The following is a 57,671-nucleotide window of genomic DNA, read 5'->3' on the forward strand; positions in this document are numbered from 1 at the left end:
GCCACTTTCACTAGGAATTGAGACAATGGGTGGAGTTTTCACGAAGTTAATTGAAAGAAATACAACAATTCCAACGTCTAAATCACAAGTATTCTCAACTGCTGCTGATAATCAACCATCTGTTGATATTCACGTATTACAAGGTGAGCGTGAGATGGCTGCTTACAATAAGACACTAGGTCGTTTCCAATTAACAGAGCTTCCTCCTGCACCACGTGGTGTTCCACAAATTGAGGTATCTTTTGACATTGATGCGAACGGTATCGTAAATGTTAAGGCAAAAGATCTTGGAACGAACAAAGAGCAATCTATCACGATTACATCTTCTTCAGGTCTTTCAGATGAAGAGATCGAAAAAATGGTTAAAGATGCTGAAGCCAATGCCGAAGAAGATAAAAAGCGTCGTGAAGAAGTAGAACTTCGTAACGAAGCAGATCAACTTGTTTTCCAAACGGAGAAAACACTTAAAGATCTTGGTGAAAATGTTGATCAAGCGGAAAAAGATAAAGCTGATGCTGCAAAAGATAAGCTAAAAGCAGCAATCGAAGCGGATAACATTGATGAAATCCGTACGGCTAAAGATGAACTACAAGAAATTGTTATGGCTCTAACAACAAAAATGTATGAGCAAGCAGCTCAAGCGGCGCAGGCAGCACAAGGTGCTGAAGGCGGAGACGCGACTACTGGCAATGCCGATGATAATGTAGTTGATGCTGAATATGAAGAAGTAAAAGAAGAAGAAAAGAAATAATTAATAGAAACTGTAGAATAAAGTCAAAGTCAGAGAATGTGACTTTGACTTTTTCTACGATATGCCAAAAGAAGGATACTAGATCTGTTAGTCTATATGTTGCAGACCTAGATGAATTGATGATAAGATGAACGTTATGGAACTTAGTCGGGAGTGGATGACATGAGTAAAAGAGATTACTATGAAGTCCTTGGTGTCGATAAGAATGCTTCAGTTGATGAAGTGAAAAAAGCGTACCGTAAATTGGCACGCAAATATCACCCAGATGTCAATAAAGAAGCTGATGCTACGGATAAATTTAAAGAAGTAAAAGATGCATATGATACGTTAAGTGATCCACAGAAAAAGGCTCACTATGATCAGTTTGGACATACCGATCCGAATCAAGGGTTTGGAGGCGGAGCTGGAGACTTTGGTGGAGGCTTCGGTGATATTTTTGATATGTTCTTTGGTGGTGGCGGTAGAAGAAATCCGAATGCACCTCGTCAAGGAGCTGACCTTCAATATACGATGACACTTGAGTTTAAAGAAGCTGTCTTCGGTAAAGATACAGAAATTGAGATTCCACGTGAAGAAACATGTCAAACATGTACGGGCTCAGGTGCAAAGCCTGGAACAAAGCCAGAAACATGTTCTCACTGCGGTGGTTCAGGTCAACTAAATGTGGAACAAAACACTCCTTTTGGACGTGTAGTAAATCGTCGTGTTTGTCACCATTGTGATGGAACAGGAAAGTACATTAAGAATAAATGTACAACTTGTGCCGGAAAAGGAAAAGTTAGAAAACGTAAAAAAATCAGCGTGAAGGTTCCAGCAGGTATTGATCATGGTCAACAACTTCGTGTATCTGGTCAAGGGGAAGCCGGTGTAAATGGAGGTCCAGCTGGCGATTTATACGTTGTATTTAATGTGAAACCTCATGAGTTCTTTGACCGTGATGGTGATGATATTTACTGTGAAATGCCACTAACTTTTGCTCAAGTAGCTCTTGGTGATGAAATTGAAGTCCCAACTTTAAATGGAAAAGTTAAACTAAAGATCCCAGCAGGAACACAAACAGGGACAAATTTCCGTTTGCGCGGCAAAGGAGTTCCCAATGTACATGGACGTGGTCAAGGAGATCAGCATGTGAAAGTTCGTGTAGTAATTCCTAAAAACTTAACTGATAAAGAAAAAGATTTGATTCGTGAGTTTTCTCATATGACTGGTGGACAGCCAGATGAACAAAATGATGGGTTCTTCGCAAAAGTGAGACGCGCTTTTAAAGGAGAATAGTAATTTAAGGATGGAGTTGGAGATTATGATGAAGTGGTCAGAGTTCAGCATTCATACGACCGAAGAAGCGGTTGAGCCAGTTTGTAATATACTGCATGAGGCTGGTGCGAGTGGTGTTGTTATAGAAGATCCCAGTGACCTTGTGAGGGAATGGGGCGATAAATTTGGCGAGATCTACCAACTCTCTCCTGACGATTACCCTGAGGAAGGCGTTATTATTAAAGCATATTTCCCTGTTAATAGCTTTTTAGCAGAAACAATTGATGAGATTAAAGAAACCATTAATGGCTTGCTTCAATATGATATTGATTTAGGTCATAATAAAGTTCAGTTAGCTGAGGTCCATGAAGAAGAATGGGCAAATGCATGGAAAAAATATTATAAGCCAGTTAAGGTGTCAAGTTCGATTACGATTACTCCGACTTGGGAGGAGTATCAACCAAATGAAAATGAAATGGTGATCGAACTTGATCCTGGTATGGCTTTTGGAACAGGTACGCATCCTACAACGGTTTTATGTATTCAAGCTTTAGACAAGTACGTTAAAGGCGGCGAAGAGGTTGTCGATGTTGGTACAGGTTCTGGGGTGTTAAGTATCGCTGCGGCAAAGTTAGGTGTGAAAAATGTTTTAGCCTTGGATCTTGATTATGTAGCAGTTGAAAGTGCGGCATTGAATGTTGAGCTAAATCGTGTTCAGGATATCGTTAAAGTTAAACAAAATAACTTACTAGAAGACGTGAACGGACAATATGACATGGTAGTTGCAAACATTCTTGCAGAAGTCATTATGAGGTTTGTTCAAGATGCGGCAGCGGTTCTTAAACCAAATGGTTTATATATAACTTCTGGTATTATTAAGAGGAAGAAACAAGATGTTAAAGAAGCATTAATAGCTGGTGGCTTCGTCATTGAAGAAGTCGTAGAAATGGATGACTGGGTGGCAATTATTGCTCGTAAAGCGTAGGGAAATCCTTGTTTCGAGCTAACTTTAAAAAGTGAGGACGATTATCATGCAGCGTTATTTTGTTGCTAAAGAACAAATGGGTGATCAAGAAGTTAAGATAACAGGTGAGGATGTTAAGCATATCTCACGAGTTATGAGAATGAATATAGGTGATCAAATTATTTGTAGCGATAATGATTCACGTACAGTATCTTGTAGAATCTCAAGTATGATGGATCAAGAAATAATAGCAGATATAATTGAATCTCTAGCTCCTAATACTGAATTACCTGTAGAAGTAACGATTGCTCAAGGACTTCCTAAAGGGGATAAGTTAGACTTGATTATCCAAAAAGGAACAGAGCTTGGAGCCCATACTTTTATTCCATATTCAGCTTCAAGGTCAGTAGTTAAGTGGGACCATAAAAAGGCAGGGAAAAAAGTAGAACGATTAGAAAAGATTGCCAAAGAAGCGGCCGAGCAATCTTACAGAGAAAGAATTCCTGTTGTCTTAACCGTGCAAACATTAGCGGAATTAAAGAAACAGATGTCTCAATATGACTCGGTTATTCTTGCTTACGAGGAATCGGCCAAAGAAGGCGAAAAATCTCAATTTGCTTCGGCATTAAGCGAGCTAAAAGTTGGTCAAAAAATTATGATTATCGTAGGGCCAGAAGGTGGTCTTACAGATGAAGAGGTACGGCAACTATGCAGTGAAGGTGCGGTTGCTAGTGGGTTCGGACCTAGAATATTACGTACAGAAACGGCTGCCCTTTATGCCCTTTCAGCTATTTCGTACCATTTTGAATTAATGAGGTGAAGGTAATGCCTACTGTGGCGTTTCATACATTAGGTTGTAAGGTGAATCATTATGAGACAGAAGCGATCTGGCAACTGTTTCAAAAAGAAAACTATGAAAAAGTTGATTTTGAATCTACTTCAGATGTTTATGTTATTAATACTTGTACGGTTACCAATACAGGTGATAAAAAAAGCAGACAAGTTATTCGTCGAGCAATTCGGAAAAATCCAGATGCGGTTATATGCGTGACAGGCTGTTACGCTCAAACATCACCAGCAGAAGTCATGGCGATTCCTGGAGTTGATATTGTTGTAGGAACACAGGACCGAACCAAAATGCTCGGTTATATTGAGGAATTCAAGCAAAAACGTGAACCGATTAATGGCGTTGGCAATATTATGAAGTCACGTGTTTATGAAGAGTTGGACGTACCAGCTTTTACTGACCGTACTCGTGCCTCGTTAAAGATTCAAGAAGGCTGTAATAATTTCTGTACGTTTTGTATTATTCCTTGGGCACGAGGTCTTATGCGCTCACGTGATCCTAAAGAAGTTATCAAACAAGCGGAACAATTAGTAGCTGCTGGTTATAAGGAAATTGTATTAACAGGGATTCATACGGGTGGATATGGAGAAGACCTAAAAGAATATAGTTTAGCTCGCTTGTTAAAAGATTTAGAGCAGGTTGAAGGACTTAAGCGTATTCGTATTTCTTCAATTGAAGCAAGTCAGCTTACAGATGAAGTGATTGAAGTAATTGACCGCTCTGAAAAAGTTGTTCGTCACTTACACATTCCACTTCAATCTGGTTCGAATACGGTCTTAAAACGGATGAGACGCAAATATACGATGGAGTTCTTTGGTGAGCGATTAGATCGTTTAAAAGAAGTGTTACCTGGCCTTGCCGTTACATCTGATGTGATTGTTGGGTTTCCTGGTGAAACGGAAGAAGAATTTCAGGAGACATATGATTTCATTGCTAAACATAAATTTAGTGAGTTACATGTTTTCCCTTATTCAAAGCGGACTGGTACACCTGCTGCTCGGATGGAAGATCAGGTTGCTGAGGAAGTAAAAAATGCACGTGTTCACAGCTTAATAGAGCTATCAAATCAATTAGCAAAAGAGTATGCTTCTAGGTTTGAAGGAGAAGTTCTAGAAATGATTCCTGAAGAGCAAGATAAAGAGAATCAAGGTGTGTATATTGGATACACGGATAATTATCTAAAAGTAAAAGTACAAGCAACAGAAGATATGATAGGAAAATTAGTTAAGGTGAAGATAACAAAAGCTGGTTATCCGTTTAATACTGGAGAGTTCGTACGCATACTTGATGAACCAGTGAAACAAGTTGTAAATAGCTAGAACAAGAACATCAAAGGCGCTTTTAAAGAGTGCTTTTGGTGTTTTTTTAACGTGGGTGGATGCTGAACAAGCGATTAGAGCAATAATAAGGATAAGCTGTATCTTCTTTTATTTTTATGCTAGGATAAATGAGGTACGTACAACGCTACATATGAGAGGATGTAATAAAATGACTAAATCTGTTGCAAATCTTATTGATCATACAGCTTTAAAAGCTGATACAACGAAAGAACAAATTTTAACCTTATGTGAAGAAGCGAAACAATATCAATTTGCTTCTGTTTGTGTGAATCCAACTTGGGTAAAGCTTGCAGCTGAACAACTAAAAGATGTGGATGGAGTAGAGGTTTGTACGGTAATTGGCTTCCCACTTGGAGCGAGCACACCAGAAGTTAAAGCATTTGAGACAAGTAATGCAATTGAAAATGGCGCAACTGAAGTTGATATGGTGATTAATATCGCGGCACTTAAAGATAAAAATGATGTACTCGTTGAAAGAGATATTCAAGCAGTAGTTGAGGCAGCAAAAGGGGAAGCATTAACAAAAGTAATCATTGAAACAAGTTTATTAACGGATGAAGAAAAAGTAAGAGCTTGTGAAATAGCAGTTAAAGTGGGTGCAGACTTTGTCAAAACTTCAACTGGTTTTTCAACAGGAGGAGCAACTGTGGAAGATATCACGTTAATGCGAAAAACAGTAGGACCAAATGTTGGGGTAAAAGCATCAGGAGGAGTTCGTGATTTAGAAGGTGCTCGTGCAATGGTAGAGGCAGGTGCAACACGCATTGGAGCAAGTGCAGGTGTGTCAATCGTAAATGGAGAAACTGTTCAGTCAGACTATTAAAAGGTTGTCCCAGATCAAATTTTGATCTGGGACATCTTTTTTTTACGCTTAAAAAGTAGGGTAGGCTGTAGGAATACGGGTACTGATAGCCTTTCCTTCACTAAATGCTAGGGAAGCAGATGGCTAGATTCTTCGTGTTGAACTAATGGAATAGTAAGAGTGAAGGTTGTTCCTTCACCTAAGCTACTTTTTACGGATAGATGGCCACGCATTGCCTTAATAATACTGAAAGCAACCATTGTTCCAAGTCCTGTTCCAGTTGTTTTAGTTGAATAGTAGGGAGTTCCTAACCTTCGAACTTGTTCCTCATTCATCCCTATACCAGTGTCAGAGATTATGATATGTGCCATGTTTTCATGAGAAGTCAATTTAATGGTTAATTTTCCGTTGGGTGACATTGCTTCGATCCCATTTTTAGCTAAGTTAATGAGAGCTTGGTGCAGCTTTTGCCGTTCACCAGCAATGAAAACATCATCTGTTTTTTCAAACATAATATCAATATCTCTCATTGTTGCATAAGGAGTAATGACTTTCAAAATATATTGGATTTCACGATTTAATTCTAATAAATCAATGTTTTCAATGGATGGTTTAGCAAAGGTCAGGTAATCTGAAATAATTTCTTCAGCACGCTCTAACTCTTCGAGAGAAAGCTTAATATAGAATTCCTTTTTTTCTAATGATATCGTATGATCTTGTAACAACTGTAGAAAACCTTTTGTTACGGTAAGAGGATTTCTAACTTCATGAGAAATACTCGCAGCGATATCACTAACGACTTTGAGTTTCTCAAGTTCCTTTATTTCACTAAGGACGATGCTTTCTTTTTTTGCTCGTTCAATAAAATTTATAAATAGGAACATCGCAATTAATTGTAGAAAATAAAACAAAATAAGTGAAAGCCAGCCATTTACACTTATGTTAACATTGAAAAAATAGAGAACTGTTAATAAGCTGATAATGCCGATGAGATTAACTATCAGCGCGAGTGCCAATTTATGATGTAAATTAGTCATTCTTTTGAAGTAAGGAGTCATCAATGATAGGAAGAGTAACATAAGTGTATATACAATTATGGAAGCATAAAAGCCTTCATCAAGACTGATCATGAACCGGTAAGCAAGAAGTACAGTTAGTAAGACAAGTCCAACTCTTCGCCCACCATAAAGTGTGCCAATAATAAATGGGATGAGACGATAATCAAAAAGGAATCCAGGAAAAGGTGACAAGGGGAACGACATGCATAGTAAGATGGAAACGGCAGAAATAATCCCAATAAAAATAGCATTAGATACTTTACTTATTTTACCTTCTATATACTTATGATAGATGAAGAATAATAGAAATATAAAAGAGAGGTTTAATAAGAATACTTGTAGGTCAAAGATTAGTTCAGTCATAATTTCCCTTCTTTTGTCGAATATTTAAAAGAAGAATTCTCTATTGAGAAAGGAATATCCTTTTTTTGAAAAGACTATTTTGTATACTTTGTTGTTTTTATAGTTTAGTGTAAGATCGGGTTCGTTGCATTGTGCTGCAGCTACTCTATATCCCGCAAAAGTTGAGCGATTTCCGCTCCATTCCACTTTGGGCAGTAAACCAAATACATAAGAGATAATCATACAGAGTCTTTTTTGAAAAGTGTTTGTTATTAATAAAAAGAGATGCCTCTGATATTGAGAGACATCTCCTTCGTTTAGTGTAAAGCTATTGTGTAAATGGCTTTTTCTGTTTCGAGTTTGACTCTATCTCTTTCAGTATATAGGTTGATCTGTCCGAATAAAGGGATCTCGAAAGCATTCTGTGGCAAGTCTTGTGTGCCTTCTGAGCTACGTATAATGCCTTGGCCATGCAAAATTAACTCCTGCTCAGGTATATATCATCTATACTGCCATTATTAGATACAATTGAAATATGATTTAGTTCTAGGGTAACTTGATCAGTATCAAAGATTTGTTGTAAACCAGTTGATACTTCTCCTTTTTGAATGACCAGAGTTTCCCCCTTATGTGATTCCAACCAATTCGATAAGTCTTGAATTTCTTGAGCCATATTCTACCTCCTCTAGTTATATACGTACTTTCCCCAGATTAATGTGTATTCATTCCTTTAAACAACAGAAAGAAGGTCAAATAATAGTTGACGTTAACGTAAACGTAACTGTATGATGAATATAATCTTTTTTGTAAGGAGTTATTCATTTGACCTATACCATTTCTGATCTTGCAGATGAATTTGATATTAGCACAAGAACCATTCGGTTTTATGAAGAAAAAGGATTGTTAACACCAACAAGAACATCCACAGGCCAAAGAGTTTATACCAAGAAAGATCGAACTCGTCTACAGCTTATCTTACGCGGAAAACGATTTGGTTTTTCGCTAAATGAAATTGCAGAGATGGTTAGCTTGTTTGATTTAGATCGAACTGGAAAAAAGCAATTAGAGAAAACACTTCAGTATGGAGAGAGAAAGATTAAAGAATTAACAGAACAAATCGAAGAAATGACAGCGTTACGCGATGAGCTCGAGCAATACCAGGCTAATTTTAAAGAGCGGTTACAAGGAATAGAGAAGTAATTTTAATGAAATTACAAGGAGGAATATGGAATGAATACTTTTACTAATGACCTTAATCTCCAATACCTTTTAAAACGTTACTTAAAAAATAATTTACATCACTATGCTGTACGTAAATTACCTGAGTTTGCTGATATGTGCTCGCAAATAGACGAACGTGCGAAGGTGACCGATCGAGACGGGCAACCGAAATTAATCAAGTATGATAAATACGGAGAAGATATTTCCGAAGTATGGGTGAATGAAGGCTATAAACAAACTGTTAAAGATACATACAACACAGGCATTGTTGGTTTTATTCATAAGGAGATTCCGGAATTAAAACAAAAAGGAAATTATCCATTTTCCTTTGCTCAAGGTTATTTGCTTTCTCAAGTTGAACCTGGATTTTACTGTCCAGTTACTCTTACAATGGCCACCGCTTACTTAGTAGATACATATGCAAATGATGAGTTAAAAGCTCAATTTTTGCCTCATATATTATCAACTGGTGAGACCGAATTATATGAAGGAGCTACTTTTCTAACAGAAAGACAAGGTGGATCAGATGTTGGCGCTAATGAGGTAAAAGCAGTAAAAATTGACGGGCAGTATCATCTTTATGGTGAAAAATATTTTGCCTCAAACGCTGGTATGTGCGGTGTCGTTGCTGTTCTTGCTCGACTAGAGGATGCTCCAAGTGGCACAAAAGGACTAAGTTTATTTCTTATGCCTTGGAAAAAGAGTGATGGGACAAATAACCATTTGCAAATTAGAAGACTGAAAGATAAATTAGGCGTACGTGCGGTACCATCTGCTGAAGTCGTGCTTGAAGGGTCAGAGGCCTATTTGATAGGAGAGGCAGATCAAGGTTTTTATTATATGATGGAAGCTTTAAATTTATCTAGAGTGTGTAATGCAATTGCGTCTGTTGGAATTATGAGAAGGGCTTATAACGAGGCTTGTAATTATACCCAGCATAGAGAAGCATTTGGGAAAAAGCTCTCTGACTATCCGATGATCAGGGAGACTTTGATGACGCTTAAGGCACGACAGGAAGTCGAGACGAGTGCTTGCTTCCATACTATTGATTTATTTGACCGTGTTATCACAAATCCTAGTAATATATCTGTAACAGAGAAAGCCTTAAACCGTTTATATATTGCGTTAGTGAAGATGAGGACTGCCGAAGAGGCCATCACCTTTTCTCATGAAGCCATCGAATTACACGGTGGCAATGGTTATATTGAAGATTTCGTTACCCCTAGACTTTTAAGAGATGCCCAAGTATTAACGGTTTGGGAAGGAACAGAAAACATTTTAGGTTTGGAAGTACTACGTTTAATGGAGAAATTTCAAGTCGACCAACTATTTATAAATGAAATGTTGATTAAATTAAATCAAATATCTACTGAATTTAAAGAACTTGTTAAGCCTGTCAAACTGGCTGTCACTCAATTAACTGAATTATGTCAAAAGGTAAGGTCAGGATCAAATCAACTTCAAACCTATCATGCAAAGAAGGTTGCTAATTTGATGACGGATATTTATTTATCTGTAATTGCGCTCGAAGATGCTTTACTAGAACGAGGAAGGAAAATTGCGATAGCGGAGATCTTTTTGGAAGAATTATGGAGTGATAAAACGTTTAATGATAACCCTGCGACTTTAAAGTATTATGATTATTTACTTGGATTTGAAATAGGTACAGAGACCGTCTCACAATAACTACAGGAATGCAAAAAGAAAAAACCACTTTGATAGAAATGAAGTGGTTTTTCCTTTATTAACGTCTATATACATAGATTTGAATTTGACGGTTTACACAAACCATCCAACAGGTTGTGGCTTCTTGTTACGGAAAATGTGTTTTACTTCTGTATATTCTTCAAGTCCAATATGACCAAGCTCACGCCCGAATCCTGATTGTTTGAATCCACCCCAAGGAGCTTGAGCAAAGTAAGGGTGGAAGTCATTAATCCACACTGTGCCCATTCGTAAACGAGAGGCAACCATCTCTGCTTTTTCGATATCTTTAGACCAAACGGCACCAGCCAATCCATAAATCGTATCATTAGCCTTCGTAATAACTTCTTCTGTTGTAGAGAATTTTTCTATAGTTAAAATAGGACCGAATACTTCTTCCTGAACAATTCTCATGTCAGATGTACAATCCGTAAAAATAGTAGGTTCATAGAAAAATCCGTCTTGTAACTCTGGGGCTTCCGGACGCTTACCGCCTAACACAAGTTTTGCGCCTTCTTGTTTCGCAATTTCTACATAGCCTTCAATTTTCTCACGATGCTCTGCTGAAATGAGGGGACCACTTTGAGTATCTTCGTCAAAACCATTTCCTAATTTGATTTTTTTAGCTTGTTTTACAACAGCATCGACGAACCGATCATGGATGCTTTCTTCGACTAATAAGCGAGAACCAGCAGAGCAAACTTGACCTGCATGGAAAAAGACCGCGTTTAAAGCTTGATCAACAGCTGTATCAAAGTCAGCATCTGCAAAGATAATATTCGGATTCTTTCCACCTAATTCAAGTGCAATTTTCTTTACATTACTGCTGGCTGCTTGCATAATCTTCTTTCCAGTCTCAATGCCACCTGTAAATGAGATCAAATCAACATCTAAACTATTAGATAACTCAGCACCTACTGTATGGCCAGGTCCAAGAACAAGATTAACTACTCCCTTAGGAACACCTGCTTCTTCCATTAATTCAAATACTTTAATAGTTGTTAGCGGTGTAATTTCACTTGGCTTAGCAATCAAAGTATTACCAGCAACAAGTGCTGGAGCAAGTTTCCATGAAGCTTGTAAGAGAGGGTAATTCCATGGACTAATTTGTCCACAAACTCCTACAGGTTCTCTTACAACACGACTTTCTGAATCAGGAATAGGGGATTGAATCACTTCGCCACCATTTTTATCAGCTAACCCTGCAAAGTATTGAAACACATTAGCGATGTCATCCATATCTGCATAGCTTTCTATAATCGTCTTCCCTGTGTCTAATGATTCAAGTTTGGCTAGTTCTTCTTTATCACGACGAATCAAGTTAGCGATTGCTTGAACGATCTTGCCACGCTCAGACGCAGGAGTGGTTGCCCAATCTCCCTTATCGAATGCAGTCCGGGCTGCTTGTATAGCAAGCTTAGAATCTTTTTCATCACCTTCTGTAACCGTAGCAATAACTTCTTGATTAAATGGATTAATAATTTCACGCATTTTTCCTGTATGAGATTCAACCCATTGACCATCAATATACATACGCCCAATTGCCATCTATATTTCCTCCTCTTACCTCGTTAAGTTTGTTAAGAAAAAACTAAACGTTGTTAATGAATTAAATTTACCATCATACTAGTAATCTGTCAAAAATTTTAGTTGAATTCAAAAAAAATAAATTTATTCTATCCATTGGTAGATCAAGGTTTAAAGCGAAATTATGATAATTATTTGGTATTTTTTTTTGACATATTTCATTATTTAAGTAACATTAAGTTTATAAAGAAAAAATTTAATAAACAAAATATTTCGTTGGAAGGAGGAAAAACAGGATGAACCAACATGAAGATATGGCCAAAGCTCTATAAATAAAGCAAAAGATTTAGTTATTGATTCGATTGCTGAAACGATGGATCTATATGGAGTCACTCGAAGTGTAGGTGTTTTATACGGAACGATGTATTTTGAAGAAGATATGACATTAGATGGAATGCGTGAGGAACTTGGCATGAGCAAGCCAAGTATGAGCACAGGAGTGAAAAAGCTACAAGACTATGACATCGTAAAAAAGACTTTTCAAAGAGGAAGTAGAAAACATACATTTGTTGCTGAAAAAGACTTCTTCCAATTCTTTAATAAGTTCTTCACAAAGAAATGGGAACGAGAAGTGAGTATAAATTTAGAGGCTATCAAGCAATCACAAAAAACTCTTAAGGAAATTATAGATTCTAATCATGTCTCGACAAAAAAGAAAAAAGAAGCGTTAGAAGTATACGATCTATTAGAATCCTCTAAACCTTACTATTACTGGTTATCTTCTCTAGTTAATGGAATAAGAAGTGGGGAAATATTCAACTCTTTCCCCATTCCGGAAAAAGACGAGCAGTAGTGATATAAACGTCAAGCTGAAGAATATTATTTCAGGGAGACGTCTGTCTTATATAGAGGTCTGAAAATTCTTATTATTTAAGGAGAGTGATATAGATGACAGAAAAACAAATAAATTCTTTTAAAGTGTTAGGGTTCGGTTTTATTATTGCATTTATGTTTATTTATGTAGCTGTAACGAATACCGACATGCATTGGGGCGGCTTTCTTTCTATGATTGTTTTTTATACATTAATTTATTATATTGGGGCATTTGTAGCTTCAAGGAAATCCAACACGCTTGATGATATGATGGTGGCTAAGAGGAGTATTCCTTTAGGTGTAGCGATGTTTACAATGGCTGCTACTTGGGTTGGAGGCGGATACATTAATGGCACAGCTGAATATACGTACAGTTCTGGTATCGCTTGGGCACAAGCACCATGGGGTTATGCACTTAGTTTAATAATTGGCGGTATTTTTTATGCCAGGAAAATGCGTCGATATGAATTTAAGACGATCCTTGATCCACTTGAACAACGCTTTGGTAAAAAGATGGCTGGCGTATTGTATATCCCTGCCTTACTAGGAGAGCTATTTTGGAGTGCAGCAATCTTAACTGCACTTGGTACTACTTTTGGAACGATTTTGGGAATAGACTTTACTACATCTATTATTATTTCAGGAATTATTGCTATCGCTTACACGGTTTTCGGAGGAATGTGGGCTGTTGCTTACACTGATTTATTTCAAATGGCCATCCTGCTCGTAGGACTATTTCTTGTTATTCCTTTTGCATTAGGTAATGTCGGATCAATGCCGACTATTTGGAACGATTATCAAGCAGAATTTGCCTCCTATGCTAGCATGTTTCCACCATTAGACGGTTGGAATCATCCAGATTGGGGTAATTGGTATTGGCATTGGTGGGACTATGCTCTTTTACTAATTTTTGGTGGAGTTGCTTGGCAAGTTTACTTTCAACGCGTGTTATCAGCTAAAAATGAAAATACGGCTATGTGGTTATCTATTTTTGCAGGTATTATTTGTATCATTGCAGCTATTCCAGCAGTTTTAATTGGGATTATTGGACATAGTGCCGATTGGGCAGCAGTCGGAGCTCAGGCACCAGAAAATCCCGCGATGATCCTCCCGCAGGTACTGCGCTATTTAACCCCTGAGTGGGTGGCAGCAATTGGACTAGGCGCATTGGCTGCGGCAGTGATGTCATCTGTAGATTCTTCGATTTTGTCGGCATCGTCAATGGCAAGTTGGAACGTGTATCGTCCCTTAGTTAAGCCAAAAGCTACCGACGAACAATTGAAGAAGGTCATTAAGCGAACGATCATTATCGTCGGTACTACTGCAATGATTGTGGCTCTAAATGTACAAAGCGTCTACACACTCTGGTTTTTAGCATCAGATTTAGTTTACTGTATTTTATTTCCGCAATTAACGATGGCTTTATTTTATAAGAATGCGAATTTTTACGGATCTTTATCGGGTTTAATTATCGCTGTTTTTCTAAGATTGGGCGGTGGAGAACCAGCCTTTGGTCTGCCACATTTCTTACCTTATCCTATGATTGAGGATGGATTCGTATTATTTCCATTCAGAACACTAGCTATGGTGGCGGCTTTTGTTGGAATCTTTGTAGTATCAGAATTAACAAAGAAAAATTGTAAACCACTTCGCTTAGTTATGCCTGATGAACAAAGAAAGTTTGGTGAAAAAGTAAGCTAATGAGGAAAAGGGCACGTTCACCTTACAGGTGGGGGTGTTCTTTTTTGAGGTTAACTAATATTGGTATGGTCAAGTTAAAATATTAACTCACCTTAAAGAACATAATAATCTTTGTCCCGACATGACGCGTTTGGGACGGTTCTTATTTTGGAGGTGCATGACCATCGATGGGATGTTATTCTTCGTAGTTGTTATGCTTGTGGCGATAGTAGGTGCTTTGGCGTTTTTTACAAAAAGTAAGCCAAAGCCTGCATTGGCTTATGTTGGTCGTACTGATCTGAAATTGAATCAAGAGCAATTTAAGGAGGAATTTGGGATGGAGAGAAACACTACTACAAAACAGGTGATTGAACGCGCAGCTGAACGAAAGGTTGAGGAAGAAATTGGGGAAGAGTTAAATCCTCTTAGAGGACATTTAGAAACAATGCAATCAACCTTAAACCAATTACAATCAACTCAGCAACAAGCTAATTCAACAATAGGTTCAACAAGTCAAGGTCAGCAACAAACGGACCAACTACTACAACAAATGCAACAAATTAGTACACAAGCACAACAACAACAACAAAAAACATTCCAACAGTTGCAACAGTCGATTCAACAAGCAACTCAAATGTTAGGAAATGTTGGTCAGTCGATTCAATCCATTAATGTGTTGAACCAAATGACTCAACAAATCAATCAATCTCAACAACAATTACAACAACAGACACAACAGCAACAACAGCAACAACAAGAGTTACAAAAATTACAACAAATGCAAAATCAACAAGGGCAACAAAATCAACAAAACCAGCAGAGTCAATTTGGTCAAGATATGAGCTACAGTCAATCTTACCAAAACTAAGAAATAACAAGGGGACTTAAAGAATAATCTCTTTAAGTCCCCTTTTTGCTTAATTTTGTAATTTGTCTCTGTGAAACCATTCAACAAATGTGGCGAAATATGTAACAAGTGGGAGCATGAGAATCGAGCAGATTACATTGAAAATCAAACTTGAATGGGCAAGTTGCATCATAGGAGCTGACGTTAAACTCATTGCGAAATCACTAAGTAACCCGATTAAAGGAATAAAGATTAAAACCCCAATAACATTTAACCAGATATTAGCATAAGCAACTAATTTGGCACTTCGGCCAGAGCCGATACTTGCCAGATAAGCAGTCACACAAGTTCCGATATTAGCTCCTAACATAATAGCGATCCCGGCCTGCAAGGTTAATACTTGGTCTGACATAAACCCCATCGCAATGGCCGTCGTTGCTGTACTTGATTGTATAATAGCTGTTAAAACTGTTCCAATCCCAATACCAAGTAAATGATGATCATTGGTTAAATCAAAAAATGAGTGTACTGCTGGAATAGAAGCTAGGGGATAGGCTAATGTTTCTAAGCCATCCATCGCAATGAAAATACAAGCTAAGCCAAAAGACAAGCATCCTATTGAGTAAGCTTTTGAATTAGGTAGGAGTAGAGCCAGTAAACCGATGATTAACAGTGGTACTATAAATAACGATAAATCTAGTGCAAGTAGTTCTGTTGTCATGGTTGTACCAATATTGGCTCCTAAAATAATACCTATAGAATGGCGAAAGGAAAGCAGTCTAGTGGCTACGAGTCCAACTGTCATGATAATAATTGCGGAACTACTCTGTAAAATGGCTGTAGCAACAGCCCCAACAATCATTCCTTTCCAAGCCGAATTTGTAAGCTTAAAAAGAATTTCTTGAAAGCGCGCTTGTCCGAGTTGAAAGAGTCCAGCTCTCATAACAACCATTCCAAATAAGAATAAAGCAATAAATACAGCTAACAAGGAAAATAATTCTTTGATCACTATGATCACCTCACTAATCAATCTATGGACAAAACTGAACAAGCATGACAAAAAATCGAATAAAATAGTAATTGAATAATCAGAATGTTTATTGTATAGTGAAAGAGAAACAATATGAATTGCTATTCATTTTTATGGGTATTACATACCAACTGGTTAGTATGTATAAATGGAAGGGGAGGACAATTTGAACTTTTCTTATAGTGATAAAGTTAAACGCTTACAAAATGATTTGCAGTCGTTTATGGATGAAGTTGTCTATCCGAATGAAAAACGTTATGAAGAGCAATTAGATTCAACAAATCGTTTTTCTTACATTCCGCCAGTAATGGAGGAGATGAAAGAGAAAGCGAAACAAGCTGGGTTATGGAATCTCTTTTTACCAGATGCAAAGGAAGGTGCCGGTCTAACAAACGTTGAATATGCACCGCTCTGTGAAATTATGGGGAGATCAGCAATAGCTCCTGAAGTGTTTAATTGTAATGCTCCTGATACAGGAAATATGGAAGTGTTAGTCCGTTATGGTACAAAAGAGCAAAAGGACAAATGGCTAACTCCATTACTAAACGGGGAAATCCGTTCTGCTTTTTCAATGACTGAGCCAGATGTCGCTTCTTCGGATGCAACCAATGTTGAAATTTCGATTATAAAAGAAGGCGATGAATATGTTATTAACGGTACAAAATGGTGGTCCTCAGGTGCAGGAGATCCTAGGTGTGAAATATTAATCGTAATGGGAAAAACTGATCCTACAGCAGAACGTCACAAACAGCAATCCATGATTTTAGTTCCTACCAAAACACCAGGTGTAAAGATTAAACGTATGCTTCCGGTTTTCGGGTATGATGATGCCCCTCATGGACATGCGGAAATTGAGTTTGACGATGTAAGAGTGCCAGCATCGAATCTCTTATTAGGAGAGGGAAGAGGATTTGAGATTGCACAAGGGCGATTAGGACCCGGACGCATTCATCATTGTATGAGAACAATTGGTGCAGCAGAGCGGGCGCTTGAGTTAATGTGCACACGTGTTGTAAGTCGAGTGGCATTTGGAAAAACGCTCGCCGAGCAGGGTGTGGTAAGAGAATGGATTGCGCAGTCAAGAATCGAGATTGAACAAGCGAGATTGTTGACTTTAAAGGCAGCTTCAATGATGGATACGGTAGGAAATAAAGTGGCCAAAAAGGAAATAGCAATGATTAAAGTAATAGCACCTAATATGGCTCTAAAAGTCATTGATCGTGCGATTCAAGCATTTGGAGCAGCTGGCGTAAGTGAAGATGTTCCGTTAGCAGCCATGTTTGCTGGGATCAGAACGTTAAGAATTGCCGATGGTCCAGATGAAGTGCATCTAGAAGCGATAGCAAAGCAAGAATTAAAGCCCTATTTCACTAGATAATTCATATTTTGAGGAGGAATGTAAGATGGAAAAACGTTGGCTATCCTTATACGATGAACGAGTGAAGGAGCACGCTAATATAGAAGCAAAATCACTAAATGATCTATTAGATGAAACGGTTTCAAAACATGGAGACAATACGGCTATTACATTTTATGGGCGTACATGGAATTACAAAGAATTAAAGCAGATGAGTGAAGTGTTTGCCGGTGCCTTACACGCTGACGATTTTCAAAAAGGAGATCGACTCGCCATTATGTTGCCCAACTGCCCCCAATATTTGTTCTCCATTTTTGGGACGTTACGTACGGGTGGAATTGTTGTTCAAGTAAATCCGATGTATGTAGCTCGTGAACTAGAGTATCTACTTTTGGATTCAGAAGCCTCTCATATTGTGATCTTGTCTGATTTATATCCAATATTCAAAGCCGTTCGAAAAAATGTACCGACTAAAAAAGCAATCGTCGTCGCATTGAAGCCAGATACAGAGATTGAACTAGACGCGGGAGATATTCGCTTTGAAACCTTCTTACAAACTATGAAACAACCAGCACCACAAGTAGTTCTTGAGCCAAAGGAAGATATTGCTGTTTTACAATACACAGGTGGAACAACTGGAGTATCTAAAGGTGTTATGCTCACTCACCACAATTTTATTTCAAATATCGAGCAAACGTATGATTTCATGTTCAGAACGCTTGAAAATAAACCTGAAAATGCAAGTATTGTTAATGTTTTGCCTCTCTTTCATATTTTCAGCTTAACTTGCTGTAACTTCTTAGCGGTTAGCCATGGAGGAAATCAAATCCTTATTCCAAGATTTGAGATGAAAGAAGTATTAGAAATCATTTCAAAAGAAAAGCCGTTCCAATTTGCGGGAGTCCCAACGATGTATGTTGGCTTCAATCAAGTAGGTCAATATGAAACATTTGGTCTTGATCAAATTAGCAACTTCATTAGTGGTGGTTCTTCACTACCAGTTGAAGCGCTTGAAGCATTTGAAAGAGGGACTGGAAAGCAAATTTGTGAAGGTTTTGGGTTATCTGAAGCGTGTCCAGTGACGCATTTCAACCCTTCATTTAGAGAAAGGAAAGCAGGTAGTATCGGGATACCATTGCCTAGTACGAATGCAAAAGTAGTAAGAGAGACCGACACAGGAATTGAAGAAGTGGCAGTCGGTGAGGTTGGTGAATTAATTATCCAAGGTCCTCAAGTGATGAAGGGATATTGGAGAAAGCCAGAAGAAACTCAAAAAACATTACGTGATGGTTGGTTGTTTACAGGAGATCTAGCAAAAATGGATGAGGATGGCTATTTTTATATCGTTGACCGAAAAAAAGACATGATTATTGCGAGCGGATTTAACATCTACCCTCGTGAAATTGAGGAAGTTATCTATCAGTATTCAGGAGTGCAAGAAGTTATTGTACTTGGAGTTCCTGATGAATACCGTGGTGAAACGGTTAAAGCTTATATTACACCAAAGCAAGATGCGCTGTTGAACAGAGAGGATATAATTGCGTTTTGTCAGAAGCATTTAGCTGCCTATAAAGTTCCAAAAGAAATTGAATTTCGTGATGAATTACCTAAATCAGCAGTAGGGAAATTGCTGAAACGTAAATTGAGAGACGAAGAAATGGATCGACTTAAAAAAAGCAATGCTTCATCTTAAGGAGTGGATATAAATGAATGCATTATCTTTGTTTGATTTAACAGGAAAAACCGCCATTGTTACAGGAGGCGGTCGGGGGTTAGGTAGGCAAATAGCTCATGCCTTTGCGGATGCAAAGGCTAACCTCGTCCTTTGTTCTAGAAAACTCGAGGCCTGTGTCGAGGTGTGTGAAGAGTTGCAGGAAAAAGGGGTTAAGGCGATTGCCATTCAGTGTGATGTTTCAAACGAAGATCAAGTAAAAGCAGTAGTGGAACAAACAATAGAAACGTTTGGAAAGATAGATATTTTAGTTAACAATAGTGGAGCAACTTGGGGAGCACCAGCCGTTGACATGCCACTTGAGGCATGGAATAAAGTTTTAAATGTAAATGTCACAGGGACCTTCCTCATGTCTAAAGCAGTAGGAACCGAAATGATTAAAAATGGGCGAGGTAAAATTATAAATATTGCTTCTGTCGCAGGACTTGGTGGAGTAGATCCAAGATTTATGGATACAATTGGTTACAACACGAGCAAGGGAGCAGTCATTACCTTTACGAAAGATTTGGCATCAAAGTGGGGGAAGCATGGTATACATGTTAATGCGATAGCACCAGGCTTTTTTCCAACGAAGATGTCAAAAGGGTTAATTGCACACGGTGAGAAATTTATTAAAGAGCGAACACCCCTGGGTCGGCTTGGTGGAGAAAAGGATTTACAAGGGGCTGCGTTATTTTTAGCTTCAAGAGCGTCTGATTATGTAACAGGAGATACATTAATTGTAGATGGTGGAATGCACGCAATGTAAAGGAGTAGATGAGATGGCAAACCGTGATGCTGTTATCGTTAGTGCGGTCAGAACCGCAATTGCTAGACAAGGAGGAGCATTAGCAACACTAGAGGCTGAACAATTTACAGCTGTTGTCCTTAAAGAAGCTCTTAACAGAATCAACCTTTCAGCGAGTGAATTAAATGATGTTATTTTAGGAAATGTATCCAGTGGTGGAGGAAATATAGCAAGGCTCAGTGCTTTAGAAGCAGGGTTTCCATTTGCTACACCTGGACTTACAATTGATCGACAATGCGGATCAGGTATTAATTCAGTTCTCCTAGCTGCACAAGCGATTCAAGCTGGAGTCGGTGATGTTTATCTAGCAGGTGGAACTGAGAGCTTGAGTAGAGCTCCTTATCTAATGGATAGACCAACAATTGCTTATGCTTCTACACCACCAAACATTAGGCCAGCAAAACTATCACCTTCTCACATTGGAAACCCGCCTATGGGAATAACAGCTGAAGCTTTGGCAGAAAAATATCAGATTACTAGAGAAGAGCAAGACGAATTTGCATTCATTAGTCAGCAACGAATGGCAAAAGCAATGAAAAATGGCTATTTTGCAAAACAGATTGTACCAGTGGAAATACCTGTTCGTAAAGGTGATCCGGTTGTTTTTAAGGAAGATGAACATCCAAGACCTCAAACAACAAAAGAAGGTTTAGCAAAACTATCACCAGCCTTTCTTAAAAATGGCACTGTAACAGCTGGGAATAGTTCTGGTTTAAACGACGGGGCAGCCGCACTTGTGGTCATGTCTCGTGAAAAAGCTGAGCAACTTGGCTTAAAACCTTTAGCTGTAGTAAGGCAATTTAGTGTTAGAGGGGTAGATCCTAACATTATGGGGATAGGTCCAGTTCCAGCTGTAAGAGAGTTATTAGAGAAATCAAAAATAAATCTAAATGAGATTGACTTAATAGAGTGCAATGAAGCTTTTGCTGCGCAAACATTAGCGGTAAATCGTGAGCTTGATTTTGATCCTGAGAAGTTAAACGTAAACGGCGGGGCTATTGCACATGGACACCCCTTAGGAGCTACTGGTGCAATATTAATGACAAAGGCAATTTATGAACTAGCAAGAAGAGAAGGAAAATTTGCTTTAATTACAGCTTGTATTGGTGGAGGTCAAGGAATTGCAGCTCTGCTAGAAAGGGAGTCATAGGAGGTCATGGAATGCCTAAAGTAGCGCTTGTAACAGGTGGAAGTAGTGGAATTGGTCTGGCTACTGTTCGTAGGTTAGCTGCTGATGGAATGGAGATTGTAATTGCAGATGTGAATGAAAAAGGTCACAACCTAGTTGAGCAGTTGCATAAAGACGGAATTAAAGCTTCTTTTCAACATTGTGATGTTAGTGTAGAAGAAGCCGTGAAACAGACTGTTGAAGAAGTGAAAAAACAATACGGTCAATTACATGTGTTAATTAATAACGCTGGAGTTGGCAATAGAGAGATAAAACTAACAGATTTACCTGTGCTTGAATGGCAAAAAGTGATTGATATTAATTTAACAGGAGTATTTCTAGGAATGAAATACGCTATTCCACTTATAGAAGAAAGTGGCGGGGGAGCAATTGTGAATGTTTCTAGTCTACTAGGCTTTAAAGGTAAAAAGTTAATGTCTGCTTATAATGCTTCAAAGGCAGGGGTCATTACATTAACAAAAAATGCAGCGCTCGAATATGGAAAGCACAATATCCGAGTAAATGCAGTAGCGCCTGGAGTAATTGATACTCCGATCGTTGATGGCTGGAAAGAGCAAGAACAGAAATGGGAAGTGCTTAGCCGAGCTAATGCGTTACGGAGAGTAGGAACTCCAACAGAAGTAGCCAACGCAATTCGTTTCTTAGTATCTGAAGAAGCTTCTTATATTACGGGTACAACGTTAATGGTTGATGGGGGCGGTTTAACTTACTAAGATTTAGATGTACTCACACATCCGTCTACTTAAAATTAACCTATCAATTTATGGTATACTAGAACGGATGATTTAAAGAGGGATTGTGAGGCGGACAGCATGAAAGAAAAAATTATTGAAGTTAGCATCGGGATGTTTGGTCAGAATGGATTCACTGAAACATCCATTCAGGACATCGTTGAGTCGCTTGGAGTGACGAAGGGGACGTTTTATTATTACTTCAAAAGCAAGGAAGAACTCCTGATGGAGATTCACCTTCGTTATATTGATGACTTATTACAAAGCCAAAAAGAAATATTAGAAACTAAAAATAGCTCAGAGCAAAAGCTCTATGATATTGTTTATATGATTATGAAGCATATCGAAGGGCATGGGCAAAGTGCAAGAGTGTTTTTTAGAGAAATGCAGCATCTTAATGAAGAACATTTAGATGATATTTTTCACAAACGAGATCAGTTTAGGAAAAATATGAATCAAGCGATACAGGAAGGCATTGATTCAGGTGAATTTCGTCAAGACTTAAATGTAGAAATTGTATCTCTAGCTATTTTAGGAGCCGTAAACTGGAGTTATCATTGGTTTGATCCTAAAGGGAAATTAGATGAAAAAGCTGTATCCACCATTTATATTGATTTTATGTTAAATGGGCTCAAATCAACATAAGAATCCTGGCAGGGGATTCGCTTTCTCTAAAACATACTAACTGGTTAGTATTTAAATTAGGAGGGGTACGAATGACGAAAACGATTTCAAACATTGCTGTAATAGGAGCGGGCTCAATGGGGCACCAAATTGCCATGCTCGCTGCACTTGGAGGCTATGAAACTACTATACAAGATATAGAGGAGAGCTCTCTTCAAAAAGCGAAACAAAGCCTTGAGTTTCAACTTGGAAAGTGGGTAAAAAAAGGGAAAATCACAGAAGAAAAGCTGCAACAAGCATTTACTAGACTTCATTTTACGACACATTTAGTAGAGGCCGTTTCAAATGCTGATTTTATCATTGAAGCCATCGTTGAAAAATTAGATGCAAAACGAGAGTTATTTGAAAAGCTTGATGAACTGGCTCCACAACATGCTATTTTAGCCACTAATTCATCGACAATCGTCAATTCTAAAATTGCCGAAGTGACAAAGCGCCCTGACAAAGTGTGTAACATGCATTTCTTCTTTCCACCACTAGTTATGGACTGTGTCGAGGTTGTTAAAAGTGAACATACATCTGAAGAAACGGCGGAAATTACGATGGAAGTATGTCGACAAATGAACCGGACAGCCGTCCTTTTACAGAAAGAAATCTCTGGTTTTATTGCTAATCGAATTCTCGGAGCGTTAACTAAGGAAGCAGTTTCCTTATATGAAGAAGGATACGCTAGTTTTGAAGACATAGATTTAATTTGTAAAAAAGCCCTTAACCATCCTATTGGTCCATTTGCATTGATGGACTTATCAGGCATTGATGTTGCCTATTTTGTTAATCAACAACGTTACGCGGAAACGCAAGATCCTGCTGATTTACCAGCAGCATGTATTGAAGAAAAGGTTAAAGCTGGAACTCTTGGTAGAAAAACAGGAAAAGGTTGGTATGACTACGGGAAGCATGAGGTGAAGTCATGAGCGTTGTTGAGATAACGAAAGAAGGCGGAATTGCCACTGTCACAATTAACAATCCTCCTTTAAATGTCATGAATCATCAGGTGACTACAGGGTTACAAGAAGCTTTTCAATCACTAGAAGAAGATAGTGAAACGGTTGTGATTATCTTAACTGGAGCAGGTCAAACTGCTTTTATGGCGGGAGCTGATATCAAGGAGTTTCCTCAGCTGATGGATCATCCCAATATGAAAGAACCAATAATGGAAACGCATGCTGTTTTGAATCAAATTGATTTTTGTGCCAAGCCTACAATCGCTGTCTTAAATGGATTAACGTTTGGTGGTGGGTGTGAGCTAGCGTTAACTTGTGATATTCGAATTGCCGAAGCTCATGCCCAAATTGGATTACCTGAAATTAAGTTAGGTCTCTTTCCAGGTGGAGGAGGAACGCAACGATTACCGAGGCTAATTGGTGATGCGAGAGCAAAAGAACTCATGTTTACAGGCGAACCAATTCAAGCAGAAACAGCTGAAAGAATTGGACTTGTCAATCATGTCGTACCAGAAGGTCAAGGAATGGAAAAAGCATTAGTTATAGCGACAAAAATAAAGCGCTATTCACTCCCAGCTTTATCTCGCATAAAACGTGCTGTAAATGAAGGGCTAGATCTAGATATACAAGCGGCGATAGAGCTTGAAGCAAACTTGTTTTCGGAAGTCTTTCAAACAGAAGATATAAGAGAGGGAGTTCAGGCTTTTATTGAGAAGCGCAAGCCTTTATTTAAGCACAAGTAAGGAGGTTAATATGAAAGAGACCATTGATGTTCGACCTGGTGAAGAATTACCTAAGAAAGAACTTGAATTGTATATTAGATCATTAATAAAAGAGATACCAGAGGGAGATTTGATCATCAGTCAATTTCCAACAGGACACTCTAACTTAACTTACTTACTAAAGATTGGCGATTGGGAGGCTGTTCTAAGACGTCCACCACTTGGCCCAGTAGCTCCTAAGGCTCATGATATGAAGCGAGAGTCTGCTGTTATGTCCTCTTTGCATCCTTATTTTCCTCCAGTCCCTAAACCTTTTTGTTATTGTTCGGAGGAATCTATTATTGGAAGCCCTTTCTTCTTAATGGAGAGGAAAAAAGGAATTGTGCTAGATACAGAGTTTCCGGATTCAATAATGCCAACAGCTGAGCTTGGTCGACGCATTTCTGAACAAATGGTAGATCAACTAGTTCATCTACATCAAATTGATTATCAAGAAACTGAACTCATTAAGCTTGCAAAGCCAAATGGATTTCTCGAACGACAAGTAGGTGGTTGGATTAACCGTTATGAGCGTTCAAAGACAAGTGATCTTCCAGGCGTTACAGATTTAACTAATTGGCTTGTTAAACATCAACCTCTGTCACAGAAAGCGACTGTGATTCACTACGACTACAAATTAAATAACACCATGTTCTCAAGCGATAATTGGAACATGGTAGGTTTATTTGATTGGGAGATGGCAACTGTAGGTGATCCACTTGCAGATGTTGGTGTTGCCCTCAGTTATTGGATTGAACACAACGATCCTATTGAACTTAAACAAGGGTTTGGAAAGCCGCCTGTTACGGTGTTACCAGGATTTTTTACGAGAGCTGAATGGGCAGAGCGCTATGCTAAAAAAAGCGGTCGCGACATTTCAGATCTTCATTACTACATTACCTTTGCCTATTTCAAACTAGCTGTAATAGCTCAGCAAATTTATTATCGTTTTCATAAAGGGCAAACGCAGGATCCGCGCTTTGCACGGTTAAATCAAACAGTAGCCGCATTAATCGGTCATGCGCGTCAAACAGCAGCTACCAAATTAAGTTAAAAAGCTCCTTAAAGGAGGCGTGTACGGTGATGATCCAAGTTTTAATGAAGAAAGAAGATATTGTCCCAGAGAAGCTAGCTGGTCACGTTGTTATTGTTTTAGATGTACTGTTAGCAACAACAACAATAGCTGCTGCACTAGAAGGTGGTGCTAGTAAGGTGATTCCAGTTGAAGATGAGAGCGAGGCATTGAAACTTTCGACTCGTTATCATCCAGATGAATTTATTTTAATTGGAGAGAAAAATGGAAGAGTGCTAGATGGGTTTATTGCCCCGAATCCGACACTACTTACCCGTTATGTTAAAGGGAAGACCGCGATCTTAGCCACGACGAATGGGACTGTAGCGTTAAGAAGATCCGAAAAAGCAGGAAAATTATATGCCGCTACACTTAGAAACGGGAAAGCGGTCGTAAAAGAAGCGATTGGAGCACTAAAGCCAGATCAACATATTATCATCGTATGCTCAGGATCAAGTGGACAATTTTGTTTAGAAGATTTTTACGGAGCGGGCTATCTTGTTAGTTGTTTAGAACAATTACGACCAGAAGCTGAATTCACTGATGGAGCCAAGGCTTCTGCTCTCTTTTACCAACATTCTCAAAAAGATGCTTACAAAGTGCTTGCTGATTCAGCTGTAGGTCAATTTTTACTAGAACATAATTGCAAATCAGATATAGAGTATGTCGCAAATGAAAATTGTGATGATCGTGTCCCTATTTACAATAACGGCTATATAAAGTGGAAGGAGGAAAACAAAGATGGAACAACTGAAAAAAGAAATGAAGGGTGGTTCTTTTCTCGTTAAAGCGAGCAAAGTGGAGGAGATTTTCACCCCAGAAGATCTAAGTGAGGAACAATTGATGATCGGACAAACGGCAAGACAGTTCATTGAAAAAGAGGTGCTTCCAAAGCGGGAGTTAATCGAGTCACAACATTTTGATGTAACAGTCGCACTTTTAAAAAAAGCAGGAGAATTAGGTTTGCTTGCACATAGTATCCCTGAACACTATGGTGGTTTAGGTTTAGATAAGGTTAGTAAAGGAATTGTCGGAGAGATGGTTGGGCAATCGAGTAGTTATGGGGTGGCTCAATCCAATCATACATGTATAGCAACTTTGCCAATTACTTATTTTGGCTCGGAAGAACAGAAAAAGAAATACTTACCGAAACTAGCATCAGGAGAATTTTTAGGAGCTTATTGTTTAACTGAACCAGCATCAGGATCAGATGCATTAGCAGCTAAAACAACAGCTGTTTTAAATGAAGCTGGCAGTCATTATGTTCTAAATGGCACAAAATTGTATATTACAAATGCTGTATTTTCTGACACGTTTATTGTTTATGCCAAGGTTGATGGTTTGAAGTTTACAGCTTTTATCGTTGAAAAAGATTTTCCTGGGTTAAGTCTTGGACCTGAGGAGAAGAAAATGGGGATTACAGGATCTTCTACTCGTAGCGTTATTTTAGAAGATTGTCAGGTCCCTGTAGAAAACGTACTTGGAATCATTGGCAAAGGTCATGTGATCGCTCTAAATGTACTGAATCTCGGACGGTTTAATTTAGGAGCTGCTTGTATGGGAGGAGCAAAAGGATCATTAAAGCTTGCTGTCCAACATACAAACGAACGGAAACAATTCAAAAAAAGAATAAGTGAGTTGGTGCAACGAAAGAAAAAGTGGCAGAGATGGCTGCTCGAATTTATGCGGCTGAATCAGTACAATACAGAACAGCTGCGCTTCTTGAGGATGCTCTCGGTGATCTGAATGATACATCAGACTTTTCTGTTGTAGGGAAAAGAATGATGGAGTACGCGTTAGAGTGTGCCATTTGTAAGGTTTATGGTTCCGAGACGTTGGATTTTGTTGTTGATGAATCCTTACAGCTTCACGGTGGAGCTGGATTTATTAAGGAGTATCCAATAGAACAAGCATACAGAGATTCAAGAATTAATCGTATTTTTGAAGGGACAAACGAAATCAACCGTTTATTAATTCCTGGTACATTTCTAAAAAAAGGAGCAAAAGGAGAGTTGCCAATCCAAAAGGCTATTGCGGAAGCTGTTGCTAAGTTACAAGCCAATCCAACTGAAGTAAAAGAATATAGCCATCTTGAGAAAGAGCAAGAAGCGCTAGAGTGGATTCGCAACATGTATCTTGCACTCTCTGGTTTAGCTTTCAAGGAGTACGGGATGGATCTTGAACAAGAACAGGAAGTATTGATGAAGCTTGCTGATATAGCAATTGAGTTATTTGCAGCAGAATCAGCTGTTTTAAGAGCTGTTAAAACAAATGAACTAGGTGAGGAGGCTATACCGAATCTTTTAGCGACAACCGTTGTTGAAAAAAGTCTCTCCATTGTAAAAATGAGAATAGATCTATTATTATCTAGTTTTGATTCATCAACTGAGGTAGACGGCCTAAGACAATTGCTAGCACTTTATTCTCAAAAACTAGTATTCTCGAATCGAACAACGCGTCTACGATTAATTGCTCAAGCGGTCAATGAATCTGGTCAGTACATTTGTTCATAGGAGGAAAATAAGGTGAAGCGATTTCAAGATCAGGTTGTTGTTATTACAGGAGCAGGAAGTGGGATTGGTGAAGCAACTGTTCAAAGGCTAGCGGAAGAAGGTGCGACCGTTGTGCTAGTTGGTCGAACAAAAGAAAAGCTTGAAAAAGTCGCGCGAGAAGTTGCTGAGAAAACATTAAATGATCATTTATATGTTTATGTAGCTGATGTAACCGCCGAAGAAGAGGTGGAGTTATTAGCGCTTTATTTAAAAGAAAACTTTGATGGTGTTAACGTGTTAATTAATAATGCCGGAACTTCATCGGGTGGCTCTATTCTTGAATTAGAAGAGAAGGACTGGGAACATGTTCAAAAAACAAATGTTACTAGTGTCTTCTTAATGGCTAAACATATAGGGCCCGTATTGGCTAGAACAGAAGGAGAAAATAAAGCAATCGTTAATGTAGCTTCTCTATCTGGACATAAAGCAGGAGCGAAAATACCTCATTACAGTACAGCTAAAGCGGCTGTTATTCATTTAACAAAGGCTCTGGCTGGAGAGTTAGCTTCGAATCAAGTTCGTGTCAATTCAATTTCACCTGGCTTTGTCGAAACACCGATGACGGATAAGAGTCTAAAGAATCCGGCCTTTCAACAGGCAATTGAGCGTCACACGTTATTGCAACGAGTTGGAAGAGCTGATGAGGTGGCAAAAGCAATTGCCTTCCTTGCATCTTCAGACGCTAGTTATGTAACGGGAACAGATTTATTGATTGATGGAGGATGGTTAACTGTATAAGGGAGGTATTGGAATGAATGAGACAATGAACTTACAAGATCTTCTTGTTGTAATAGAAGATGGCATTATGGAGTTAACACTGAATAGACCCAGTTCATTAAACGCTTTTAGTCCTGAGATGATTAGTGGTTTAAAAAGCTGTTTTACACAAGCTCTTGAAAATGATGAGGTTAAAGTCATTGTGATTCGAGGAGCTGGAAGAGCTTTTAGTGCTGGTGGAGACGTAAAGACAATGGGTGAGGCTAATCCGTCTCAAGTCTACGATCATATTGGTCAGTTAAATGGTCTAATTGAACAAATGAGGCAATTAGAAAAGCCGATTATTGCGGCAGTTCATGGATTTGCTGCTGGAGCAGGCTTTAATCTGGCGCTTGCATGTGATCTAATTGTAGCTGCTGAAGATACGTCCTTTATTTTAAGTTTTGCCCAAGTTGGGCTTGTATCTGATGGAGGAGGACACTTCTTTATTCCACGAGCTTTAACACCTTATCAGGCAAAAGAGCTCTTATTTACAGCGAAGCCACTGGATGTGAAGAAAGCTGAGCAGTGGGGCTTGGTGAATCATGTATTTCCTCTTAATGAAATGGAGGAAAGAACCAAGGTGTTTGCCATGTCGATAGGTCAACAACCAACAAGAGCAATAGGATTGATGAAAAAGTTAACGAATCTAGCTGATACAGCGAGTATGCAAGATATCTTGGAAGCTGAGCAGATTACTCAATCAATGATGGTTACAACCGCAGATCATCTTGAAGGGGTATCGGCATTTAAAGAAAAACGAAAACCAAAGTTCCAAGGAAAATAAGGAGGATACAAGATATGAAAGCAATTCAGTTTTCAAGCTACGGAGGTCCAGACGTTTTACAAATAGTAGACTTGGATCGACCAACACCGGAAGCAAAAGAGGTTCTTATTAAGATTGAAGCCATTGGAGTTAATTATGCAGATACGGCAAGAAGAGAAGGGCAGTATGTAGTTCCGACTCCACTACCGTTTGTTCCTGGAGCGGAAGTAGCTGGAGTCATTGAGGAAGTAGGGGAGGACGTAGCTTCCGTTAAAAAAGGAGATCGAGTTGTAACGTTGCTTGGTTCAAAACGAGCAACAGGTTATGCAGAACACACCATTGCAGACGAGAGAGGATTAATGCCGATCCCTAATAACGTAAGCTTTGAACATGCTGTCGCATTACCTTTACAAGGGCTAAGTGCTTACCACGTTTTAAAGACAATGGGGCAATTAGAAGAAGGAGAAACAGTGCTTGTACACGCAGCTGCTGGTGGGGTAGGAACGATCGCGGTTCAACTGGCGAAGTTATTTGGAGCAGGAAAGGTGATAGCGACTGCTAGTTCAGCTGAAAAACTTAACATTGTTAAAGAGCTTGGTGCCGATGTATTGATCAATTATAGCGAGGGAAATTGGCATGAACAGGTGCTAGAAGCAACAAACGGAAAAGGCGTAGATGTTGCCCTTGAAATGGCCGGAGGTAGAGTGTTTATTGACACGTTAAAATGTTTAGCCACATTTGGTCGATTAGTTATTTATGGAGTGGCAAGTGGTGAACAAAGTCCATTTAATCCATCTTCACTAATGGCGCGTAATCAATCGGTTATTGGATTTTTCTTGCCACAGATTATGAGAAAACCAGCTTTGTTACAAAAGAGTATGCAAGAACTATTAACATATGTTGGCAAGGGAGAGTTAAAATTACAAATCGGTGGTGTGTATTCTTTAGAAGAAGCCGCAACTGTTCATACGTTAATGCAAGGACGGAAAACAACAGGTAAGCTCATATTAAAACCATAGGGGGATTTCCCCCTTTAAAGAATTTGCTGTAAAAGGAGGGCTAGGTGTGGAGCTTTTATTTCAGCAGTTATTAAATGGTCTCACTATTGGAAGCGTTTACAGCTTAGTGGCATTAGGTTTAACTCTGGTGTTTGGAATATTGCATGTACCGAATTTTGCTCATGGGGCCTTGTATATGGTTGGGGCTTATATTGCTTTAACTGCAATGACAGCTCTAGGAGTCAGTTATTGGATTGCGATTTTAATAGCAGTGCTATTCGTAGCGTTTGTTTCGGTTTTGATGGAGCGCATCGTGTTTAGTCGCTTAGATCCGAAAGATCCGCTTCCAATTATGATTGCAGCGATAGGGATTTTATTTTTCTTAGAATCACTAGCTCAGTATACATGGGGAAGTCAATATCAACGTATGATAACGCCTTATGGAGACTCTATCCAAATATTCGGTTTAACGGTAACGATTCAAAGAATACTAGTGATTGTTGCGGCTGTAATTCTAATGGTTTTGCTTCATTTATTTTTGACAAAAACGATGACAGGGGCGGCCATCATTGCCATGTCACAGAATCGGAATGGAGCTTTTCTTGTCGGGATCCACTCTAGCCGAGTGGCGATGATGACCTTTGCGATAGCAGGTGGACTCGCCGCCGCTGCAGCTGCGTTATCTGCACCCATTAATCTAGTGTTTCCAAGTATGGGGAATCTCGTTATTATGAAAGCTTTTGTCATCATTATTATCGGAGGTATGGGGAGCATACCTGGGGCTATCATCGGGGGATACATTCTTGGAATGGCAGAAAGTCTAGGGGCTACTTATTTATCAACTGACTATAAAGATTTAATCGCTTTTTTCCTCCTTGTATTAATTTTAACACTTAAGCCAACAGGGTTATTTGCAAAGGGGGTAAAGTGAGATGAAGGTTGATAGAAAAACGTGGTTTTACGGAATTTTACTTTTAGCAGTACTGGTATTTCCCCTTATTGTTCCGAATCAATATTACATGCAAATTCTCATTTTAGTATTTATCTGGTCAATAGCTGTCTATGGACTAAATACTATTACTGGATTAACAGGACAATTGTCCCTTGCTCATGCTGGCTTTTTTGCAATAGGCGCTTATAGTTTAGGACTTTTAACGGTAAAAGGTGGTGTGCCCTTTTGGATTGCGTTCATTCTAGCCATTGTTTTTACAGCCATTATTAGCCTTGGAATAGGTTTAGTTGCTCTTCGCACGAAATCACACTTTTTTGCGATTTACACCATGTCTGTTGGATTTATGATTTACCTTCTTATTTATAAATCAGATTTAACGGGTGGGGTAAGGGGACTTATCGGAATCCCTAATCCGTCACCTATTGGACCCATAAGTTTCGAATCTATGATTTCATATTACTATTTGATGTTGTTTTTCTTATTGTTAACCATTTTTATTATGTATCGTCTGTTTCATTCTCTATTAGGGAAAACATTTATGGCGATAAGAAACAGCGAGGAGCTAGCTCAAACTTTAGGAATCTCTGTCATGAAGAATAAATTATTAGCTTTTGTCTTATCTGCAGCCTTTGCTGCATTAGCTGGTGCTCTTTATGCCTCTTATGTGCGCTTCATTGGGCCACAAATGGCAGATATTCATGTGGCGTTTGAAATTTTACTTTACTTGCTAGTCGGTGGAATAGGGACACTCGCTGGGCCAGTTGTCGGCACGTTTATTGTTGTGGTCCTAACTCAAATGCTTCAGTTTCTAGAGGAATTTCGAATGCTTGTTTTTGGCCCGATTGTTGTGCTATTAGTATTGTTTTATCCAAGAGGGCTGGTTGGAGGTTACTTAATGTGGAAGGCAAAACGTAAACACAAAAAACAAGCAACTCAGAAAAGTTTAGAAGGAGGATCTGCCCGTGCTATTAACGATTGATCAGTTGACTAAATCATTTGGTGGACTAACGGCTGTTCAAAACGTTAGTGCTTCTATTGAGAGAGGAACGATTACCGCTGTTATTGGACCAAACGGTGCAGGGAAATCAACATTTTTTAATCTAATTAGTGGGTTTCACTTACCATCCTCTGGAAACGTGATTTATAAGGGGGAGGACATATCGAGGTTAAAGGCTGATAAGATTGCTAGACTTGGTGTTGGAAGAACGTTTCAGACCACACATTTATTTGAACAGGCTACAGTATTAGATAATGTCTTAATTGGACATCGTTTAAGGACGAAAGCAGGGTTATTTGATGCTATCTTTCGAACAAAGAGAGAGAAGCTTGAGCAAAAGAAGTGCTTACAAAAAGCAGAAGAAGTTCTTGAGTTTGTTGGAGCGAGTTCAATTGCTTATGCACCAATTTCAGCCATTACTCAGGAACAACAAAAACGTGTTGCTTTTGCTCTCGCATTGGCAACGGACCCTGAATTAGTTCTTTTGGATGAACCAGCAGCTGGAGTAAATCCTGACGAAACAGAAGGGCTAGCTGAACTCATGAAGAAAATGGTTAATCATGGTAAGACTGTTTGTTTAATCGAACATAAAATGCCGATGGTTATGTCTTTAGCCGATCATATCATTGTTTTGAATCACGGTCAGAAGATTGCTGAAGGGAAGCCAAATGACATAAAAAATGATGAAAATGTAATCAATGCTTATTTAGGAGGGACAGACAATGCTAGTGCTTCGTAATCTATACGTGAAACATGGAGCAAATTCTGTTCTAAATCACATCAATCTTGAGATTCAACAGGGAGAACTTGTTGTTCTTCTAGGGGCAAACGGCGCGGGAAAAAGTACATTGTTTCAAACGATAAGTGGTTTAAAACGACCAGATTCTGGAGACATTCAATTTTTGGATAAAGCTATCCATCGCTTGTCGGCTAGTCAAATAGTTAAAGAAGGTGTTGTGCAATGTGCAGAGGGAAGAATGCTATTCCCACAAATGTCTGTCCATGAAAATTTAAAAATGGGTGCTTATACGTATAAAAGAAATAAAGCAGAAATGTCAAGACAACTAGATAAAATCTATGATCTTTTTCCTGATTTAATAGCTAAACGCCAAGCTTTAGCTGGGAGTTTAAGTGGTGGACAACAGCAAATGGTTGCAATCGGTCGAGCTTTAATGGCAAAGCCCAAGTTATTAATGCTTGATGAACCCTCTCTTGGTCTAGCGCCCTTAATTGTCAAACAAATGTTTTCTGTTATTCAAGAAATTAATCAAACAGGGGTTACCGTTTTGCTAGCGGAGCAAAATGCTCATGCTGCCCTTTCTATTTCTTCAAGGGGATATGTGCTTGAAAATGGATCTTTGGTGCTTGAAGGTACAAAAGAAGCTTTACTTGACAATGATGAAATTCGCAAAGCCTATATTGGGGCTTAGGATTTCAATATATTAATCATGATGGGGGAAATGGAAAATGAAAAAAAAGAATCGGTTTTTGTTGTCATGTGTTACAGCGGGTTTATTGGCATTGGCTGCTTGTTCAGGCGAAAGTACAACACAATCAAGTGGAACACAAGAACCTGCACCTGCTGAGGAAGTAGAGGCCCCTGAAACAGAAGCGGGAGAGGAAGTTTTAAACATTGGCTACACTGGCCCGTTAAGTGGTCCAGCTGCCTTTTATGGTGAAAATACCGTAGCTGGGGTGAGAATGGCAGCTGACGAAATTAATGAAGCTGGTGGGTTTGAAGTGGCTGGGACGACGTATAAATTGAATTTAGTTACTTTAGACGATATGTATTTGCCGAATGAAGCAGGAACAAATGCAAGACGACTTGTACAAGAACACAAAACACCTGTTGTTTTTGTACCGCACAGTGGTGGTGTTTTTGCTACACAAGTTTTCAATGAGCAAGACAATTTTATGATTGCCGCTTATACGAGTGAACCTGATATTCTTACACAAGGAAACGAGTTGACATTAAGAATTCCCCCTTCATATGATCAGTATCCGGAACCATTTGTAACCTATCAACAAGAACGATTTGGGAAACGTTTAGCTTTACTACCAACCGCAACTCAATATGGTAAGGATTGGACTGAAGAGTTAGTACCTGTATGGGAAGAGCACGGCGGAGAGGTTGTTTACAATGGAGAAGTTGATTTTGGTAAAGACACGGATTTCTTCCCGATTGTTACAAATGCTCTAAATCAAGACCCAGACGTTATCTTCGTTGGGGGACCGTCTGAACCGACAGCTTTATTAATGAAGGCTGCAAGAGATCTCGGGTTTGAAGGAGGTTTCATGGTGATGGACCAAGCGAAGTTTGAAGAAATGGATAGTGTAGTATCACTTGAAGAAATTGAAGGGGCAATCGGTATGCTACCAATCAGAGATAGTGATGCATCTGGTGCAGAGAATTTCATTTCTCTATTTGAATCAGAGTACGGTCGTGTTCCGACAGCTGAATCAGCTTTTAATTATCAAGCATTATTTGTCATTGTTGAAGCAATGAAGCTAGCAGGTACAGTTGAAGATCCTCACGCTATAATGGAACAAATGGATGCGGGTGTTAAAGCATTACCAGAAGATAAATTCGTTTGGCATTTAACTGGTGTTGTTAATAATGGGTTTGACTGGATTGCTTCCATTGCGGCAATTGAAGACGGGCAGATCGTTCATATTGAATAGAGGAATTAAGAGGCTGGGACATACTAAAGTGTTTAAATGAGCATACGAACGATGCAGAAACTTTAGCGGAGGAGATATACGTAGACTCCTGAGGGATTAAAGGTAGGCCACTGAAAAGGTCCTTTTTAGCAGATTCAAGGAAGCAACAATGGCTTCACACGTTGCGCGCCTGCTATGAGAAACCCACTCATAGCAGGTTTTAAAAGATTGCAACGGTTTCGCTCATTGCTTAGAGACCACTGAAAAAGGTGAAAAACACACCTTTTTCAGTGGCCTTATTAAAGGCAAGGGTGAGACCCCGCAGTGCGTATGCACGAGGAGGCTCACCGGCCGCCTGCGGAAAGCGAAGTGTATTTCCGGATGTAACCATCTTTCGTTCGGATTTCTCGTTATTTAAACTCTTTTGTCCGAGCCTTTTTTCATGGATTTAGTTGGGTGAAGGAGTTAATTGTCGTTTTACAGTTGACCAATTTGCTTCCATATATTATAATTCTAGAAGACGTGCACTCAACAGATTGTACGTCCTGAGTTGGTTGTTTCGGAGGGAGGGAAATAAAATGGCAGAAACTCGTGTTCGCAAAAACGAATCGATTGATGCTGCACTTCGTCGCTTCAAGAGATCACTCTCTAAAGAAGGAACGTTGGCTGAGGTTAAAAAGCGTAAGCACTATGAAAAGCCTAGTGTTAAGCGTAAGAAGAAATCTGAAGCAGCAAGAAAACGTAAGTTCTAATTGAAGTGAGAGGGTGCTTTCATTGAATCTTCTTGAACGTTTGAATCAAGACATGAAGAATGCGATGAAGAACAAGGAAAAGGATAGACTCTCTGTCATCCGTATGGTAAAATCGTCGTTGCAAAACGAGCAGTTTAAGCTCGGACGTGAGTTAACGGACGATGATAGCCTTACGGTGCTTAATCGCGAGCTGAAACAACGCAAGGATTCCCTCCATGAGTTTGAACAAGCTAACCGTGAAGATTTAGCTTCCAAGCTACGAGCTGAATTAGCCGTGCTTGTGGACTATATGCCAGAACAGCTTTCTGAAGAAGAAGTATCGAAAATTGTGCAAGACGCAATTGCTGAAGTAGGTGCTTCAACCAAAGCAGACATGGGTAAGGTCATGGGAGCAGTCATGCCTAAGGTTAAAGGAAAAGCTGATGGTGGTCTTGTGAATCGTCTTGTGCAACAACATTTATCATAATGACATAAACGCCTCATCTCTTATAAGAGATGAGGCGTTTTTTATATTTAGGAGGATTGGTATTTTTGGAATATGGATCTTCCTTAGTAAAAGTGAACAATATGAGACGAACGCTTTTTTTCTAATTCATTAAAAACAACAAAGAGTCTAAAATCATCCCTTTTGAATCAAAAATAGCCAAATTAGAATAAACATATAGACATTACTAGAGATTATGAGTGAGCTCATGATAAGATTTAGGGAGAGTAGGGAAAGATAGGATTATGATTCTTTTATAAAAAAGTGAAACCAAATACGATGGAGCTTCGTAAATAAAAGAGGTCATATAGAAGGGAGGATTACTATGGCAACAAGACGAAGACGGCTGATGTTTTCTTTTGCGTTTTTCGTGTTAGCCTTTCTCCTAATCCCAATTCAATTATTGGTGCATAGTGAGAGGGACACAGAAGGCCCGATTGTTTACTACATCCCAGTTGAACAAACAGTTGAGAGAGGTTTGGAAGCTTTTTTAACTCGTTCATTTTCTACAGCAGTAGAAGATGGAGCTACTCATATTGTTTTAGAAATGGATACGCCTGGTGGAGCAGTTGATGCAGCAGGTAATATCGCCACGTTAATTCAAGAAACTGATATCCCGATTATTACATTTGTTAAAAGCAAAGCCATATCTGCTGGAGCTTACATTGCTTTAAACACTAGTGAGATCGTGATGGCACCCGGTGCAACGATGGGGTCAGCGGCTGTAATTGACGGAGCAGGAAATGCTGCAGAAGAGAAGACACAATCTTATTGGTTATCAGAAATGCGTAGTGCAGCTGAATTAAATGGACGCGATCCACAGTATGCGCTTGCAATGGCTGATAATCGGATTGATTTGCCTGAACTCGGTGCACCTGAAGGGGAACTTTTGACACTAACCGCTCAACAAGCGCTGCAGGTAGAGTATGCTGAGGCGATTGCTTCAAACCGAGCAGAACTTTTAAATCATTTAGGTTTAGAAGATGCAGTTGAAAAAGAGATGGAAGTCAGCTTCTCTGAACAAATTGCAAGGTTTGTTACTCATCCAGTAGTCATACCTATTTTGCTGTCGATTGGAAGCCTGGGCTTAGTCTTAGAACTGTATTCTCCTGGTTTTGGGGTTCCTGGTATTATGGGAATTTCTGCGCTATTGCTGTTTTTCTTTGGTCATATGTTTGCAGGGTTTGCAGGATGGGAATCAATGATTCTATTTGTTATTGGATTTATTTTAATCATGGTTGAAATATTTGTTCCTGGATTCGGGATATTTGGATTACTAGGCATTGCATCAGTCATTGGAGGTATGTTGCTAGCTTCTTTTTCGACTGCTTCGATGATTATATATATCGCGATTGCTTTAGTCATCACAACAGTAGTTGCTATTTTTATTTTTAAGTATTTCGGTAACCGAGGCCCAATGCGGAAAATTATTCATACTGATTCGACTAGCACTGAAAAAGGTTATATTTCCAATGTAACAAGAGCTGAATTAGTGGGTCAAATTGGAGAGACTTTAACACCGCTCCGCCCGTCAGGCTCTGTTGTATTTGGACATGAACGGCTTGACGTGGTGTCTGAGGGAGGCTATATTGGACAAGGAAAGCGTGTTGAGGTGATTTACACTTCTGGATCACGTATTGTTGTAAGAGAAGCAAAAGAAAACTAAAAGGAAAAAGGGAGGAATTACAATATGCCATTAGATGCTGGTAGTATTGGTTTGTTAATTGGTCTTGCGATTTTATTAATTTTACTTGCTGTATTATTTACATTTGTTCCTGTAATGCTTTGGATTTCAGCGTTAGCTGCAGGGGTAAGAATTGGAATTTTTGAATTAGTAGGAATGAGATTACGTCGAGTCATTCCAGCTCGTGTTGTTAATCCGTTAATTAAAGCGGTAAAAGCGGGTCTAGATTTAAGCACTTCGAAGTTAGAAGGACATTACCTTGCTGGTGGTAACGTAGACCGTGTGGTTAATGCGTTAATTGCTGCGCAACGTGCAAATATTGATTTAAGCTTTGAGCGTGCTGCTGCAATAGATTTAGCGGGTCGTGACGTGCTAGAAGCAGTACAAATGAGTGTTAATCCAAAAGTAATTGAAACACCTTTTATTGCTGGTGTGGCAATGGACGGAATTGAAGTTAAAGCAAAAGCTCGTATTACAGTTCGTGCGAACATTGACCGTTTAGTCGGTGGTGCTGGTGAAGATACAGTAATTGCTCGTGTTGGTGAAGGGATTGTATCAACAATTGGTTCTGCTCATAATCACAAAAAGGTATTAGAAAATCCAGATATGATTTCTCAAACGGTATTATCAAAAGGTTTAGATGCTGGTACGGCATTTGAAATTCTCTCGATTGATATTGCTGATATTGATATCGGTAAAAACATCGGTGCTGAACTTCAAACTGATCAAGCAGAAGCTGATAAGAAGATTGCTCAGGCGAAAGCAGAGGAACGCCGTGCTATGGCCGTAGCGAAAGAACAAGAGATGAAAGCAAAAGTTGAAGAAATGCGTGCGAAGGTTGTGGAGGCTGAGGCTGAAGTTCCAATGGCATTATCGGAAGCGCTTCGCCAAGGACATATGGGTGTTATGGACTATATGAATTACCAAAATGTGATGGCTGATACAGATATGCGCGGTTCCATAAGTAAAGCAACTGATGGAGACTCGAGCAATCCAAAACAAGGTTAAGTGATGCCTCCCCTACGGATGAAAGGAGGAATGGCCGTTGTCTATTGAACAATTATTTGATTTTATTGCACAAAACTTCATTTTCGTTGCAGTTATCATCGGTGGGATAATCAGCATGCTTGGGCGATTGTCAGGTGCTGGTCAAGGGCAGCAAGAACAAGGTGGGCAACGTACCAATCAGCAACCGAGAAGGCAACAAGAGGAGCAAGTTGATTGGCGTGAGATTTTCAAGCAAGAGGAAAGAGAAACGTCCAAACCGATCGAGACGCAACAAGAAGTTTATTTCGAAGATCCTACTGTTTCTCGTCAACAAGAGTTACAAACTCAATATGAGGAAATGCAAAGGAAAAGAGAAAAGTCTTCAAGGAAAGTTAAAGAATTACGTAAGACAACTAGTCAAAACGAGGTCTATGAAAAGCGAGGACTCGATTTGCAGTTGAGTCAATTATCAAACCGAGAAGCAATGAAAGGTGTGGTATGGGCGGAAGTATTGGGTCGCCCAAGAGCCAAACAACCACACTCTACCTTTGTAAGAAAACGTTAAATTAAAAAAAGGCTTGTAACGCTAATAATTCATTAGTCTGTTACAGGCTTTTTTTACATAAGCTCTTTATGGGGATGATCCAAGTCAAAGTCGACTTGGATCATCCTTTTTTCTGCTTTTTAAAGTGATTCTTTGTGATATCCATGAATATACGATCATAAAGATTAGAAGAGAGGGGGTTCACACATGAAAAAGATGAGACAACAAATGAAGAATTGGATGACAAAGCAGATGCAGCTTCCTGCTGATGTCATGATGGACCTGCCGCGAATTACAATGATTGGCCAATTACATATTTATATTGAAAACCATCGCGGTGTATTACGTTTCTCAAATCAAGAGCTTCGCTTATTGCTTAAGCATGGGCAGCTATTAATAAAAGGTGATAATTTTGTTATTAAAACGATTTTGCCTGAAGAGTTATTGTTAGAAGGTCGTATTGATCAGGTACTTTATTTAGATGAACCACCTCGTACATAGCTGATATACAGCTATCGAAAGGTATACGCATGGTTAGAAGGGGGAAAACTAAAAAATGAAAAATAATTGGACTAACCATATTAATGGTTATGTGCGAGTGAGAATTGATGGCGATTATCCTGAACGATTTCTGAACAGGTGTATCGAACATAACATTGACATTTGGCAAATTAAAAGAATTGGCGATAAGAGGATCGTATGTTATATGGATTTTGAGGATGCTAAGCGCATTCGTCCATTATTAAGAATGACAGAGTGCAAAGTATCTTTTGTTCAACGCAATGGTCTTCCGTTTCTTTTTAAACGAATAATCAATCGTTCTGGCTTTTTAGCCGGAATTGTTGCTTTTTTAGCTATTATGTTTGTTCTATCAAATATGGTCTGGAATGTTGAAATAAAAGGTGCTTCACCTCAAGTGGAGCATGAGCTACGACAAGTAATAACAGAAATGGGGATAACAAGAGGTACATTCCAGTTTTCCTTACCCAGTGTTGAATTAATTCAACGGGATGTAACCGAGTTAGTAAAAGGGGCAACGTGGGTTGGTGTACGTCAAAAAGGGACGACCTTTGAATTTGAAGTGGTTGAACAGCAGTTACCTGAAGAAGCTGAGCGTCATAGTCCAAGACATCTAGTTGCAACAAAGAAAGCTATTATCCATAAAATTTTTGTAGAACATGGCCAAGCCGAAGTAAAACCAAATGATTTTGTGCGTAAGGGTGAGCGTTTGGTTTCGGGGTATATTGGTAAAAAAGATGCTGAAGATGAAGAAAAGGAATTAGTACCTGCCCAAGCTGTTGTTTTAGGAGAGATTTGGTACAAGTCTGAGGTTGCTATACCTTTGGAAAATAAGTTTACAACACTCACTGGTGAAAAAAAGCAAAAACACTATTTATCCATCTACGGAATAGACATACCTCTTTGGGGTTTTGGTAAAGTCAAATTTACCGATTATACGGAATTCCGTCATGAACGACCACTACAATTTTTTAGATGGTTGTTACCGATTAATTATAAAAGAACTGAAATTCTTGAAACCTTAGAATATGATCGAACGTATACAAAAGAAGAAGCTGTGAAAGCAGGTAGAGAAAGAGCTCGGACAGACCTTATGAAACATTTACCCCAAGACGCTGAAATCATTGGCGAAAAAGTTTTGCACGAAACAGTTGAGAATGGTAAAGTTAACTTAAGGATACATTACCAAGTAATAGAAGATATCACATCGGAGCAGCCGATTATCAAGGAGATTGAGTCTATTGACAGAAACGAAAATGATACAGCTAGAAGTCAAGAACGCCAATGAGACACAAGCACTTATTGGACCTAATGACAGACACCTTAAGCGAATGGAAGAACAACTTGATGTAACGCTTGTAACACGAGGTGAAGAGGTACAAGTTACTGGAGATGCAGCAAAGACAGAAATCGTTGGCAATGTAATTGCTACCTTAATTCAGTTAATCCGTAAAGGTATTTCTATATCAGAACGTGATGTAGTTTATGCAGTTCAATTAGCTCAAAATAATCGATTAGATGAATTGTTAGAGCTTTACGATGAAAAAGTAGCCACCAATGTTAAAGGGAAACCAATTATTGCGAAAACGTTAGGTCAACGACATTATGTATCCGCTCTAAGAAAGAAAGATATGGTTTTTGGTATCGGCCCAGCTGGAACTGGTAAAACCTACTTAGCTGTCGTCATGGCTGTTACTGCACTAAAAGACGGACATGTTAAAAGAATTGTATTAACAAGACCTGCTGTAGAAGCTGGGGAAAGTCTTGGATTTTTACCAGGTGACCTTAAAGAGAAAGTAGATCCTTACCTTCGTCCTCTATATGATGCTCTTCATGATGTTCTTGGGATGGAACAAACAACTCGTTTAATGGAACGTGGAACAATAGAGGTAGCTCCCTTAGCTTATATGAGAGGTCGAACATTGGATGATGCATTTGTAATTCTTGATGAAGCCCAAAATACGACAAAAGAACAAATGAAGATGTTCATAACAAGATTAGGTTTCGGATCGAAAATGGTAATAAATGGTGATTTAACTCAAATAGATTTGCCAAAAGGGAAAAAATCAGGGTTAAAAGTAGCGATTGAGATTCTAACAAACGTACAAGATATCGCTTTTATATTCCTTCAACAATCCGATGTTGTTCGTCATACGTTAGTTCAGCAGATTCTAAATGCTTATGAGCATAATGAAGAGTCTGTAGACAAGAATTAGGAAAATTACTTTCAAAGAAAGCCTTTGCCTAAGAGGCGTTTATAAGAAGACCCTCTTTAATAAATAAGAGGGTCTTCGTTTATAACAAAGTGTTAGGAATGTGAGGTGACGTACAAATGAAAAAAAGTTCTTCCATAGATCAGCAAAAATGGTGGAAAAGAGCAAGGGACCATCAATACATAAGAGGTTTTCTTTTTTTTATGATAGGCATTATTCTTTATGTTTTATTACTCGGAAATGTTTTGCCTGAAAAGTTAGACGTCCAACTATCTCAAATTGCTGAACAAGATATAAGATCGCCAATTACAATTGAGCATAAAACAGCAACCGAAGAACGTCGCAGCGCAGCTGTCGATGAAGTCAGTCCCGTTTACGAATTGAAAAGAGAATATGCTCAAAACCAAGTAAGAAAAGTTCATGATATATTTGATTTAGTAATTCAAGTCCGTACAGAAGCTGAGGCGGAGCAGGAAGCTATTCTTGAATCTGAAGAAACAGCAGAAGAGGCCTTAGATGAAGAAGAGATGCTGAGTCGCCAAGTTGAATTTGTGAAAGAAGTGCTATCTCCAAAAACGAGCAATGATCTTTCTGATGAAACGTTAATCACTTTCTTGCAAGCAACTGACTCTCAATTACAAATAGCAAGAGAAACAACAACGAATGCTGTGCATGAAATAATGAGTGTTAGAATTTCAATTCGAGATCTGTCAGAAGCAAAAGAAGAAGTGAAAAGTCAAATTGCGATTTCTACAGTAAGCCAAAATTTATTAGAAGCCATGAAAGAAACAGCTGAATTTGCCATCATACCTAATTACATATATGATGCGAATGCAACTGAGCAATTAAGACAAGAAACAGCAGAGAATGTTGAACCTGTCTTAATTCGTGAAGGTCAACTTCTTGTAAAAGAAGGTGAGTTGATCAGTCATGATATTTATGAGCAATTAAGGATGGTAGGATTACTAGATGATTCCTTTAATGTGTTTCCTTATATCGGCCTAGCTTTATTAGTTGGATTAATTATTAGTATGCTTTCTTATTACGTTAATGAAGCTAAAACATCTGTACAGAAAAACAATAGCCATTTATTAATGTTTTCATTAATTTTTGTTTCGACAGTTGTTCTAATGAAGATTACAAGTTTATTAGAGGGGTTAGAAATTCAAGGGATCGGTTTTGTTGTACCTGTTTCAATCGGTGCCATGCTAATCACATTACTAATTCATACAAGGCTTGCTTTATTTACGGGGATTATGTTTGCAGTAATAGGTAGTATTATGTTTAATAATGAGACAGTAGGAACCTTCCATTTTAGTTATGGGTTTTACATGTTATTTAGTTCATTTGCTGGCGCATATTTTCTAAGTAAATCTAACCGAATATCTAGAATACTAAGAGCTGGATTGTTTGTCTCATTTGTAAATATGGTTGCTGTATTAGCTCTATTATTTTTGAAAACTGTTCAAACTGGTTGGTTTGAAATTGGCATGCATATTGGTTTTGCTTTTCTTTCTGGCTTTGTAGCGGCTGTATTAACGATTGGATTGTTACCATTTTTTGAAGCGGGTTTTGGTATCTTATCAACTTCAAGATTAATTGAACTTTCGAGCCCGAACCATCCGCTTTTAAGAAAAATATTAGTAGAGGCGCCAGGGACATATCATCATAGTGTTGTGGTTGGGAATTTATCCGAGGCTGCTTGTGAATCCATTGGAGAAAATGGATTATTAGCAAGAGTAGGTTCTTATTATCATGATCTAGGAAAAACTAAACGTCCGCATTTCTTTATAGAAAACCAAATGAAAATGGAAAACCCCCATGATAAGATTTCTCCGCAGCTCAGTAGGACCATTATCATTGCGCATCCTTATGACGGGGCAGACTTGCTGCGTGAGTATAAAATGCCCAAAGAGATCATTGATATAGCTGAACAACATCATGGAACAACATTGTTAAAATTTTTCTATCACAAAGCTAATCAAGAATCTGAAAAAGACATTCCGGAATCACAATTTAGATATCCGGGTCCAAAGGCGCAAACGAAAGTATCGGCCATTGTCGGAATTGCTGATAGTGTTGAGGCAGCTGTAAGAACGATTCAAAAGCCAACACCAGACAAAATAGAAGCATTAGTCCGCAAAATCATACAAGACAAACTTGAAGATGGCCAATTTGATGAATCCGATTTAACACTGAAAGAACTAGATAAAGTAGCTGTATCTATTTGTGAGACATTAAAGGGAACGTTCCATCAACGTATTGAATATCCAGAAGATGTAAAAGGAAAAGGAGACAAAAAAGATGAACGTAACGGTTGATTTTAATGATGAGACAAGTGTGTTAACAGAGAAGCACCATGTACTTGTTGAAGAAGTAATCGTCAAGACGGCTGAAGCTGAGGGGCTTTCGGGTGAAGTGGAGGTTTCGGTAACAATCGTTGACGAAAAACGAATACAGGAAATCAACCGAGAATATCGAGATAAGGATCAACCCACTGATGTTATTTCCTTCGCATTAAATGAGCAGGGTGAGGGAGAATTACATTTAGTAGAGGACCTTAACATGCCGAATATTCTTGGTGATATCATTATTTCAGCTGCTCATATTCAGTCTCAAGCAGAGGAATATGGTCATTCCTTTGAACGAGAGTTGGGTTTCTTAGCTGTTCATGGCATGCTTCATTTATTAGGGTATGATCATATGACAGAAGCCGAAGAGAAGGAAATGTTCTCAAGGCAAGAGGACATCTTAGCTGCTTATGGGCTTACACGATAGAAATAAAAGAGGGTTTAAAAGGCTACTAAGATCGTTTATGTACGCTACACACGGCTTAATGTATGTAGTGAAAAATGAGCAGAACATGCAAATTCATCTTATTGTGACTGTGATCAGCTTAATAGCTGCTTTCTTATTGCAACTACCATTATTACATTGGGTTATATTATTATTAGTGATAGCTGGTATGCTATCATTGGAAATTATGAATACTGCGATTGAGAGAACAGTTGATTTAGTAACTGAAGAGTATCATCCTTTAGCAAAACGTGCCAAAGATATTTCAGCAGCAGCTGTATTTGTGTATTGTATTTTTGCTGTTGTTATTGGATTGATTATATTTATCCCTTCGATAATTCAATTGATTGGTTGAGAGGAGTACCCTCTGTCATGTGGAAAAGATTTCAAAAAAATATTATTGCTGGGATCATCTTTTTACTTCCAGCTATTGCAACAATTTATGTAATACAACTATTGTTTGGCCTTGTAGACTCATTTTTAGGCTCTTTTATTACAGATGTATTAAAAGCTCTCAACGTAATTACAACGGAAGAGGGACGAATCTATTTTCTAGGTGTGTATACACCATTTTCGGAACGTCTTCTTGGAATCGGATTTGTCTTAACTATTTTACTTATTACCTGGGTTGGTGCGATGCGCATCCAAGGGCGTGGGGTTAGAATATTTGGGACAATTGACCGTTCTTTTAGACGAATTCCAATTGCTAACTCTATTTACACTTCTGTTGAACAAGTCATTCACGCCTTTGCTCAAGAGCGTTCTTCGTTTAAAAATGTAGTTCTTGTTGAATATCCGAGAAAAGGTTTGTATACAGTTGGTTTTCAAACTGGGGAATCTCGAGGTGAAGTTCAGCGGGTGACATCTAGAGATTGCATAAACGTATTTTTACCTACGACACCAAATCCTACTTCTGGATGGCTTGTTTTAGTTCCAAGAGAAGATGTTATTGTGCTTAATATGACAGTGGAGCAGGGTCTGAAATTTATTATCTCTGGTGGAGTGGTTGTTCCTCCAGATGCAGGTTCAATTGTTGATGACATGGAAACGGAAGTTGATCATACAAATATGGTCGTACATGTACGTTCGAGAAGAAAGGATGATGAGGTTAAATGAATAAACAGGAATTAATAGTTGAAGCTAAAAAAGCAAGAGAACAAGCATATGTTCCATATTCAAAATTTCCAGTAGGCGCTGCTTTACTAATGGAAGACGGAACAACCTATTTAGGTGCGAATATAGAAAATGCCTCTTATGGTTTAACAAACTGTGCGGAGAGAACAGCTTTGTTTAAGGCTTATTCAGAAGGAAATAGAAAAGTAAAGATGATAGCTGTAGTTGCGGGAACGGAACGACCAGTCCCACCATGTGGCGCTTGTCGTCAAGTAATGGTAGAATTATGTCCACCCAACACAAAAGTAATACTGACTAACTTAAAAGGTGATGTAACAGAAATGACAGTGTCTGACTTGTTACCGGGAGCCTTTACTGCGGAGGATATGAATGAATAATCAAAAAGGATTTAAATCAGGTTTTGTCTCGATTATCGGGCGGCCTAATGTTGGAAAATCAACATTACTGAATCATGTAATTGGCCAGAAAATTGCCATTATGTCGGACAAGCCTCAAACAACAAGAAATAAAATTCAAGGTGTTTACACAAGCAATGAGTCTCAAATTGTTTTTATTGATACACCAGGGATTCACAAACCGAAACATAAATTAGGCGATTTTATGATGAAGGTAGCTCAAAACACGCTACGAGAGGTTGACTTAGTTTTATATGTAGTTGATGCTACAGAAGCATTTGGAAGTGGAGAAGAATTTATTATAGAAAAGTTAAAGGGTACTAAAACCCCTATTTTTCTAGTTATTAATAAAATTGATAAAATTCAACCTGATGATTTACTAGGTGTTATTGAAACTTATCGTACGAAATTGGATTTTAAAGAGGTTGTTCCTATTTCGGCTCTTCAGGGGAATAATGTTCCGACCCTTATGGAACAAATAACGAATTACTTAGAAGAAGGTCCTCAATATTATCCGAGTGACCAAGTAACGGATCATCCTGAAAGATTTGTTGTAAGTGAATTAATAAGAGAAAAAGTTCTTCACCTTACAAGAGAAGAGATCCCTCATTCAGTTGCTGTAAATGTAGAACAAATGAAAAAAAGAGAAAACACGGATACTGTATATATTGGTGCAACTATTATTGTAGAACGAACATCGCAAAAAGGAATTATTATTGGTAAGCAAGGATCGATGTTAAAAGAAGTAGGCCAAAGAGCTAGAGGAGACATTGAAGCACTATTAGGATCAAAAGTCTTTCTAGAACTATGGGTAAAAGTCCAAAAAGACTGGCGTAACAAAGCAGCCACCTAAGAGACTTCGGATTTAGAGACGATGAGTACTAGAGTTTCTTTAAAAAAGGTCGAACTTAACCTTTTTTAAAGAAACTCAGCGATGAGCGAAGCCTCTGCAAGATTTTAAGCAGTCTATAAGTGTTCTTCTTATAGACTGCGCGCAGAGAGCGAAGCCATCGCCGCGCCTATTTGGACAGAATCTACATAAAACCAAGCAAAGATATTTTTAAAATTGGCTCTATTCTCAAAGAGTCGTTGCTATCCTTCATAATGTAACTAACTGATAAGAGAAATGAAGAAAAACAACCAAGTAGCGAAAAGAGCCTTAAAATTTAAATGAATATTAATATAAACTTAACTTCTGCTGGGCGTCTGGCCGTTGTTTTTTTTTATTTAAAAGCTTATGATAATGATAACAACATGGTTTATAGAGCATCTTAAAAAGTCAAGCATAAGCAATTAACAATATTTCCATAACATGATTTCAAAAAAGTAGGTCATCATACAAGTATAGAGCGTTGAAGTCTTATGAAGAAGAAAGGTGGAATCTGATATGCTCGATTTTTCATGGAAAGTCTTTTCAATGACAGGAAATGTAGATACTTATTTATTGTTGAAAGAACTAGAGCGAGATTCAGACGAACAATTCGGACAAGAAGACATAGAGGAAATTGAAATAACAGACTCGCCAACGCATTAAGTATGTTGACACCTCACGAAGAATGTGTGGTGACAGAATGATTCAGAAAGTAGAAGGTATTGTAATTCGAACAACGGATTACGGAGAATCAAATAAAATAGTAACATTATTTACGCGGGAATTAGGAAAGCTCGGAGTGATGTCACGAGGAGCTAAAAAACCTAAGAATCGTTTGTCTGCGGCGTCCCAGTTATTTATGTATGGTACTTTCGTTTTTCAAAAAAGTACAGGGCTTGGAACTTTAAATCAGGCAGACATAACTCATTCTTTTCGGGAGGTTCGAAATGATTTGTTTCGAGCTTCCTATGCAACATACATAGTCGAACTAACAGATAAGCTAACAGAAGACAGACAAAGAAATCCTCATCTATTTGAACTGTTGTACCAAACGCTCTATTATTTAGATGAAGGTATAGATCCGGAAGTTCTTCTCCGGATTTATGAATTAAAAATGTTAGCTATTGCAGGAATTAAGCCGGAGCTTGATCAATGCGTAAGTTGTTCTTCTACAGAAGTTCCAACGGCTTTCTCGATTAAACATGCAGGTTTTTTGTGTCAGAACTGTCTGCATAAGGATGAAAGAGCCTTTGTTGTTTCAGCTCAAGTAGCAAGATTGTTGCGGTTGTTTTATTATTTCGATTTAAACAGAATGGGACAAATATCTTTAAAAAAAGAAACAAAGAAAGAGCTTCAACAAATTGTTACAGCTTATTATGACGAATACTCAGGATTACGTCTGAAATCTAGAAGATTTTTAGAACAGATGGAACGAATGGGTAATTTTGAATAGGATTGTTGACAGCTATGTTGAATTTCAGTATGATGCATATAATAACATATGGTGCATAGATGGTAAGGAGTATTTACATTCTTTCTAAGAAAGCGAACCTAGGGTGGTGTGAGCTAGGGCTTAGATATGTAAAGAAGGCAGACCGGAGCACATTCGTTGAAAGTGGTTAAAATGATTTTAGCAAAATCACTGACAGTGTTGCTAAATCATTTTAATAATTAGGGTGGAACCGCGGGATTAGCTCTCGTCCCTATGTCTAACAGGCATAGGGACGAGAGCTTTTTACTTTTAGCGAATGTTGAATGTAACTGTAATATAAAAGGAGGTAGTTGGAATGAATGTTCAAAATATGATTTTGACATTACAGCAATATTGGTCCAAACAGAATTGCATGATTATGCAAGCTTATGACACTGAAAAAGGGGCTGGAACAATGAGTCCTTTCACTCTTCTTAGAACAATTGGTCCTGAGCCATGGAATGTGGCGTATGTAGAACCGTCTCGTAGACCTGCTGACGGTAGATATGGGGAAAACCCAAATCGCCTTTATCAGCATCATCAATTTCAAGTGATTATGAAGCCTTCACCGATAAACATTCAAGAGCTTTATTTGAAAAGTCTAGAGGCTCTAGGAATAAATCCATTGGAGCATGATATTCGCTTTGTTGAAGATAACTGGGAAAACCCAACGCTTGGTTGCGCCGGACTTGGTTGGGAAGTTTGGTTAGATGGTATGGAAATTACGCAGTTTACTTATTTCCAACAAGTTGGTGGAATAGAAGCAAATCCAGTTTCCGCTGAGATTACATACGGGCTTGAACGACTCGCTTCTTATATTCAAGATAAAGAAAATGTATTTGATTTAGAGTGGGTTGAAGGGTTCACTTATGGAGATATCTTTAAGCAACCAGAATATGAACATTCTAAATATACGTTTGAAGTGTCTGATAGCCAAATGCTTTTCTCTTTATTTGGGACATATGAACAAGAAGCTAAGCGCGCACTAGACGAAAACTTAGTTTTCCCCGCTTACGATTATATTTTAAAATGCTCACATACATTCAACTTACTTGATGCACGTGGTGCTATTTCAGTTACTGAAAGAACCGGATATATTGGTCGTGTTAGAAACCTTGCTCGTACAGCTGCGAAGTTATATTATGACGAACGTGAACGTCTTGGTTTTCCGATGTTAAAGAAGGAGGGACTAAGTAATGAATAAACGAGATTTTTTACTTGAGGTTGGCTTAGAAGAATTACCAGCTCGTTTTGTTACAGACTCCATGAATCAACTTAAGGATAAAGTAGAAGCTTGGTTGAAAGAAGAACGACTAGATTATGATGCAATTAGTGCTTATGCAACGCCTAGAAGGTTAGCGGTTATGATCGAAGGGCTCGCAGAAAGCCAACCTGATATTGAAGAAGAAGCAAAAGGACCAGCAAAAAAGATTGCATATGATAATGAAGGAAACTGGTCAAAAGCGGCTATTGGTTTTGCGAGAGGGCAAGGCGTAAATCCAGATGATCTATTCTTCAAAGAGTTAAAAGGGATTGAATACATTTATGCAAATAAATTTGTGCAAGGAAAACAAACAGTTGAATTACTTCCTGCATTAAAAGAAATCATTACTTCTTTGCATTTTCCTAAAAACATGCGTTGGGGAAGTAATGACCTTCGCTTTGCTCGTCCGATAAGATGGTTAGTTGCTTTATATGGCAAAGAATTAATTCCTTTTTCAATTACTTCTATTGAAACTGGATCTAAGTCATTCGGACATCGCTTCCTAGGGAAGGAAATAGAGATTTCGGAACCAGCTGAATATAAATTTGCCCTATTAGGGGAGTATGTAATTGTCGATCCAGTGGAACGTAAAAGAGCGATTCGCAACCAAATTGAAGCGATGACTGAAGGAAATGACTGGATCATTCCAATTGATGAAGAACTCTTGGAAGAAGTAACACATTTAGTTGAATATCCAACTGCTTTATCAGGAGGATTTGATGAAAGTTTCCTAAAGTTACCTAAGGAAGTTCTCATTACTTCTATGAAAGAACATCAACGTTATTTCCCTGTTGAAAATAAAGAAGGTCAATTATTGCCTTTCTTCATCACTGTTCGCAATGGAGATCATCAGCATCTAGATAATGTCTCTAAAGGAAATGAAAAAGTTTTACGAGCAAGGCTTTCAGATGCAGCATTCTTTTATGCGGAAGATCAAAAATTAAACATCAATGATGCGTTGAACCGTCTAGAGCAAATTGTGTATCATGAAGAACTAGGCTCAATTGGTGACAAAGTTAGACGTGTCGGTATAGTGGTTCAACGTTTAAGTGAGCTTTTACAAGTGGATGAATCAACAAAAAAGGTAGCTACTCGTATTGCTGAAATTGCTAAATTTGATTTAGTAACACAAATGGTCGGCGAGTTTCCGGAACTTCAAGGAAGAATGGGAGAAGTTTATGCAGAGTTAGCTGGTGAGTCTAAAGAGGTTGCTACGGGGATTAATGAACATTATCAACCTCGTTTCTCGGGAGATGATAGTCCAACCACTTTAGCTAGTACGATTGTGAGCTTAGCAGAAAAATTAGATACCATCGTGACATGTTTTGCAATTGGTTTAATTCCGACTGGTTCCCAAGATCCTTATGCATTAAGAAGACAGGCAGCGGGAGTCGTTCAAATGATAAATGATCATCAGTTGGATGTCGAACTCGAACAATTGCTAACAGCTAGTCTTGAAGTAATAGAGAATCGCAAGTTGTTAAAACGTGAGTCTGAAGAAGTTAGAAAAGATTTAATAGACTTCTTTAAGTTGAGGGTTAGGGCATTAATACAGGATCAAGGAATTCAGTATGATGTTATCGACGCGGTATTCATGGATCAAATAGGTCATGTCCCAACCATTATGAAGAAGGCGAAATTAATATCGGAAGTTCGCGAAGAAGAAGCTTTTAAGAAGGTAGTTGAAGCATTAAGTCGTGTAACGAATATTTCTAAAAAGTCTAAGTCAGATGGAGAAATACAAACAGAATATTTTGAGAAAGATGAGGAAAAAGTTCTCTTTGAACACTATCTAAAGCTAAGAGTTCATGTTGAAGAGGCTTTACAACAAGGGGACGTTAAGTCAGCTTATCAAGCTTTAGCTAGTTCCGAACCTGTAATTAATCAATACTTTGACCATATTATGGTTATGACAGAAGATCTCAAAGTTCGCGATAATCGCCTTTATCAAATGAGAGAATTAGCAGCGGTTATTCAATCATTTGCACAATTCCAAGCAATTGTATTTGCTTAGAACCTGCTTTTAATCTGCTTTAGTGAGTAGTAGATGAGGGCTTTCATTGCTTGATCTACACTCACAGCTATACTTAAATCTTTCAAGTGGGCTTTCATTCGTATATAATAATTCTATATTAGTATGGCACTTTTTGTGCTAAGGACGGTGAAAACCAATCGAACTGACAAGCCGGCAAGAGCAAATTGTTAAGATTGTTAAAGAAAATGGTCCCATTACAGGAGAACAAATTGCTGAACAATTATCGCTTACACGAGCTACGCTAAGACCAGATTTAGCTATACTTACGATGTCGGGCTATTTAGACGCGAGGCCTAGAGTAGGTTATTTTTATACGGGCAAGTCTGGTACTCAGTTACTAGCAGATAAAGTGAAACACATTACCGTCAACGATTATCAATCAAGACCGGTCGTTGTTTCTCATTCTACGTCTGTCTATGATGCAATTTGTACGATGTTTCTAGAGGATGTCGGAACGTTGTTTGTAGTTGATGCACAGACGACATTGGTAGGGGTACTTTCGAGAAAGGATTTACTTAGAGCTAGTCTTGGTAAACAAACTTTAGAAACCATACCTGTAAGCATTATTATGACTAGAATGCCTAATATTACTGTTTGTAAAAAAGAAGACTTGATAATTGATGTAGCTAACAAATTGATTGATAAACAAATTGATGGATTACCTATAGTAGCAGAAGTGGACCGTGGTTCTGGCTTTGAAGTTGTCGGCCGCATCACAAAAACCAATATAACTGCTTTATTAGTTGATTTAGCTAACGATGAAATTATATAAGTAGTCTTAAGAGGGGGACTTAGGAATGGAATCGATTAAGCAGCGTCCTGTTGTCTATGTTGTTTCTGACTCAGTTGGTGAAACTGCTGAACTCGTTGTTAAGGCAGCTGCTAGTCAATTCAGTAGTGCAGGACTTGAAGTAAGACGTATTCCTTATGTTGAGGATAAAGAAACGATCGAAGAAGTGATTATTTTAGCTAAAAAAGCGAAAGCTCTCATCGCCTTTACTCTCGTTGTACCTGAAATTAAAGATCATTTAGTTCAATTAGCAGTTGAAGCGGGGGTGGATACAGTAGATATAATAGGACCAATGCTTGAAAAAATAGGTGCTCTAACTAATAAAGCGCCTAGATATGAGCCGGGCCTAATCTACCGTTTAGATGAAGATTATTTTCGTAAAGTGGAAGCAATTGAATTTGCTGTAAAATATGATGATGGAAGAGACCCAAGAGGCATAATTAGAGCCGATATAGTATTGATTGGGGTATCGAGAACATCAAAAACGCCATTATCACAATATCTTGCACATAAACGTCTTAAGGTAGCGAATGTACCACTTGTGCCTGAGGTTGAGCCACCAAAAGAATTATTTCATATTTCCCCCAAAAAATGTGTGGGGTTAAAAATTAGTCCTGAAAAGTTAAATGATATAAGAGCAGAACGCTTGAAAGCGCTTGGATTAAAAGCTCAAGCTAACTATGCTAATCTGGATCGAATTAAAGAGGAATTGGTTTATGCTGAGAAAATCATGCAAAGAATTGGGTGCCCTGTTATAGATGTTTCAAATAAAGCTGTCGAAGAAACAGCTAATCTAATTTCAAGTATGTTCTTAAAAAAATAATAATGATAAAGGGTATCTTGTGTTTAGCAGGATACCTTTTTTTATAAAAAACTAGAAGCATGAAAAGGCAAAAAAACTTTGTTTTGCTTGGAACGGCTTTTTAAGTTGGTATGAAGTCTAGAAATTGAGAGGATTAATATGAGGTTTTTTTACTATGCAAAGCAGGAAAAGTTGCGTATAATAGAGAATTGTGATTCTAAAGCATTGATTTTTTAGTCATAAACAAAAAAAGAACAAATAAATTTTAAAAGTCAAGACTTTTTCTTCGTTTTTTGGTAATGATAGTAAGGATAAAAGAACGAATCAAGTTGAGTTTGCTTCGTTCGACAAATATCTACGAAATTCTTTTAAATACTTGCAGGATTTTCGAGAGGAATGTTGAATTCAACTATTATGAATCCTTTAGAACAAATCGTATACGTTGATGCAGACGCTTGTCCAGTAAAAAATGAGATAGTAGACATTTGTGAGTCCTTAAATGTGAAAATGGTATTTGTTTCATCGTATGCCCATACATTAACGTTACCTTCAACTGCTCAAATAGTTACAGTCGATAATGAGAAAGAAGCAGCAGATTTATACTTGGTTAATAAATCAAAAAAAGGGGACGTCTGTGTGACTCAGGATCATGCCCTTGCTTCGATTCTACTTTCTAAAGGGGTAGTTGCGATTTCGCCACGTGGATACCTTTTCAGGGAGGAAACGATTTCGCAGTTGCTCGATGCTAGATATTTATCGCAGAAACAAAGAAGAATGGGTGGGAAAACCAAAGGGCCGAAAGCTTTTCAGCAAACAGACCGTGTTAAGTTTACTGAACAGTTATTAAAAATTCTTTCGAAAAAAGAAGGATCATAGCAAAAAAGCACGAATTAAAAAGACTTGTGATGGTGATGGCGTAATGAGCATAAGGATACCGGATGAACAGGTTGAGCTTATTAGGCGTTCAGCGGATATTGTCGAAGTTATTAGTGATTATGTACAACTAAAAAAGCAAGGTCGACAGTATATTGGATTATGTCCCTTTCACGGCGAAAAGTCACCTTCTTTTTCAGTTTCTCCTGATAAGCAACTATATCATTGTTTTGGTTGCGGTGCAGGAGGGAATGTTTTTTCTTTCTTAATGGAATTAGAAGGATTAACGTTTATCGAATCTGTTCGAAAACTCGGTACAAAGTTAAATATTGATTTGCCAGAAGAAAGCTCCTCATTGAATTCAAGTGACACTCCTCATGAAAAGATGCGGAGCGCACATGAATTAGCAGCTAAACTTTTCTATCATGTGCTAACTCTCACGGAACAAGGGGCATTAGGACGTGAATATGTAAAAGAAAGAGGGTTTACGAGGGAACAAATAGAACATTTTCAAATTGGATTTGCACCAGATAGGTGGGATGCATTAACAACTATCTTAAAAAAGCGCGAATTTTCTCTTGATCTCATGGTTCAGGCTGGATTGCTTGGAGAAAGAGAGTCTAAGGATGGGTATTTTGATCGTTTTAGGAACCGTTTGATGTTTCCAATTTGGGACGGTCAAGGTAAGGTTATTGCATTTGGTGGCCGGACCATTTCAGATGAGAAACCGAAATACCTAAATAGCGCTGAAACTCCTATTTTTCACAAAGGTCAGACGTTATACGGTTTGCATTTAGCTAGACCATCTATTCGAAAAGAAGGCACCGTCATCTTATTTGAAGGTTATGTCGATGTTATTGCAGCATGGGGAGCAGGTTTTACGAATACGATTGCGACTCTTGGTACTGCTTTAACCGAAGAACAAGCCAAAATTATTAGAAGAAATGCAGAGACCGTCTTAATCTGTTATGACTCAGACCAAGCTGGTATTAATGCTGCTTTTAAATCAGCAAACATACTTGAGCAAGTTGGTTGTATGATCAAGGTTGCTGATATGCCAGAGGGAATGGACCCCGATGACTATATTCGTACATACGGTGCAGATCGCTTTAAATCGGATGTAATAGGGGCAAGTTTAACGTTCATGTCGTTTAAAATGCGATATATGCGTAGAGGTAGAAATTTGGCTAATGAAGCCGAAAGAATGCGCTATATTGAAGAAGTTCTTGCTGAAATTGCTACATTGCCAAGAGCGGTGGAAAGAGATCACTATTTGCGACAAATAGCAGATGAGTTCTCTTTATCGCTAGAAGCTTTAAAGCAGGAACAGTATCAAATTTTTCGTTCTAAACGAAAAGAAAATCAGTTTACACCTGAGCAACAAAAACCAATAACACCCCGAAAAACGTTTGAAACCAAGAAGTTATTACCTGCTTACCAGAACGCTGAGCGATTTTTACTTGCACATATGATGAAAGATGTTGAAGTAGCAGATCTTGTACAAGAACGGATAGGTGGAGAATTTAATATTGATGAACATCAGGCAATAGCTGCTTATCTTTTTGCATATTATGGAGAGGGAAATGAATCAAATCCCGCTCAATTTATACAAAGTTTAAGAGATGATAAGTTGGTTCGAACTGCAACTGAACTTGCTATGCTCTCAGTTAATGAACAATATGAGGAACAAGAACTTATTGATTATATGAAACAGATTGAAACTTATCCAAAGCGGGTACAAATACAAGAAAAGGAACTTGAAATGAAACGCGAACAAGATCCTTTACAAGCTGCAAAGCTACTAATGGAAATTAACCGCATGAAACAAGAGCTTTACTAAAGTATTTGTCAACAAAGAGGCTTTGGTTGTGAACAATGGAAGGAGGGGATCGAATGGCAGATAAACCATTACGTCCGTTAGCGGAAGGTGAATTGTCTATCGATCAAGTAAAAGAACAATTAGTGGAGATTGGTAAAAAGAGGGGGGTTCTTACGTATGCAGAGATTACAGAGAAACTTGCAGCGTTTGACCAGGACTCTGATCAGATGGATGAGTTCTTCGAATATTTAGGAGAACAAGGGGTTGAAATCCTTAACGAAACGGATGATGTACCTAATCTTCAACAAGCAGTAAAAGAGGAAGAAGAATTTGATCTAAATGACTTAAGTGTACCACCTGGAATAAAAATTAACGATCCTGTCCGTATGTATCTAAAGGAAATTGGTCGCGTTCCCCTTCTCTCGGCTGAAGAAGAAATTGAGCTTGCTAAACGAATTGAGCAAGGCGACGAAGAAGCGAAAAGACGATTAGCTGAAGCGAATTTACGTCTAGTTGTTTCCATTGCCAAACGTTATGTAGGTAGAGGAATGTTGTTCCTAGATTTAATTCAAGAGGGTAATATGGGCTTAATTAAAGCCGTTGAAAAGTTTGACTATGAAAAAGGATATAAGTTTAGTACCTATGCTACATGGTGGATTAGGCAAGCAATTACACGTGCCATTGCGGACCAAGCTCGTACCATTCGTATTCCTGTTCATATGGTTGAAACAATTAACAAGCTTATTCGTGTCCAACGTCAGTTACTTCAAGACTTTGGTCGTGAGCCTACACCTGAAGAGGTGGCTCAAGAAATGGATTTAACACCTGATAAAGTTCGTGAGATTCTGAAAATTGCTCAAGAACCTGTATCGCTAGAAACGCCAATTGGAGAGGAAGACGACTCTCACTTAGGTGATTTTATTGAAGATCAAGAGGCTCTGGCACCGTCAGACGCAGCCGCCTATGAACTGTTAAAAGAACAACTTGAGGACGTTCTTGATACATTAACAGATCGTGAAGAAAACGTATTACGTTTACGCTTTGGACTTGATGATGGAC

54 protein-coding genes and 3 pseudogenes (2 of these 57 cut by a window edge) are annotated in these 57,671 nt (G+C 38.5%); 53 read left to right on the forward strand and 4 right to left on the reverse strand.

Annotated features, from left to right (window positions below; translation table 11 throughout):
• From dnaK to deoC, 6 genes are all read left to right on the forward strand, one after another.
• Nucleotides 1–751 carry the end of a molecular chaperone DnaK gene (gene dnaK, locus JCM9157_RS01655; protein ID WP_035661410.1) on the forward strand. It extends 1,091 nt beyond the left edge of the window, so the window shows 751 of its 1,842 coding nt (coding positions 1,092–1,842); the start codon falls outside the window, past its left edge; it ends in the stop codon at nucleotides 749–751.
• 162 nt (nucleotides 752–913) lie between these two features.
• A complete protein-coding gene (gene dnaJ, locus JCM9157_RS01660) occupies nucleotides 914–2,026 on the forward strand; it encodes a molecular chaperone DnaJ (protein ID WP_035661412.1) in 1,113 nt (370 codons plus the stop codon).
• A gap of 28 nt (nucleotides 2,027–2,054) precedes the next feature.
• A complete protein-coding gene (gene prmA / locus JCM9157_RS01665; RefSeq protein WP_035661799.1) occupies nucleotides 2,055–2,990 on the forward strand; it encodes a 50S ribosomal protein L11 methyltransferase in 936 nt (311 codons plus the stop codon).
• Nucleotides 2,991–3,036: 46 nt separating this feature from the next.
• Nucleotides 3,037–3,789, forward strand: coding sequence for a 16S rRNA (uracil(1498)-N(3))-methyltransferase (locus JCM9157_RS01670; protein ID WP_035661413.1), 753 nt, complete (start codon nucleotides 3,037–3,039; stop codon nucleotides 3,787–3,789).
• Between the two features lie 5 nt (nucleotides 3,790–3,794).
• Nucleotides 3,795–5,135: a tRNA (N(6)-L-threonylcarbamoyladenosine(37)-C(2))-methylthiotransferase MtaB gene (mtaB, locus tag JCM9157_RS01675; RefSeq protein WP_035661415.1), complete on the forward strand. Its 1,341-nt coding sequence runs from the start codon at nucleotides 3,795–3,797 to the stop codon at nucleotides 5,133–5,135.
• A 169-nt stretch (nucleotides 5,136–5,304) separates the two neighbouring features.
• A complete protein-coding gene (gene deoC, locus JCM9157_RS01680; RefSeq protein WP_035661417.1) occupies nucleotides 5,305–5,979 on the forward strand; it encodes a deoxyribose-phosphate aldolase in 675 nt (224 codons plus the stop codon).
• A 107-nt stretch (nucleotides 5,980–6,086) separates the two neighbouring features.
• Here the strand turns inward: deoC and JCM9157_RS01685 are convergent, their stop codons facing one another.
• Together JCM9157_RS01685 and ymzB are read right to left on the reverse strand one after the other, a co-directional pair.
• On the reverse strand, nucleotides 6,087–7,379 hold the full coding sequence (locus JCM9157_RS01685) for an ATP-binding protein (protein WP_052012882.1): 1,293 nt from the start codon (nucleotides 7,377–7,379) through the stop codon (nucleotides 6,087–6,089).
• A 296-nt stretch (nucleotides 7,380–7,675) separates the two neighbouring features.
• Nucleotides 7,676–8,031: pseudogene (ymzB, locus tag JCM9157_RS26255) on the reverse strand (protein YmzB).
• A 149-nt stretch (nucleotides 8,032–8,180) separates the two neighbouring features.
• Between ymzB and JCM9157_RS01695 the strand changes: the two are divergent.
• Nucleotides 8,181–8,558: a MerR family transcriptional regulator gene (locus JCM9157_RS01695; protein ID WP_439644329.1), complete on the forward strand. Its 378-nt coding sequence runs from the start codon at nucleotides 8,181–8,183 to the stop codon at nucleotides 8,556–8,558.
• A 30-nt stretch (nucleotides 8,559–8,588) separates the two neighbouring features.
• Complete coding sequence (locus tag JCM9157_RS01700) at nucleotides 8,589–10,265, forward strand: acyl-CoA dehydrogenase family protein (RefSeq protein ID WP_035661421.1); 1,677 nt, start codon at nucleotides 8,589–8,591, stop codon at nucleotides 10,263–10,265.
• A gap of 93 nt (nucleotides 10,266–10,358) precedes the next feature.
• Here JCM9157_RS01700 and betB read toward each other — a convergent pair whose 3' ends face one another.
• The gene (betB, locus tag JCM9157_RS01705; RefSeq protein WP_035661423.1) at nucleotides 10,359–11,831 is read right to left on the reverse strand and encodes a betaine-aldehyde dehydrogenase; all 1,473 of its coding nucleotides are present in this window, start codon (nucleotides 11,829–11,831) and stop codon (nucleotides 10,359–10,361) included.
• 307 nt (nucleotides 11,832–12,138) lie between these two features.
• Between betB and cudC the strand changes: the two genes are divergently transcribed.
• The 3 genes from cudC (at nucleotide 12,139) to JCM9157_RS25095 (ending at nucleotide 15,231) form a co-directional block, all read left to right on the forward strand.
• Complete coding sequence (cudC, locus tag JCM9157_RS01710) at nucleotides 12,139–12,663, forward strand: choline uptake/conversion transcriptional regulator CudC (protein ID WP_035661426.1); 525 nt, start codon at nucleotides 12,139–12,141, stop codon at nucleotides 12,661–12,663.
• Nucleotides 12,664–12,758: 95 nt separating this feature from the next.
• Nucleotides 12,759–14,384 (forward strand): high affinity choline transporter 1, encoded by a 1,626-nt coding sequence (locus JCM9157_RS01715; RefSeq protein ID WP_035661429.1) that lies wholly within the window; start codon nucleotides 12,759–12,761, stop codon nucleotides 14,382–14,384.
• Between the two features lie 157 nt (nucleotides 14,385–14,541).
• Complete coding sequence (locus JCM9157_RS25095; RefSeq protein WP_052012884.1) at nucleotides 14,542–15,231, forward strand: hypothetical protein; 690 nt, start codon at nucleotides 14,542–14,544, stop codon at nucleotides 15,229–15,231.
• 49 nt (nucleotides 15,232–15,280) lie between these two features.
• Here the strand turns inward: JCM9157_RS25095 and JCM9157_RS01725 are convergent, their stop codons facing one another.
• Nucleotides 15,281–16,219: a Na/Pi symporter gene (locus JCM9157_RS01725; protein WP_035661432.1), complete on the reverse strand. Its 939-nt coding sequence runs from the start codon at nucleotides 16,217–16,219 to the stop codon at nucleotides 15,281–15,283.
• 187 nt (nucleotides 16,220–16,406) lie between these two features.
• Between JCM9157_RS01725 and JCM9157_RS01730 the strand changes: the two genes are divergently transcribed.
• The 42 genes and pseudogenes from JCM9157_RS01730 to rpoD form a co-directional block, all read left to right on the forward strand.
• A complete protein-coding gene (locus JCM9157_RS01730) occupies nucleotides 16,407–17,618 on the forward strand; it encodes an acyl-CoA dehydrogenase (RefSeq protein ID WP_035661434.1) in 1,212 nt (403 codons plus the stop codon).
• 25 nt (nucleotides 17,619–17,643) lie between these two features.
• Complete coding sequence (locus tag JCM9157_RS01735; protein ID WP_035661435.1) at nucleotides 17,644–19,290, forward strand: long-chain-fatty-acid--CoA ligase; 1,647 nt, start codon at nucleotides 17,644–17,646, stop codon at nucleotides 19,288–19,290.
• 13 nt (nucleotides 19,291–19,303) lie between these two features.
• Nucleotides 19,304–20,077 carry an SDR family oxidoreductase gene (locus JCM9157_RS01740; RefSeq protein WP_035661438.1) on the forward strand — a complete coding sequence of 258 codons (774 nt, stop codon included), beginning with the start codon at nucleotides 19,304–19,306 and terminating at the stop codon, nucleotides 20,075–20,077.
• 13 nt (nucleotides 20,078–20,090) lie between these two features.
• On the forward strand, nucleotides 20,091–21,266 hold the full coding sequence (locus JCM9157_RS01745) for a thiolase family protein (protein ID WP_035661441.1): 1,176 nt from the start codon (nucleotides 20,091–20,093) through the stop codon (nucleotides 21,264–21,266).
• A gap of 11 nt (nucleotides 21,267–21,277) precedes the next feature.
• A complete protein-coding gene (locus JCM9157_RS01750; RefSeq protein WP_035661444.1) occupies nucleotides 21,278–22,018 on the forward strand; it encodes an SDR family NAD(P)-dependent oxidoreductase in 741 nt (246 codons plus the stop codon).
• 99 nt (nucleotides 22,019–22,117) lie between these two features.
• Nucleotides 22,118–22,681 carry a TetR/AcrR family transcriptional regulator gene (locus JCM9157_RS01755; protein ID WP_035661446.1) on the forward strand — a complete coding sequence of 188 codons (564 nt, stop codon included), beginning with the start codon at nucleotides 22,118–22,120 and terminating at the stop codon, nucleotides 22,679–22,681.
• Nucleotides 22,682–22,752: 71 nt separating this feature from the next.
• Entirely contained in the window at nucleotides 22,753–23,634 is an 882-nt protein-coding gene (locus tag JCM9157_RS01760; RefSeq protein ID WP_035661449.1) for a 3-hydroxyacyl-CoA dehydrogenase family protein, read from the forward strand.
• Nucleotides 23,631–24,407, forward strand: coding sequence for an enoyl-CoA hydratase (locus JCM9157_RS01765; RefSeq protein ID WP_035661451.1), 777 nt, complete (start codon nucleotides 23,631–23,633; stop codon nucleotides 24,405–24,407). The genes JCM9157_RS01760 and JCM9157_RS01765 overlap by 4 nt, the downstream gene beginning before the upstream one ends.
• A gap of 10 nt (nucleotides 24,408–24,417) precedes the next feature.
• On the forward strand, nucleotides 24,418–25,479 hold the full coding sequence (locus JCM9157_RS01770) for a phosphotransferase family protein (RefSeq protein WP_035661453.1): 1,062 nt from the start codon (nucleotides 24,418–24,420) through the stop codon (nucleotides 25,477–25,479).
• Between the two features lie 29 nt (nucleotides 25,480–25,508).
• On the forward strand, nucleotides 25,509–26,285 hold the full coding sequence (locus tag JCM9157_RS01775; RefSeq protein ID WP_235714776.1) for a 2-phosphosulfolactate phosphatase: 777 nt from the start codon (nucleotides 25,509–25,511) through the stop codon (nucleotides 26,283–26,285).
• Nucleotides 26,239–28,010, forward strand: a pseudogene (locus JCM9157_RS01780) (acyl-CoA dehydrogenase FadE). Before JCM9157_RS01775 ends, JCM9157_RS01780 begins: the two are co-directional and overlap by 47 nt.
• Nucleotides 28,011–28,022: 12 nt before the next feature.
• Nucleotides 28,023–28,787: an SDR family NAD(P)-dependent oxidoreductase gene (locus tag JCM9157_RS01785; protein WP_035661456.1), complete on the forward strand. Its 765-nt coding sequence runs from the start codon at nucleotides 28,023–28,025 to the stop codon at nucleotides 28,785–28,787.
• A 13-nt stretch (nucleotides 28,788–28,800) separates the two neighbouring features.
• Nucleotides 28,801–29,592, forward strand: a complete 792-nt coding sequence (locus tag JCM9157_RS01790; RefSeq protein ID WP_148296789.1) for an enoyl-CoA hydratase/isomerase family protein — start codon at nucleotides 28,801–28,803, stop codon at nucleotides 29,590–29,592.
• Nucleotides 29,593–29,606: 14 nt separating this feature from the next.
• Complete coding sequence (locus tag JCM9157_RS01795; protein WP_035661458.1) at nucleotides 29,607–30,590, forward strand: quinone oxidoreductase family protein; 984 nt, start codon at nucleotides 29,607–29,609, stop codon at nucleotides 30,588–30,590.
• 46 nt (nucleotides 30,591–30,636) lie between these two features.
• Nucleotides 30,637–31,500: a branched-chain amino acid ABC transporter permease gene (locus tag JCM9157_RS01800; protein ID WP_035661460.1), complete on the forward strand. Its 864-nt coding sequence runs from the start codon at nucleotides 30,637–30,639 to the stop codon at nucleotides 31,498–31,500.
• A gap of 1 nt (nucleotide 31,501) precedes the next feature.
• The gene (locus tag JCM9157_RS01805; RefSeq protein ID WP_035661462.1) at nucleotides 31,502–32,500 is read left to right on the forward strand and encodes a branched-chain amino acid ABC transporter permease; all 999 of its coding nucleotides are present in this window, start codon (nucleotides 31,502–31,504) and stop codon (nucleotides 32,498–32,500) included.
• Entirely contained in the window at nucleotides 32,484–33,257 is a 774-nt protein-coding gene (locus JCM9157_RS01810; RefSeq protein WP_035661465.1) for an ABC transporter ATP-binding protein, read from the forward strand. The genes JCM9157_RS01805 and JCM9157_RS01810 overlap by 17 nt, the downstream gene beginning before the upstream one ends.
• Nucleotides 33,241–33,948, forward strand: coding sequence for an ABC transporter ATP-binding protein (locus JCM9157_RS01815; RefSeq protein WP_035661466.1), 708 nt, complete (start codon nucleotides 33,241–33,243; stop codon nucleotides 33,946–33,948). The genes JCM9157_RS01810 and JCM9157_RS01815 overlap by 17 nt, the downstream gene beginning before the upstream one ends.
• 37 nt (nucleotides 33,949–33,985) lie before the next feature.
• On the forward strand, nucleotides 33,986–35,200 hold the full coding sequence (locus tag JCM9157_RS01820; protein WP_035661469.1) for an ABC transporter substrate-binding protein: 1,215 nt from the start codon (nucleotides 33,986–33,988) through the stop codon (nucleotides 35,198–35,200).
• A 557-nt stretch (nucleotides 35,201–35,757) separates the two neighbouring features.
• Nucleotides 35,758–35,931, forward strand: coding sequence for a 30S ribosomal protein S21 (rpsU, locus tag JCM9157_RS01825; RefSeq protein ID WP_003323311.1), 174 nt, complete (start codon nucleotides 35,758–35,760; stop codon nucleotides 35,929–35,931).
• 22 nt (nucleotides 35,932–35,953) lie between these two features.
• The gene (locus JCM9157_RS01830) at nucleotides 35,954–36,397 is read left to right on the forward strand and encodes a GatB/YqeY domain-containing protein (protein ID WP_035661471.1); all 444 of its coding nucleotides are present in this window, start codon (nucleotides 35,954–35,956) and stop codon (nucleotides 36,395–36,397) included.
• 343 nt (nucleotides 36,398–36,740) lie between these two features.
• On the forward strand, nucleotides 36,741–38,081 hold the full coding sequence (locus tag JCM9157_RS01835; RefSeq protein WP_052012886.1) for an NfeD family protein: 1,341 nt from the start codon (nucleotides 36,741–36,743) through the stop codon (nucleotides 38,079–38,081).
• Between the two features lie 24 nt (nucleotides 38,082–38,105).
• Nucleotides 38,106–39,107, forward strand: a complete 1,002-nt coding sequence (floA, locus tag JCM9157_RS01840) for a flotillin-like protein FloA (protein ID WP_035661473.1) — start codon at nucleotides 38,106–38,108, stop codon at nucleotides 39,105–39,107.
• Between the two features lie 37 nt (nucleotides 39,108–39,144).
• Nucleotides 39,145–39,651, forward strand: coding sequence for a YqfB family membrane protein (locus JCM9157_RS01845; RefSeq protein WP_035661476.1), 507 nt, complete (start codon nucleotides 39,145–39,147; stop codon nucleotides 39,649–39,651).
• 186 nt (nucleotides 39,652–39,837) lie between these two features.
• Entirely contained in the window at nucleotides 39,838–40,131 is a 294-nt protein-coding gene (gene yqfC / locus JCM9157_RS01850; protein ID WP_035661477.1) for a sporulation protein YqfC, read from the forward strand.
• Between the two features lie 55 nt (nucleotides 40,132–40,186).
• Nucleotides 40,187–41,437, forward strand: coding sequence for a sporulation protein YqfD (gene yqfD / locus JCM9157_RS01855; protein ID WP_052012887.1), 1,251 nt, complete (start codon nucleotides 40,187–40,189; stop codon nucleotides 41,435–41,437).
• On the forward strand, nucleotides 41,391–42,365 hold the full coding sequence (locus tag JCM9157_RS01860; RefSeq protein WP_035661479.1) for a PhoH family protein: 975 nt from the start codon (nucleotides 41,391–41,393) through the stop codon (nucleotides 42,363–42,365). Before yqfD ends, JCM9157_RS01860 begins: the two co-directional genes overlap by 47 nt.
• A gap of 116 nt (nucleotides 42,366–42,481) precedes the next feature.
• Nucleotides 42,482–44,683 carry an HD family phosphohydrolase gene (locus tag JCM9157_RS01865; RefSeq protein ID WP_035661482.1) on the forward strand — a complete coding sequence of 734 codons (2,202 nt, stop codon included), beginning with the start codon at nucleotides 42,482–42,484 and terminating at the stop codon, nucleotides 44,681–44,683.
• Complete coding sequence (gene ybeY, locus JCM9157_RS01870; protein ID WP_035661484.1) at nucleotides 44,667–45,140, forward strand: rRNA maturation RNase YbeY; 474 nt, start codon at nucleotides 44,667–44,669, stop codon at nucleotides 45,138–45,140. The genes JCM9157_RS01865 and ybeY overlap by 17 nt, the downstream gene beginning before the upstream one ends.
• Entirely contained in the window at nucleotides 45,124–45,513 is a 390-nt protein-coding gene (locus JCM9157_RS01875) for a diacylglycerol kinase family protein (RefSeq protein ID WP_035661486.1), read from the forward strand. The genes ybeY and JCM9157_RS01875 overlap by 17 nt, the downstream gene beginning before the upstream one ends.
• Before the next feature lie 17 nt (nucleotides 45,514–45,530).
• A complete protein-coding gene (locus JCM9157_RS01880; RefSeq protein WP_035661488.1) occupies nucleotides 45,531–46,274 on the forward strand; it encodes a DUF502 domain-containing protein in 744 nt (247 codons plus the stop codon).
• A complete protein-coding gene (locus JCM9157_RS01885; RefSeq protein ID WP_035661492.1) occupies nucleotides 46,271–46,669 on the forward strand; it encodes a cytidine deaminase in 399 nt (132 codons plus the stop codon). The genes JCM9157_RS01880 and JCM9157_RS01885 overlap by 4 nt, the downstream gene beginning before the upstream one ends.
• Nucleotides 46,662–47,572, forward strand: a pseudogene (era, locus tag JCM9157_RS01890) (GTPase Era). Before JCM9157_RS01885 ends, era begins: the two are co-directional and overlap by 8 nt.
• 502 nt (nucleotides 47,573–48,074) lie before the next feature.
• Nucleotides 48,075–48,221: a YqzL family protein gene (locus JCM9157_RS23770; RefSeq protein ID WP_081734003.1), complete on the forward strand. Its 147-nt coding sequence runs from the start codon at nucleotides 48,075–48,077 to the stop codon at nucleotides 48,219–48,221.
• A gap of 37 nt (nucleotides 48,222–48,258) precedes the next feature.
• Complete coding sequence (gene recO / locus JCM9157_RS01895) at nucleotides 48,259–49,011, forward strand: DNA repair protein RecO (protein ID WP_035661494.1); 753 nt, start codon at nucleotides 48,259–48,261, stop codon at nucleotides 49,009–49,011.
• Nucleotides 49,012–49,345: 334 nt separating this feature from the next.
• Nucleotides 49,346–50,233: a glycine--tRNA ligase subunit alpha gene (gene glyQ, locus JCM9157_RS01900; RefSeq protein WP_035661496.1), complete on the forward strand. Its 888-nt coding sequence runs from the start codon at nucleotides 49,346–49,348 to the stop codon at nucleotides 50,231–50,233.
• A complete protein-coding gene (glyS, locus tag JCM9157_RS01905) occupies nucleotides 50,226–52,307 on the forward strand; it encodes a glycine--tRNA ligase subunit beta (RefSeq protein WP_035661498.1) in 2,082 nt (693 codons plus the stop codon). The genes glyQ and glyS overlap by 8 nt, the downstream gene beginning before the upstream one ends.
• Nucleotides 52,308–52,464: 157 nt before the next feature.
• Entirely contained in the window at nucleotides 52,465–53,100 is a 636-nt protein-coding gene (gene ccpN / locus JCM9157_RS01910) for a transcriptional regulator CcpN (protein WP_035661501.1), read from the forward strand.
• Nucleotides 53,101–53,125: 25 nt separating this feature from the next.
• Complete coding sequence (locus JCM9157_RS01915; protein ID WP_035661503.1) at nucleotides 53,126–53,941, forward strand: pyruvate, water dikinase regulatory protein; 816 nt, start codon at nucleotides 53,126–53,128, stop codon at nucleotides 53,939–53,941.
• A 375-nt stretch (nucleotides 53,942–54,316) separates the two neighbouring features.
• Nucleotides 54,317–54,796, forward strand: coding sequence for a YaiI/YqxD family protein (locus JCM9157_RS01920; RefSeq protein WP_035661506.1), 480 nt, complete (start codon nucleotides 54,317–54,319; stop codon nucleotides 54,794–54,796).
• A 43-nt stretch (nucleotides 54,797–54,839) separates the two neighbouring features.
• Nucleotides 54,840–56,633 carry a DNA primase gene (dnaG, locus tag JCM9157_RS01925; RefSeq protein ID WP_035661509.1) on the forward strand — a complete coding sequence of 598 codons (1,794 nt, stop codon included), beginning with the start codon at nucleotides 54,840–54,842 and terminating at the stop codon, nucleotides 56,631–56,633.
• A gap of 53 nt (nucleotides 56,634–56,686) precedes the next feature.
• Nucleotides 56,687–57,671: the 5' portion of an RNA polymerase sigma factor RpoD gene (rpoD, locus tag JCM9157_RS01930; protein WP_035661512.1), read on the forward strand. It continues 134 nt past the right edge of the window; only the first 985 of its 1,119 coding nucleotides appear in the window; it begins with the start codon at nucleotides 56,687–56,689; its stop codon lies beyond the right edge, outside the window.

It is taken from the genome of Halalkalibacter akibai JCM 9157, assembly GCF_000513135.1.
GTDB classification, from domain to species: Bacteria; Bacillota; Bacilli; order Bacillales; family Bacillaceae_D; genus Halalkalibacter; species Halalkalibacter akibai.

Excerpts from the sequence above, each read along its gene's own strand:
- dnaJ (WP_035661412.1), top strand. The coding sequence starts at position 914 with ATGAGTAAAAGAGATTACTATGAAGTCCTTGGTGTCGATAAGAATGCT.
- prmA (WP_035661799.1), top strand. The coding sequence starts at position 2,055 with ATGAAGTGGTCAGAGTTCAGCATTCATACGACCGAAGAAGCGGTTGAG.
- JCM9157_RS01670 (WP_035661413.1), top strand. The coding sequence starts at position 3,037 with ATGCAGCGTTATTTTGTTGCTAAAGAACAAATGGGTGATCAAGAAGTT.
- mtaB (WP_035661415.1), top strand. The coding sequence starts at position 3,795 with ATGCCTACTGTGGCGTTTCATACATTAGGTTGTAAGGTGAATCATTAT.
- deoC (WP_035661417.1), top strand. The coding sequence starts at position 5,305 with ATGACTAAATCTGTTGCAAATCTTATTGATCATACAGCTTTAAAAGCT.
- JCM9157_RS01685 (WP_052012882.1), bottom strand. The coding sequence starts at position 7,379 with ATGACTGAACTAATCTTTGACCTACAAGTATTCTTATTAAACCTCTCT.
- JCM9157_RS01700 (WP_035661421.1), top strand. The coding sequence starts at position 8,589 with ATGAATACTTTTACTAATGACCTTAATCTCCAATACCTTTTAAAACGT.
- betB (WP_035661423.1), bottom strand. The coding sequence starts at position 11,831 with ATGGCAATTGGGCGTATGTATATTGATGGTCAATGGGTTGAATCTCAT.
- JCM9157_RS01715 (WP_035661429.1), top strand. The coding sequence starts at position 12,759 with ATGACAGAAAAACAAATAAATTCTTTTAAAGTGTTAGGGTTCGGTTTT.
- JCM9157_RS25095 (WP_052012884.1), top strand. The coding sequence starts at position 14,542 with ATGACCATCGATGGGATGTTATTCTTCGTAGTTGTTATGCTTGTGGCG.
- JCM9157_RS01735 (WP_035661435.1), top strand. The coding sequence starts at position 17,644 with ATGGAAAAACGTTGGCTATCCTTATACGATGAACGAGTGAAGGAGCAC.
- JCM9157_RS01740 (WP_035661438.1), top strand. The coding sequence starts at position 19,304 with ATGAATGCATTATCTTTGTTTGATTTAACAGGAAAAACCGCCATTGTT.
- JCM9157_RS01745 (WP_035661441.1), top strand. The coding sequence starts at position 20,091 with ATGGCAAACCGTGATGCTGTTATCGTTAGTGCGGTCAGAACCGCAATT.
- JCM9157_RS01750 (WP_035661444.1), top strand. The coding sequence starts at position 21,278 with ATGCCTAAAGTAGCGCTTGTAACAGGTGGAAGTAGTGGAATTGGTCTG.
- JCM9157_RS01755 (WP_035661446.1), top strand. The coding sequence starts at position 22,118 with ATGAAAGAAAAAATTATTGAAGTTAGCATCGGGATGTTTGGTCAGAAT.
- JCM9157_RS01760 (WP_035661449.1), top strand. The coding sequence starts at position 22,753 with ATGACGAAAACGATTTCAAACATTGCTGTAATAGGAGCGGGCTCAATG.
- JCM9157_RS01765 (WP_035661451.1), top strand. The coding sequence starts at position 23,631 with ATGAGCGTTGTTGAGATAACGAAAGAAGGCGGAATTGCCACTGTCACA.
- JCM9157_RS01770 (WP_035661453.1), top strand. The coding sequence starts at position 24,418 with ATGAAAGAGACCATTGATGTTCGACCTGGTGAAGAATTACCTAAGAAA.
- JCM9157_RS01775 (WP_235714776.1), top strand. The coding sequence starts at position 25,509 with ATGATCCAAGTTTTAATGAAGAAAGAAGATATTGTCCCAGAGAAGCTA.
- JCM9157_RS01790 (WP_148296789.1), top strand. The coding sequence starts at position 28,801 with ATGAATGAGACAATGAACTTACAAGATCTTCTTGTTGTAATAGAAGAT.
- JCM9157_RS01795 (WP_035661458.1), top strand. The coding sequence starts at position 29,607 with ATGAAAGCAATTCAGTTTTCAAGCTACGGAGGTCCAGACGTTTTACAA.
- JCM9157_RS01805 (WP_035661462.1), top strand. The coding sequence starts at position 31,502 with ATGAAGGTTGATAGAAAAACGTGGTTTTACGGAATTTTACTTTTAGCA.
- JCM9157_RS01815 (WP_035661466.1), top strand. The coding sequence starts at position 33,241 with ATGCTAGTGCTTCGTAATCTATACGTGAAACATGGAGCAAATTCTGTT.
- JCM9157_RS01820 (WP_035661469.1), top strand. The coding sequence starts at position 33,986 with ATGAAAAAAAAGAATCGGTTTTTGTTGTCATGTGTTACAGCGGGTTTA.
- rpsU (WP_003323311.1), top strand. The coding sequence starts at position 35,758 with ATGGCAGAAACTCGTGTTCGCAAAAACGAATCGATTGATGCTGCACTT.
- JCM9157_RS01835 (WP_052012886.1), top strand. The coding sequence starts at position 36,741 with ATGGCAACAAGACGAAGACGGCTGATGTTTTCTTTTGCGTTTTTCGTG.
- floA (WP_035661473.1), top strand. The coding sequence starts at position 38,106 with ATGCCATTAGATGCTGGTAGTATTGGTTTGTTAATTGGTCTTGCGATT.
- yqfC (WP_035661477.1), top strand. The coding sequence starts at position 39,838 with ATGAAAAAGATGAGACAACAAATGAAGAATTGGATGACAAAGCAGATG.
- yqfD (WP_052012887.1), top strand. The coding sequence starts at position 40,187 with ATGAAAAATAATTGGACTAACCATATTAATGGTTATGTGCGAGTGAGA.
- JCM9157_RS01865 (WP_035661482.1), top strand. The coding sequence starts at position 42,482 with ATGAAAAAAAGTTCTTCCATAGATCAGCAAAAATGGTGGAAAAGAGCA.
- ybeY (WP_035661484.1), top strand. The coding sequence starts at position 44,667 with ATGAACGTAACGGTTGATTTTAATGATGAGACAAGTGTGTTAACAGAG.
- JCM9157_RS01875 (WP_035661486.1), top strand. The coding sequence starts at position 45,124 with ATGGGCTTACACGATAGAAATAAAAGAGGGTTTAAAAGGCTACTAAGA.
- JCM9157_RS01880 (WP_035661488.1), top strand. The coding sequence starts at position 45,531 with ATGTGGAAAAGATTTCAAAAAAATATTATTGCTGGGATCATCTTTTTA.
- JCM9157_RS01885 (WP_035661492.1), top strand. The coding sequence starts at position 46,271 with ATGAATAAACAGGAATTAATAGTTGAAGCTAAAAAAGCAAGAGAACAA.
- JCM9157_RS23770 (WP_081734003.1), top strand. The coding sequence starts at position 48,075 with ATGCTCGATTTTTCATGGAAAGTCTTTTCAATGACAGGAAATGTAGAT.
- recO (WP_035661494.1), top strand. The coding sequence starts at position 48,259 with ATGATTCAGAAAGTAGAAGGTATTGTAATTCGAACAACGGATTACGGA.
- glyQ (WP_035661496.1), top strand. The coding sequence starts at position 49,346 with ATGAATGTTCAAAATATGATTTTGACATTACAGCAATATTGGTCCAAA.
- glyS (WP_035661498.1), top strand. The coding sequence starts at position 50,226 with ATGAATAAACGAGATTTTTTACTTGAGGTTGGCTTAGAAGAATTACCA.
- JCM9157_RS01915 (WP_035661503.1), top strand. The coding sequence starts at position 53,126 with ATGGAATCGATTAAGCAGCGTCCTGTTGTCTATGTTGTTTCTGACTCA.
- JCM9157_RS01920 (WP_035661506.1), top strand. The coding sequence starts at position 54,317 with ATGTTGAATTCAACTATTATGAATCCTTTAGAACAAATCGTATACGTT.
- dnaG (WP_035661509.1), top strand. The coding sequence starts at position 54,840 with ATGAGCATAAGGATACCGGATGAACAGGTTGAGCTTATTAGGCGTTCA.